We start from the raw sequence: 49,525 nt of genomic DNA, 5'->3' as shown, positions 1-49,525 counted from the left end.
GGGACGCGCTTGCTAGTAACATAGGGCTTTGCCCGCATATGAAATACCCCCGGCTTCGCCGGGGGATATTTATTTATTCCTGCGCAGCAGATAACGGAGTGGGCCGCTCCTCCACCAAAATAATATCCTCACCGAAGCGGCGGACACAGCGCCAAGGGATATACCGGTCCTCCTCCCGTCCCAGCAGCCCGAAGAAGCGCCGCCGGCCCGGGATAACCAGCGCCCGCACCTGACCAGTCTCCAGATCCACCTCCAAATCACCTACATAGCCGTAGCGGCTGCCGTCCTCTACGCTGATTACCTCCTTATACCGCAGCTGGGCAATTCGCGTCTCCATAGCCATTCCCCCCAAATGATTTTGGTAGAGAATATGCGGTGCAGGGCCCGTCCCATGTCTTTAAGGAAAACTTTAAAAAATCTTAATCTCCCTGCCACACTGTCCTTAAAGAAGCTCTGTTATCCTTGTGGACAGAACAAACGAGAGGAGGAGCAGGACATGGATTGGATGTATCCTGCCGCGCTGGCCCTGACGGGCACGATGGGAGTATTGATGGGACTTTGGGGGCTGTGGTATCTGCTTTCCGGCTTGGCCAGTGTAAAAAAGCCGATGGACTATGGCTTTCACCCGGCTCAAACCAGGTTCGCCGTGCTGATCGCCGCCCGGAACGAGGAACTGGTGATTGGCTCGCTGATTAACAGCCTGCTCACCCAGGATTACCCGGCGGACCTGTACGACATCTGGGTCATCCCCAACAACTGCGCCGACAACACCGCCCTGGCGGCAAAGAATTTCGGTGCCAAAGTTCTGGAGTGTACCGTCCCTGTGAAGAGCAAGGGGGAGGTTCTCCGCTTCGCCTACAACCGTCTGCGGGGCCGGCAGTATGACGCCTGGCTGGTCTTCGACGCGGACAACGTGGTGGACTGCCGCTTTTTGGCGGAGATGAACAACGCCCGGCTTACCGGGGTTCAGGCGGCCCAGGGCTACCGGGACAGCAAGAATCCCTATGACACCGCCGTCTCTGGCTGCTCCTCTATCTATTACTGGATGATGGACCGTTTTCACAATGGGGGCAAAGCGGGCCTGGGTGTGTCCGCCATGATTGGGGGCACCGGCTTTATGGTGACTCAAAAGCTGCTGGACAAACTGGGCGGCTGGCACACCGACACCATCAGCGAGGACCTGGAGATCACCGCCCAGACTGTGCTGGCGGGGGAGCGGGTTGCCTATGTCCCCAAGGCTGTTACTTACGACGAACAGCCCCTCACCTGGGAGCAGTCTTTCACCCAGCGCCGCCGCTGGACCAGCGGGACCCTGCAAGTGGCCCAGACCTATCTGCCGGCTCTGGGGGAGTCTCAAACGAAGCGGCCCCGGCTGAGCCTCTTTGATTTTGAGACCACGCTGCTCCTGCCTGCTTACCAGGTGGCCGCGCTGGCGGGGCTGCTGTGTACCGCCCTCACCGCGGCGCTGGGGGGACGTACTTTGGCCCAGGCTCTGCTCCTGGGGATTGGAGGGGCGCTGGGGAATGTCGCCTGGGCAGCACTCACCGCCACGGTGGCCGCCGGGGTTGTCATAACCCTGGAGGGCAAGTGGGACCGCCGCCTGTGGAAGGGGCTGGCCGTCTACTGGCTGTTTCTGTTCACCTGGCTGCCCATTACCGCCGTCAGCTTCTGGAAAAAGACCACCGTGTGGGAGGAGATCCGTCACACCCGCGCTATGGCCCCCCAGATGCCCGGCAGATAAGGAGAACCGCCGTCCCGAAAGTGGGGCGGCGGTTTGCTGTATTACTGCACCGGCTCGAAGTCAGAGGCGGGGCGGCGGCAGATGGGACACACGTAGTCGTCGGGGAGGGTATCGCTCTCATAGATGAAGCCGCAGATTTTGCACACAAAGCCCCGGGGCTTGGCGGAGGTCTCCGCCTCAAGGGCGGGTTTCTCTCCCTTGAGATCGGCGGCCAAGGTCTGTGCCAGGGCCTCCAGCTCGGCCTCCTGCCCCGGGGCCAGGGCGGACTTGAGGGTCACAGAGACCTGAAGGAGCTCGATATTCTTCATGCCGCCCAAAATTTCCGTCATCAGCTTGCCGCTGGCGGGGGCCCAGGAGCCATTCTGAATGAGGGCCGCCTTGCGGTTTTGCAGGTTGTGGTGGGCCAGGTCCCGGAGCAGGTGCTCCATGGGATCAAATACGCCGTTGTTATATGTGGGACAGGCGAAGACGATGTGGCTGTACTTGAAGCAGTCGGACAGCACATAGGAGTAGTGGGTCACCGATACGTCGTGCATCTGGACAGGGATGCCCAGCTCGGCCAGGCGGCAGGCCAGGATGTTGGCGGCGGTCTCGGTGTGGCCGTAGATGGAGGCGAAGGGGATGACCACACCCTGGACCTCCGGTTCATAGCTGGCCCACTTCACGTACCGGTCAATGATTTGGGAGAAGTTCTTCCGCCACACGGGGCCATGGAGGGGGCAGATCATCTGGATATCTAGCTTGGAGGCCTTGCCCAGCAGGGCCATGACCTGGGGGCCGTACTTGCCCACGATGTTGGTGTAGTAGCGGCGGGCCTCATCCAGCCAGTCCCGCTCCCAGTCCACCTCGTCGGCGAAGAGGACGCCGTTCAGTGCGCCGAAGGAGCCGAAGCCGTCGGCAGAGAAGAGGATCTTGTCGGTGGAGTCGTAGCTCACCACCACCTCGGGCCAGTGGACCATGGGGGCGGCCACGAAGGTGAAGTTGTGCCGGCCGGTACACAGGGTGTCCCCCTCGTTGACCAGAATGGCGCCGGAGGGGTCTGTGGCGTGGAACTGGCGGATCATGTTGATAGCCTTGCCGTTGCAGACAATGCGGGCCTCAGGGTGGCGGAGCATCAGGTCTCCCAGGGTTGCGGCGTGGTCGGGCTCCATGTGGTGGACAAAGATATAGTCCAGGGGGCGGCCATCCAGGGCATGCTCCAGGTTTTCCAGAAACTGGGTCTGAACGGACCGGTCCACCGTGTCAAAGAGGACAGTCTTCTCATCCAGCAGCAGGTAGGAGTTGTAGGACATCCCCCGGGGGACGGGGTGAGCAGCCTCAAAGATGGGATGCTGCCGGTCGTTGGCGCCAATCCAAATCAGGTCGTCTGTGACCTTGCGGGTACAATACATTGGAAAAACCTCGCTTTCGTGCAAGAATCATGTCGCCCCATATCATAGCACATTTTTTCCGAAATTGCGAGAGCATTTTGAAGGAAGAGAAAAATTTTTCAGGCCGGCAGGAATCCGTTGAAAAAGGGGGGAAAATCCCGTATAATACTGCTGTGAATTGGAAGAAAGGCGGGGCGACCATGTACCGTATTGATATTATGACATTATTCCCCGACGTGGTGGGGGATATGCTCTGTGAGTCTGTGCTGGGCCGGGGGCAGGAGCGGGGCTACATCCGGGTTGAGTGCCACCAGATTCGGGACTACACAATGAACAAGCAGAAGCAGGTGGACAACTACCCCTACGGGGGAGGGCGGGGGGCGGTGATGCAGGCGGACCCCCTGTACCGGTGCTGGGAGCACATATGCCAGGAGGCGGGGGAGCGTGTCCACACCATCTACATGTCCCCGGCGGGGAAGACCTTCTGCCAGGCGGACGCCCGGCGGCTGAAGGAGGACTACCAGCGGCTGATTTTGGTCTGCGGCCACTACGAGGGCATCGACGAGCGGTTTATTGAGGAGTGTGTGGACGAGGAGATCTCCATCGGCGACTTTGTGATGACCGGCGGAGAGATCCCGGCTATGGCGGTGGCCGACGCGGTGTGCCGGCTGGTGCCCGGGGTACTGTCCGACCCCTCCTGCTACGAGAATGAGAGTCACTGGAACGGGATGCTGGAGGCCCCCCAGTACTCCCGGCCCGAGGTGTGGCACGACCGGGCGGTGCCTCCCATCCTCCTGTCGGGCAACCACGCCAAGGTGGAGCAGTGGCGGCGGAAGCAGTCCATTCTCCGGACCCGCCAGCGCCGCCCGGACCTGTATGAAAAGCTGGACCTGTCCTCCAAAGAGGACCAGAAGCTGCTGAAGGAGCTGGAGGAGGAGGGGACGATTCTGTGAGGCGGGAGAAATGGCAGGGATTTTTTGTCCTGCTTCTTGCGCTTGGAATGATTGGGGGAGGCGCCGCCCTGGTGTACTGTGTGTGGCGGAACCCGAACCTTGCCTCTGCTCTTGGGATGCTGTGTGCCGTTGGAGGGACAGCGTTCTGGGCCTCCGACGCCCTGACGCTCCGGTTTGCGCCGGGGCGGATTGTGGCGCGGCGCATAGACAAAGCCATCCAGGGGAAATGGAACGCCTGTCTCAGCCGCTACGGCGGCAGCGGCCAGCTGCTGGAGGAGTATCGTAAGAAGCAGCAGGAGGACGGCGAAGAAGGAGACGGCACGTTTCCTTGCACGGTTTGTGTAAGGGCCCGAGAGGGGCGCCGGGCGGTGCGCCTCTCGGGCAAGGGGCCGGCCCTCCGGGAGCTGGAGCTGAGAGAGGGGGATCAGGTGCTGCTGATTCTGACCGGTCTGATGCAGGGTGTATTTCTGCTGGGGACCTTGGAGCGTTTGGAGACAGGGCAGGAGGACTGTGAGATAGCGGTCGTCCTTCAGAAGGGGCTGATTTGCGACTGGGAGCAGGAAGTATCCCTGTGACCACTAATCCCCCTGTTCCCCCAAGGGGGTTGGGCAGACGCGGCAGGGAATGCCGTTTTTGGCCAGCTTGGCTTGGAGGGTGACCGCCTCCCGCTTCTCCAGCCCCGACAGCACAGAGAGGGTCCACTCCTTGGACAGCACCTGCTCTGCGCTTCGGACCGCCTCCTCCGCCTGCTCCGGCGTCAAATCCAGAAAGCAGACCAGCAGCCGGGATAATGTTTCCCCACAGCGGTCCAGCTCCTTGACCCGGATGTGGCACCGGCTGCGCACCACAACCCGCTCCAGGGCCCCGGCGGCGTCAAAGCGGCAGTTGGCCCAGTAGTCACTGAACGTCAGCTCTGTGGAGCCGTCCTCCAGCCTGCGGACCTGCTCTGGAAATCTCTGACAGAACTCCTCATAGGGCATCCGGCTGAAATAGACGTGAGGGCCGAACCTGGTCAAATCCACCTCATAGAGCTCCCGCTCCTTGTCCAGCCAGCAGGCCCCCTGCTCCGGGGGAAATCCGACCCAGTCGATGACCCGCAGAAGCCGGTTGTTTCCATTGAGGATTATCGAGCCCCCCAGCAGCTCGCAGGCGTTTACCGCCCGCCGCTCCAGCTGCTCCAGCAGAGCCTCCGCCCGTCCCGGCTCCTTCAAGTAGTGCTTCAGCGCCGCCTTGGGATTGACGCGGGGGGTTGGCGGGAAGCACCACTCGTGGGAGTGGTCAGGGCAGTGAAAGAGCGGGACCTCCTGGGTGATATACAAGGGCAGCTCCGCTCCAGGCAGGGGAGACTCCAGATAGTTGAAGGCCATGATGCAATCGAACCGGCGGGTCTCCTGCCTGCAAATGGGGCAGATCCCGGACTCTCCATAGATTCGGGCGGTCAGCTTGTACACGCTGGGGGTCTCGTGGATTCCCGGCAGCGTGCGGACATGGTACAGGTAGGACCCCGCCCCCAGGTAGTCGGTAAAACTCTCCAGGCTGACCTCCTCAGGCACCGGCCTGGGCGGATTCTGCCTGTCCTGAAAGGCCTTGATATATTTGGGCGGAAATTTGAAGCCCTCGAACTCCAGCAGTCTGGCGGCCTCCTCCAGATACCAGGCCCAGAACTTCATCTCCCGCACCGCCCTCTTGCCCGGGTCGCCGTCGGAGTTGGCGTCCCGCCAGGCCAGGGCGGCGTTTTTGGCCGCGTCCCAGTCGTAGGGGTCCAGGTCATCATCGGCGGCGTCCGCATAGCGGGGCTCCAGCAGGGATTCGTCGTGGAGTGCAGTTACCAAGGCGTCCCAGGCCGCTAGGGCGGCGGCGGGGGCGGAGTCGTTGGGCTCATCGTCCACAATGGACATAAAGCCGTCAATCACGCCGCTCTCCCTGTCCAGCGCCTCGGCGGTGATTTTGCCGTCCAGATAGGCCCGGACCTGCCGGATCAGCCTCTGGGGCCGCTTGTCCTCCCCGGCGTAGGCGGCCCAGATCCGGCTCACCTTTTTGGCGCAGGCCAGGGCCAGCTCCGCCCGCTTTTTCAGCGCCGGCGTGAGGGAGCAGGGGACCGGGTCGTCCTCCGGACGCTCCTCATAGGGGCCCATGGCCTCCCACAGCCTCCGGCGGGCGGGGAAGCTGAGCGTTCCGGTTTCGGCAAGCTCTTTGACCGCTTGTTCCAGCACTTCCATCATAGTTCCTCCTCTCACCGCAGCTCCGTGTCCCCCCGTTCCCCCACAGGGACGGACATGATGCGGCACTTGATGCCCCTGCTCCGCAGCTTTGCGCACAGCTCCAGGGCTTCCGCCCGGGTCAGCCCCGAGAACGGCCCCGGCTCCCCCTGCCGGAGGCCGTTCTCGCGGTAACGCGCAAGAGCCTCCTTCGCCTGGACCTGGGATAGGTGAAACTCCTCCATCAAAAAGCGGGCCACAGTGACGGAGTACGTCATATCTACCTCTAGGTGAAATCGGGACTGGACCACCACCCGCTCCAGCTTCCCGGTCCCATCCAGCCAGCAGCGGGCCCAGTGGCGTTCCATGGTGAGCTGGATACTCCCGTCCTCCAACACCTCTGTCTGGCTTGGATAGGCCTCCCGGAACTCAGCCAGGGTCAGGCCGGAGAAATAGACATGGGGGCCGAACCGGCTCAGGTCGATTTCAAGCCGCTCCTCGGTCAGCCCGGTGAGGTAGGAGGTGCGGCCCAGCCGGCCCATATCCAGGGGCACCTGCTTCGCCTCCGGGTCCAGCCAGCGTAGCCCCTGGACCCCGTCGGGGATCAGTATGTTGTGGTGGTGTTCTGTGGCCCCGTTCAGGGACAAATATCCCCCTCCGATGTCCAGCACATTGGCGGCCCGCCGTTCCAGTTCCTCCTGAAAGGCCTGGAGACGGCCCGGTCCCGCCAGATACCGCTTGAGGGCCGCCTTGGCGTTGACCTGGGCTGTTCTGGGGGTAAAGGAGCTGTCCGGACAGTTGGGGCACTGGTACATAGGGAGGGTATGGAGCAGACGGATGGAGATCCCGGTCCCCGGCAGATCCGCCTCCAGGATGTTGACGCCGTAGAAAAATTTCAGCAGGGTGGAGGTGGTCCTGCACCTGGGGCAGACGGCCTCTCTGTCCGGACAGAGGGTATGGATATCATAGGTGGGCAGCTTTTCGGCAAACTGGTTGATTCCGCCCCGGGAGACGGTGTTATGGCATTGGTAGAGTCCGCAGTCCAGAAAGGCGGTGAAGCTCTCCATGGTGACTTCCTCGGGCACCGGATGGGCCAGCTCCTGCCTGTTCTTAAAGTCCCTGACCGCCTTTTTGGGAAACTTCCAGTCCTCCATCCCAAGCAGCCGGGCGGTCTGCTCCAGATACCAGGCCCAGAACTTCAACTCAGCCACCTTCTGCTCCCCGGGGCTGGCATCCTCGTCCTGGTGGGCCCAGGCCAGAGAGGCGCACCAGGCGGCGTCCCAGTCGTAGGCGTCCAAATCAGTGTCGCCGGCATCGGCATAGTCGGGGGCCAGGAGAAATTCATCGTAAAGGACCACTGCGGTCGCCCGTTCAGCGGCGATGGCGGCCAGAGGGGCAAAGCTGTACCGCTCACCCTCCAGCTCGTTCATGTAGTCCGACTGATGCCACAGCTGTTCCAGCTGGTCCGCAGGCAGCTTGCCGCTGAGGTAGGCGTTTGCCTGCTTCACCAGCGTCTGGGGTTTTTTGTCCTCCGGATCGTAGGCCGCCCAGATCCTGCCCACCTTTTTGGCGCAGGCCAGCGCCAGCTGCGCCCGCTTTTGCAGAGGCTGGGTGAGAGGACAGGGGCTGTCCTCCTCTTGCTCCTCCCAGGGCCCCAGCGCCAGCCACAGCTTCCGCCGGGTGGGGAAGGAGAGCTCACCGGATTCCGCGGCCTCCTGGACCGCTCTCTCAAACACTTCCATTCACAGCACCTCCTATGCAGAACGGGGGCCGAAAGGCCCCCGCTTGTCTTAATCCTGATCCCAGTTGTGGTAGACGTTCTGCACGTCGTCGTTCTCCTCCAGCAGGTCGATGAGCTTTTCCATGTTCTTGATATCGCCCTCATCGGTGAGCTTGACATAGTTCTGGGGCACCATCTGCACTCCGGCCTCCAGGAAGGTGTAGCCCTTGGCCTCCAGCGCTTCGGTGACGGCGGCGAAGGCGTCGGGGTTGGTGTAGACCTCAAAGACCTCGCCGTCCGCCTGCATATCGTCCGCCCCGGCGTCCAGGGCGTCCATCATCACGGTGTCCTCGTCCAGGTCCTCAGACTCAATGACGATAACGCCCTTGCGGTCGAAGGACCAGGACACGCAGCCGGTGGCCCCCAGGCCCTTGCCGTACTTGTCCAGCAGGTGGCGCACCTCGGGCGCGGTGCGGTTGCGGTTGTCGGTGAGGGCCTCCACGATGACGGCCACGCCGTTGGGGCCGTAGCCCTCGTAGACCACGTTCTCGAAGCTGTCGGTGTTGCCCGAGCCCAGGGCCTTGTCAATGGTGCGCTTGATGTTGTCGTTGGGCATATTGGCCGCCTTGGCCTTGGCGATGACGGTGGCCAGGCGGGAGTTGTTGGCCGGGTCGCCGCTGCCGCCGGTCTTCACCGCCACGATCATCTCGCGGGCGATCTTGGTAAAGATCTGGGAGCGTTTGGCGTCCGCCGCCCCCTTGGTCTTTTGTATATTGTGCCACTTGGAATGTCCGGACATGAATATCTTCCCCTCTTTGTGTAATAAGCGGTGGTATTATACCACTGTTTGGGCCGGTTTGCAAGACCTGAGCGGTGTTTTTTCAGCCCAGTGCCGCCACTGCCGCCTCGATGGCCGCCTCCTCCGCCTGCATGGCGCGGAGGGTCATATCCAGTAGCTTGTCCAGCTCCCAGCCCAGCAGCTGGGCCCCGTTGGCGATCACATCCCGGGAACAGCCGGCGGCAAATTTTTTGTCCTTGAACTTCTTTTTCAGCGATTTCAGCTCCATATCCGCCACGCTCTTGGAGGGGCGCATGAGGGCGGCCGCGCCGATGAGGCCGGTGAGCTCGTCGCTGGCGTAGAGGACCTTCTCCATCTCGTGCTCCGGCTTGATATCAACCCGCAGGCCCCAGCCGTGGCTGGCGGTGGCGCGGATGATCGACTCCTCCACACCGGCGGCGCGCATCAGCTCCTGGGACTTCTCGCAGTGTTCCTCGGGCCACATCTCGAAGTCCAGGTCGTGGAGCAGGCCCACGATGGACCAAAAATCCGTCTCACCGGCAAAGCCCAGCTCCCGGGCATACCAGCCCATCACGTGCTCCACCGTGATAGCGTGGCGCAGGTGGAAGGGCTCCTTGTTATATTGGGTCAGCAGGTCCCAGGCCTGCTCGCGGTTCATGGACATAGAACATTCCTCCTGATGATAAAAGTTAAGAGGACGGCGGCGGCCGTCCTCTCTATTATGTGGGAAAAGGGAAACGTTTGTCAATAGGCCACCACAATCCCGCCGTCGTAGGCGTACACGGTGGTGACGCCGCCGGCCTCGGTGATAATAATGTGGGCGAATTTACACTTGGCCTCCACCATGGCCTTCACCTGAAAGGCCCGTTCCAGGCAGTTGCAGTGGCAGATGGCCAGGGTGCGGCCCACGTGGGCGGGGTCGGAGGCCATTTTATCCACCATCTTGGTCAGGGCCTGTTTGATGGTCAGGGCCTGGCCCAGCTTGCAGATCTCTCCCTCCGGAGTTGCCCCCATGAAGAGTTTGATCTTCAGCGCACCGGTCACCACGGCCTGGAGCTTGGTCAGCCGGCCGTTTTTCCGCAGGTTCTCCAGAGATTCCAGCACAAACAGGGTCTGCATATGATAGATGAACTGCTCCACCTCGGTGACAACCCGCTTGAAGGGCATCCCGGTGGAGGCCAGACGCTGGATGACCATGGCCACCAGCAGCTCGCCGGAGGCGGCGGAACAGGAGTTGAACACATGAACATTGATCTCTGGATTCTCCTCCTCCAGCAGCAGGCGGGCCTGCTCGGCGCTGTTGTGGGAGCCGCTGAGCAGGGCGGTGAGGGTGACCACATACACGTCGTCTGCCCCCTGATAGGCGTCCAGATAGGCCTGGGGAGCGGGACAGGCGGTGGAGGGAGCGTCCTCGCTCTGGCGCATGGACCACAGCAGATCGGCCTGGTCGAAGGTCTCGTCATCCACAAAGGTACTGCCGTTGGAGCGGATGGTGAGAGGGACCTTGACAAAGGTGGGGTCCTTCAGCATGGCGGGGGTCAGGTCGCAGCAGCTGTCCACTACAATTTTAAAACTCATGTATTTCATCTCCAGATGTGGTTTTTTAAATTAGATTCTGCCAATAAGTTTACCACACATTTGCACGCGTGTAAAGAAAAATAAGAGAAAATATCTTACTGCCTGGGCCGAGGGGGCAATTCCCCATAATTTTCCTGAAACACTTATCCTTTTCCAGTGTTCGGTCGATATCTAAAATATATGTTTTAAGTGGGCTACCTCAAGCGAGGAGAGGGACAGGAGGGGCGTGTTGTGAGCGTATCCGGCGTAAGCGCAGGGGGATATTGGCAGAATCCGGCGGCCTCCGGACGGGGGACGGCGGAGGTGGACGGCGAGGCGCTGGCTGCTGCTCTGCGGGAGCGGCGGGAGAGCCAGCCCAGCCTGCCCGAGATGATGAAGGAGGTTCAGCAGCGGGCTGACGAGCGGGAGCGGATGCTCAAGAAGACGAAAAATCCCTCCCGGTACGGCGACGCTCCCATGATGGCCTACTCCAAGCTGGCCCGGGCCAGGACTGCGGGGGAGGTGGACGCCGCCTCCGGCTATGCCCGACGGCAGATTGCGCGGCTGCGGGCGGCCAAGGGCAGCGACAGCGAGAACGCCGACCGGATCCAGGCGGCCATCAATCAGCTGCAAAAGGCGGTGAACCGGGCGGGGCGAAAGAAGCGGGAGCTGAGCCAAGAAAAGACCGCCGCCGCCCGCCAGGCCAGGCTGGAGAAGGAGGAGCGCATCCGAGAGGCCAAGCGCCAGCGCCAAGAGCTGCGCCGCCGCCAGGCCCAGCGGGTCATTCGGGAGGCGGGTTATCTGCGGGAGGCGGAGATTGACAACCGCCAGCAGAGCCAGCTGGCCGCCAGCAAGCTGGAGCTGCGCAATCAGATGCAGCAGCTGTCCGCCGCAGTCCAGCCTACTCTGGAGGCTGCCATCCAGGGCTACGCCGCCACGGAGGCTGCGGTGTCGGAGGCGGCGTCCACGCCGGAGGTCAGCGTGGAGGCTTGAGATGATGAAAAGGAGACAAATCGGGGGATTTGTCTCCTTTTTTGTTTGGATTGGCAGTTTTGCGGGGAAAGGGAACGGGTTTTATTTTTCCACACCCTTAGACACGTTGACAATGAAGTCCTGCACATTGGTAACGATGGTGCGCACCGACAGACTGCCCCGGTCCCGCAGCTTGTTGACGGCGAACTCGGAGATATCCACTGAGTAGAAGTATACCGGTCGGACCACTCCGTCCACGACCCGGTAGGAGGGGGTCATGTTGCCGGTGGCCACGGTGTGGAGGGTGGAGGCCATACAGATGACGGTGGTGGCCTGGCTGACCTGTGCCCGCATGGCGTCCTGCCCCTCGTACACGCTGGCGTACACCTCGGGCAGAGGACCGTCGTCCCGGACAGAGCCCACCAGCACATAGGGGACCTGGTGCTTCACACACTCGTAGATGATGCCGTCCTTCACCGCGCCGCTGTCGATGAAGGCGCTGGTGGAGCCCTGAGCGCGGACGGCATTGATGGTGTCGATGTGGTTGTAGTGGCCGTTGGGCTGGCTGCGCTGGGTGTAGATATCTTGGCCCAAGGCGGTACGCAGATAGCCCGCCTCCAGGTCGTGGGTGGCCAGGGCGTTGCCGGCCAGCAGGGCGTGGACGTAGCCCCGCCGTACCAGGGAGGCGAAGGCGTCCCGGGCATCGGCGTCGAAAGCGCAGGCGGGACCCAGTACCCAGACGATGTGGCCATGCTCCCGCTCGTAGCGCAGCAGCTCGTAGATGGAGTCGTAGTCCATGGAGTAGGCGGTCTCTCGGGAGCGGCCCTGGCGGAAGGCGAAGGTCTCCCGATCGCCGCCGTCCCCCTCCTGGAACCCGGAGGCGTGGACATAGATGCCCTGGGAGCCGTCCTCCGTGCGGCCCAGCACCACCTGGTCTCCCGCCTTCAGGTTGCGGAACTCCACCACGGCGATTTTCCCGCCGCGAAGAACGGCCACGCAGTCCATGCGGCTCTCCTCCGCCAGCAGCCACTGGCCGTCGATTTTAAAGTACTCGGGAAAGATGCTGGTGGCGTGGTAGCCCTGGGGGGCCACGCCGTCCTGGGGGGCGGGGGCCAGGCTGGCGTTGGGGGCGGACTGGAGCGGAGGGGCGTCAAACTGGGGCGGGTAATATGCGGGGAGAACGAAGGGCATAAGAGGACCTCCCATCCATCAAAAGTTTGTTGTCTTAATTATAGCATATCCGGGGGACAAAGGCAACGATAGAAAGATGTGAGATTATTTTTGGGAAGACTGTAACAAAAGGGTGGCCCGAAGAACTAATATACAGAACAGGGAGGTGAGCGCCGTGGCCCGCAGAGGAGAGGACCTCTATGAAACCCACGCCCGGCAGATATACCGCTATTTTATGAGAAGGGATTAAAAAAGAGCGCTGATGGCGCTCTTTTTATGGTTTCTCCGGCATAGAGGAGGGGTCATCCACGACCCGGCTTCCAGTCAGGTCCACCCGGCTGTAGTAGATCAGGGTGAGGACGCTGCACACCAGCCAGCCCAGGGGGTAGCCGGCGGCCACGGGCAGGGGGGTGTTGGTGATGAAGTTGGTGAGGATATAGAGATAAATCTGCCGGAACAGGACGAAGGAGAACAGCATGATATAGGTGGGAGGCTGGCTGATCCCCGCGCCCCGGAGGGAGCCGGCGTAGATCTGGTTGATGCACACCAGCACATAGCAGGGGCACAGCAGCCGCAGGAACATGACGCCGAACTCCACCACCTCCGGCTTGTCGTTGAAGAAGGCCACCAGCCAGGGGGCGGAGGGGACCACAATGGCGGCCAGGCCCAGGGCGATGCCCCAGGACAGGAACAGGGCGTATCGGGTCCCCTTCTTGGCCCGCTCCACCTGGCCGGTGCCCAGGTTCTGGCCCACAAAGGTGGTGGCGGACAGGGCCAGGGACTGGACAGGCAGCAGAAGGAACTGGTCGATTTTGGTGCAGGAGGTCCAGCCCGACATACAGTCCAGGCCAAAGACGTTGATGTAGGACTGGACGAACACGTTGGAGAAGGAGGTAATGGCCATCTGGAGGGCGGAGGGGATGCCGATGCGGACGATCTGCCCCAGGATGTGCAGGGAGAGGCGCAGGTCCCGCAGCCGCAGGCGGATACAGGCCTCACTGCGGGAGAGGACAAGGAGGATAAGCACCGCCGAAATGGCCTGGGCCAGAATGGTGGCGTAGGCGACCCCCTCCACGCCCATGCCCAGGCCGATGACGAAGGACAGGTCCAGGACGATGTTCAGCAGGGTTGAGATAACCAGGAAGTAGAAGGGCCGGTTGGAGTCCCCCACCGCCCGGAGAATGCCGGAGCCCATGTTGTACAGCATCAGCCCCAGCACACCGGCGAAGTAGATGGTCAGGTAGGTGGTGGCCTCGGGCACGGCCTGGAGGTCGGTTTTCATCAGCCGGAGCATGGTGGGAATAACTAGGATGCCCGCCCCGGTGGTGACGACGCCCAGGATCAGGGTCATCACCAGAGAGGTGTGGACGGTCTCGTGTACCTTGTCAAACTTTTTACCCCCATAGTACTGGGAAATGACCACTCCGGCGCCGCTGGAGAGCCCCAGGAAGAAGCCGATCAGCATGTTGATAATGGGGGTTACGGTGCCCACGGCGGAGTAGGCCGCGTTGCTGACGTACTTGCCCACAACCCACAGGTCCACGGTGTTGTACAGCTGCTGAAACAGGTTGCCCAGCAGCAGGGGGACGGCGAAACGGACCAGATGGCCGATCACGTTGCCTTGGGTCATATCTACAGAATGTCCTGCCCTCTTTGTCAGTGCGGACAAGATGATCTACCTCCTAACATGGTGATTCCCTTGATGTACAGAAGTTCCCGCTCAGGCCCCGTAGTCCAGCCCGGACAGATACCGGCGGGCCAGGTCGAAGGCGTGGCTGGCGGTCTGGGTGCGCAGCCGCTCCCGCATGGGGCGGTTGCCCAGGTGGAGGGGGCGCACGTGGGTCCCCTGGGGGGTTGCGATGGCCACGAACATGGTGCCTACCTCGTTGCACCGGTCGTCCCGGTCGGGACCCGCCACACCGGTGGAGGACAGGGCGACGTCGCAGCTCAGAACCCTTCTGGCCCCCTCGGCCATAGCGGCGGCCACCTCTTTGGAGACCGCGCCGAACCGGTCCAGTGTTTCCTGGGGGACCCCCAGAAGGCCGGCCTTGATCTCGTTGGTGTAGGACACAATCCCTCCCTTGAAGACCTGGGAGGCGCCGGGGACGTCGGTGAGCCGCTTGGCGATGAGTCCGCCAGTGCAGCTCTCGGCGCAGCCCAGGGTGAGGCCCTTCGCCTTCAGGCCCTCCAGCACCACGTACTCCAGGCAGGGCACATCGACTCCGTAGACCTTGTCGCCGAAAAGCTGCTTTATCTGCTCCACTGTGGGCTTGAGCAGGGCCTGAGCCTCCTCGTCAGTGGGGGCCTTGGCGGTGACCCGCAGCTCACACTCCCCCTCCTTGGCGTAGGGGGCCAGGGTGGGATTGGTCATGGCGTTCATCTGATCCCGCAGCTGGGCCTCCATGGAAGACTCGCCAATGCCAAACAATTTAATAGTATGGGAGGCGATGACCCCCTCGGACAGAGAGAGGAGGTAGGGCGTGGCCCGGTAGTGGAACATGGGGCGGCACTCGCTGGGGGGACCAGGAAGCATAATCACGTGGACCCCCTCTGCCTCAAAGGCGCAGCCCGGGGCGGTGCCCCAGTCGTTCTCCAGGATGGTACACCCTTCGGGGAGCATAGCCTGCTGGAGATTGTTGTCCGTCATAGGGCGGCCAATGCGCTGGAAATAGGAGCGGATGCGCTGGGCCGACCCCTCGTCAAAGACCAGCTCCTTGCCGAAGGCCTCGGCCAGCACATTTTTTGTCAGGTCGTCGCAGGTGGGCCCCAGGCCGCCGGTGGTGATGATAATGTCCGCCCGCTGCTTGGCCAGGGCCACCGCCTCCCGGGCGCGCTGGGGATTGTCCCCCACCACGGTGTGCCAGAAGACATTCAGACCCAGCTCGCTCAGCCCCTGGGAGAGCATCTGGGCGTCGGTGTTGGCGATGTTGCCCAGCAGCAGCTCGGTACCCACAGACAGGATTTCAACTGTATGAGACATAATAAAAACCCCCTGTTCAATCAAAAAGACGTTTATAAAACATATTATAGCACGCCTGCCAAGGAAGTGGTAGCGGTTTCCTGAAAAAGGCAGGAATTTTTGTATAAAATTTCTGCGCAGAGGAAAAAACAGGGGAAGCGGGGAGGGAACGGACGAATTTTTACTGCAAAATGAGCTGAAATTGCTTCGGCACTTTGCCGAAAAAGGACGGAGAAAATGCTGATAAATCTAAAAAAGACACAAGGAATAAGAAATAGCACTGAGATTTCAAGACTTTTGTGAAGTTTTTGCATGATTTCGACCATTTTACAGTTGAAATTTTTTCCGGATTGGACTACAATGGGAACCGCAAGAGCAAGGAGGGGCCCATGTGCTGAACATTGTACTGGTCGAACCGGAGATCCCCCAGAATACCGGAAATATTGCCCGCACCTGTGCCGCGACCCGCAGCCGGCTCCATCTGGTCAAGCCTCTGGGCTTTGATATCAGCGAGCGTGCGGTGCGCCGGGCAGGGCTGGACTACTGGCATATGGTAGACCTGCACGTCTATGACAGCCTGGACCACTTCTTTGCGGTCAATCCTGAACCGGACCTGTGGCTGGCGACCACGAAAGCCCCCCAGGACTACACCGGGGCCCACTTCAGGGACGGATGCTGGCTGATGTTCGGCAAGGAGACCGCCGGACTGCCTGAGGAACTGCGGCGGCGCTGGTACGACCGGTGTGTGCGCATCCCCATGCGGCCCGACGCCCGAAGTCTGAACCTGGCCAACTCGGTGGCGATCCTCGCTTACGAGGCCCTGCGGCAGCAGGGTTTCCCGGAGCTGTCCGGGGCGGGGGAGATGGCCCAAGAGCGGTAAAGCCTGTTTTGTCACCTTTACGAAAAGAAAGGAGTCAATAGTATGAACTACAACAAGAAGACAGTCAAGGATGTGGATGTCAAGGGCAAGAAGGTGCTGCTGCGCTGCGACTTTAACGTGCCCATGGCGAAGGACGGCAGCGGCGTCATCACCGATGACAAGCGCATCCGGGCTGCCCTGCCCACCATCCAGTATCTGCTGGACCAGGGTGCAGCGGTGATTGCCTGCTCCCACATGGGCAAGCCGGTGGCCACCTTTGAGTCCTACAAGAAGAAGCAGCTGGAGAAGGGTAAGGATGAGGCCTCCATCACCGAGGAGAAGTGGAAGAAGTCTCTGGCCGAGCTTCGCATGGAGCCTGTAGCCGCCCGCCTGAGCGAGCTGCTGGGCAAGAATGTGATTCTGGCCGGCGACGTGGTGGGCCCCGACGCCCAGGCCAAGGCTGCCGCGCTGAAGGCCGGCGAGATCATGCTCCTCCAGAATACCCGCTTTGAGAAGGGGGAGACCAAAAACGACCCCGAGCTGGTCAAGAAGATGGCCGCGCTGGCTGGAGCCGACGGCGTCTATGTATCCGATGCCTTCGGCGCCGTCCACCGCGCCCATGCTTCCACCGCCGGAGTGGCGGCCCACCTGCCCGCCGTCAGCGGCTTCCTGATTCAGAAGGAGCTGGACTTTATCGGCGGCGCGCTGGCCAACCCCAAGCGGCCTCTGGTAGCCATTCTGGGCGGCTCCAAGGTGAGCTCCAAGATTGGCGTTATCAACAATCTGCTGGAGATTGCCGACACCATTATTATTGGCGGCGGCATGGCCTACACCTTCTCCGCCGCCCAAGGGGGCAAGGTGGGCGACAGCCTGCTGGAGGAGGACTGGAAGTCCTACTCTCTGGAGATGATTCAGAAAGCCAAGGACAAGGGCGTCAAGCTGTTGCTGCCTGTGGACACCGTGATTGCCGACAAGTTTGCACCCGACGCCGACAGCAAGGTGGTCAAGGCCGGTGAGATCCCCGATGGCTGGCAGGGCCTGGATATCGGCCCCGAGACGGTGAAGCTGTACTGCGACGCCGTGGCCGACGCAGGCACCGTCATCTGGAACGGCCCCATGGGCGTGTTTGAGTTTGAGAAATTTGCCGCAGGCACCAAGGCTGTGGCCGAGGCCCTCAGCAAGACGGACGCCATTACCATCATCGGCGGCGGAGACAGCGCAGCGGCGGTGCAGCAGCTGGGCTACGCCGACAAGATGACCCACATCTCCACTGGCGGCGGTGCATCCCTTGAATTTATGGAGGGCAAGGAACTGCCCGGCGTGGCTTGTCTGCTGGACAAATAAAAACTTGGGGTTCACCCCCATTTGCAAATAAATTGGAAAAAACAAATTAGGAGTGATTAACCATGAATCGCCGCTACCGCAAGACCATCATCGCCGGCAACTGGAAGATGAACAACACCCTTTCCCAGACCAAGGCCTTTGCTGAGGAGATCAAGCCCATCATGCCCAAGGGCAAGTGGTGCAATGTGGTGCTGTGTGTCCCCGCCACCAATATCCAGGCCGCTGTCCGCCTGTTCAAGGACTGCCACATCGCCATTGGTGCGGAGACCTGCCACGAGCTGGACCACGGCGCCTACACCGGTGAGATCACCGCCGCCATGATTAAGGAGGCGGGGGCCAAGTACGTTATCATCGGCCACTCCGAGCGCCGTCAGTACTACAACGAGACCGACTTCACCGTGAACAAGAAGGTCCACGCCGCTATCGAGGCCGGCCTGGTTCCCATTATCTGCGTGGGTGAGAGCCTGGAGCAGCGGGAGCTGGGCGTGACCATGGAACTCATTGCCTATCAGGTGAAGTGCGCCCTGGCTAATGTGGCCCCCGAGAAGGTGCGCCATATCGTCATTGCCTATGAGCCCCTGTGGGCCATCGGTACCGGCAAGACCGCCACAGCCGAGCAGGCCGGCGAGGTCTGCCAGGCCATCCGCACCGTCATCCGCAAGCAGTACGGCGCCCATGTGGCCCGCTCCGTCACCATCCAGTACGGCGGCTCTATGAACGCCAAGAACGCTCAGGAGCTGTTGGCCCAGCCCGACGTGGATGGCGGCCTGATTGGCGGCGCAGCTCTGAAGCCCGCTGATTTCGTCAAGATCATTGAGGCGGCCAACCAGGAGTAATACTTCCGGAGTAAATTCGGGGCGTGCTGTGGGCGCGCCCCGAAGAAAAACGTCCGGTATAAGAAGGAAAGGTTTTAATGAAAACACCTACTACTTTGATTATTATGGATGGATTTGGCGTGGAGGGGCCCTCTGCGGGTAACGCTGTGGTCAACGCACCCACCCCCAATCTGGACAAGATTTTTTCCCAGTGCCCCGGCAGTAAGCTGTCCGCCTCCGGGCTGGACGTGGGCCTGCCCGACGGACAGATGGGCAACAGCGAGGTGGGCCACACCAATATCGGCGCGGGCCGGGTCGTCTTCCAGGACCTGCCCCACATCAGCCGGGATATCGAGTCCGGGGCCTTTTTTGAGAATCCCGTCTATCTGGAGGCCATGGACAACTGCCGGGAGTGGGGCTCCGCCCTTCACCTGATGGGCCTGCTGTCCGACGGCGGCGTCCACAGCCACATCACTCACCTCTTTGCCCTGCTGAAAATGGCCCAGGACCAGGGCCTGAAGAAGGTCTATGTCCACTGCTTCCTGGATGGTCGCGATGTGCCTCCCTCCTCCGGCAAGGGATATGTGGAACAGCTCCAGGCCAAGATGCAGCAGCTGGGCATTGGCCAGATTGCCACCGTGATGGGCCGGTACTATGCCATGGACCGGGACAAACGCTGGGATCGGGTTCAGAAGGCCTATGACGCCATTGTCTGCGGTCAGGCTCCCTTTGTGGCCGACGGCGCGGACGCGGTGCAGGCCTCCTATGACGCCGGGGTCACCGACGAGTTCATGGTCCCCGTGGTGTGTACCAAAGACGCCCAGATTCGGGATAACGACTCGGTGATTTTCTTCAACTTCCGCCCCGACCGGGCCCGGGAGATTACCCGCTGCCTAGTGGACGAGGATTTCAACGACGTAGAGCGGAAGACCGGCTTTATTCCTGTGGATTTCGTGTGTACCACCGAGTACGACGCCACCATGCCCAACGTCTCGGTGGCCTATCCCCGGCAGAAGCTGGACAACATCTTTGGTGAATACATCTCCAACCTGGGCCTGACTCAGCTGCGTATTGCCGAAACAGAGAAGTACGCCCATGTGACCTTCTTTTTCAACGGCGGCGTGGAGCAGGTGTTCCCTGGGGAGGACCGGTGTTTGATTAAGTCACCCTCGGTGGCCACTTACGACCTCCAGCCCGAGATGTCCGCCTACGAGGTCACCGAGGAGGCGGTGAAGCGCATTCTCAGCGGGACCTATGACGTTATTGTCCTCAACTTTGCCAACTGCGACATGGTGGGTCACACCGGCGTGTACCAGGCCGCCTGTAAGGCGGTGTCCACCGTGGACGAGTGCGTGGGCAAGGTGGTGGAGGCCACCTCCAAAATGGGGGGCGTGTCTCTGATCACCGCCGACCACGGCAACGCGGAGCGGATGATTGATACTGATGGCTCCCCCTTTACCGCCCACACCACCAACCTGGTGCCTTTCTACATTGTGGGCGCCAACGTGAAGCTGCGGGACGGCCGCCTGTGTGATATTGCGCCCACCATGCTGGACCTGATGGGCTTGGCGAAGCCCACAGAGATGGACGGGGAGACCCTGATTGCCCAGTAAAATTATTGACCCGGCGGGGGATCCCGCTTTCCAACGATAATCCCATCACAATTTGAAAGGAGATCAAATTCCATGAAGCAGATGATCGAAATTGTTGACGTAGTCGGACGTGAGATCCTGGACTCCCGCGGCAACCCCACCGTTGAGGTGGAGGTCTATCTGGAAGACGGCACCATGGGCCGCGCTGCTGTTCCCTCCGGCGCTTCCACCGGCATTTATGAGGCCTGCGAGCTCCGGGACGGCGACAAGAGCCGCTACCTGGGCAAGGGCGTGCTGAAGGCCGTGGAGAGCGTCAACACCGAGATCGCCGAGGCCCTGGTGGGCACCAATGTGCTGGACCAGACCGCCATTGACAAGATGCTTATCGATCTGGACGGCACTGCCAACAAGGACCGCCTGGGGGCCAACGCCATCCTCGGCGCCTCCCTGGCCTGCGCCAAGGCTGCCGCCAACGCTCTGGGCACCTCTCTGTACAACTATATTGGCGGCGTCAACGCCAAGCAGCTGCCCGTTCCCATGATGAACATCCTCAACGGCGGCGCTCATGCCACCAACAACGTGGAGATTCAGGAGTTTATGATTATGCCTGTCTCCGCCCCCTCCTTCCGCGAGGCTCTGCGCCGCTGCGCCGAGGTCTTCCATCAGCTGAAGAAGACCCTGAAGGAGAACGGCACTCCCGCCGCCGGCGTGGGCGACGAGGGCGGCTATGCTCCCAACCTGAAGAAGGATGAGGACGCTCTGAAGGTGATCGTTCAGGCCATTGAGGAGGCCGGCTACAAGCCCGGCGAGGACTTTATGATTGCCATCGACGCCGCCTCCTCCGAGTGGTGGAATGAGGAGGAGAAGTGCTATATCCAGCCCAAGAGCAACAAGAAGCTGACCCAGCAGCAGCTGGTGAATATGTGGAAGAAGTTCGCCGACACCTACCCCATCATTTCCCTGGAGGACGGCATGGCCGAGACCGACTGGGAGGGCTGGGCTATGCTGACCAAGGCCATTGGCGACAAGGTCCAGCTGGTTGGCGACGACCTGTTTGTCACCAATGTGTCCCGTCTGGCTACCGGCATTGAGAAGAAGGTGGGCAACGCCATCCTCATCAAGGTCAACCAGATTGGAACCCTGACCGAGACCCTGGACGCAATCCAGATGGCCAACCGGGCCGGCTACACCGCCATCGTGTCCCACCGCTCCGGCGAGACCGAGGACGCTACCATTGCCGATATCGCTGTGGCGCTCAACGCTGGTCAGATCAAGACCGGCGCTCCCAGCCGCACCGACCGGGTGGCCAAGTACAACCAGCTGCTGCGCATTGAGGAGGAGCTGGGCGAGGTGGCTCAGTATCCCGGCATGAAGGCTTTCTTCAACCTGCGCTAAATCGTTCCGTTACCGTACCAGCGCCGCCCAATCAGGGCGGCGCTGTTTTGTACCTATATCAGGGCGGAGATGGGGGTTTTCCTTCAGGGAAACCCGGCGGCGCAGTGGGGAAAGCGGGCATAGGGACGTGCTGGAGAGGAATAAGGTAGGGCGGAGGTGTTAAAATTATGCTGTCACCCGTAGTTTACCTGATGATGAACGGACTGTTTTTCACCCTTCGCCTGTCCGGGGGAGGGGGGTCTTTCCCGCGGCCGCTGAAGGCTGCGGAGGAGAAGGAGTATCTGGAGCGCTGTGCCCAGGGCGATCTGGAGGCCCGGAATATTCTGGTGGAACATAACCTGCGTCTGGTGGCGCACATTGTAAAAAAGGATGAAAGCAGAAGGAGGAATTTTCCCGGTGAAAAACGACCCCATAAGGGCCGCCGAATTTTAGAAAAATGTCCAAGTGCAGTACCTCTCTGGTGCTGCCTTTTTTGACCACAATTTTGTCTAAAATTGTGGTGACTAGAGGGGAACTGACGCCGTTTTGAAAAGTCAGCTCCGCATTCAGAGCGGCCCGTATCTCCTCCGTCTGCGCCTGGGTCCGCTGTTTTTTCTCAGCCTCCCTCTGGAGCGCCGTCCGCTTCTCCTCCAGGGCTCTGATCTGTCCGTTGAATCCGTCGTTGCGTTGCTTGAACTCCGCCGTAGAGATGATGCCCTCAATGCTCATCTCCAGCAGGCGGTCTTTTTTTGCCTGGATGGCGGACAGGTCCTTCTCTATATGGTGCAGGTCCTGAGTGTAGTCGTGTTCGTCGGGGACGGCCTGGAGGAGGGTCATCACTGCGTCGATGATAGCCTGTTTGTCCTGGGCCAGCCGGTCAAAAATCCGGGCCATCACCTGATCCAGCTCTGTGGTGTAGAGCTGGGGGGCGGAACAGGCCGCTCGGCCCCGGTCTCGATACACCCGGCACTGCCAAACCTCCTTGTTCCCACTGGCGCTTTTCAGCAGCTGCCGGTGGAAGCTGGCGCCGTGTTCCCCGCAGATGATTTTGCCGCTGTAGGGGTAACGGTTGTGGAACTCCGCCCCGCTCTGGTGCTGTTTCATCTGCCGGCTGCGCCGCTTGTAGAGGGCGTTGGCACGGTCCCACAGCTCCTCGGAGACAATGGCCGGGACGGACGGGTCGGGGTACATGACCCACTCCCGCTCGTCCAGGAAAATTTTCCGCTTGCTGCGGTAGTCCACCGTCTGAGACTTGTTGGCGCAGTACCAGCCCTTGTACTTGGGATTGCAGAGGATGTGCCGGATGGTGAGGACGTTGAAGGCGTTGCCCTTCCGGCTGGTGAAGCCCTCGTCCAGCAGGGTCTGGGAGATGCGGCGGATGCCCATCTGCCGGTTGGCGTAGAGGTCGAAGATCCGCCGCACCACCTGGGCCTCTCCCTCATTGATGGTCAGCACGCAGTCCTTCTTGTCATAGCCCCACAGCTTGTCGTTGCCCAGCACGTGGCCGTTTTTGATGGCCTGGCGGAAGCCGAACTTTAGCCGCTCGGACAGCTTGCGCACCTCGTCCTGGGCAACCCCGGCCATGACCACCAGGCGAAACTCGCTGTCGCTGTCCAGGGTGTTGATGTTGTCGTTCTGGAACAGGACCCCCACGTCATGCTCCAGCAGCTCCTGGGTGTACTGGATGCTGTCCAGGGTGGAACGGGAAAAGCGGGAGATCTCCTTGGTGATGATGAAATCAAACCGCCCCGCTTTGGCGTCCCTTATCATCTGTAGGAAGCTCTCCCGCCGTTTGGTGCTGGTGCCGCTGATGCCTTCGTCAATGTAGCCCGGCACAAGGGTCCAGCTGGGCTGACTCTGAATTAGCTCAGTGTAGTACTGTATTTGATTGTCCAGGCTGTTGAGCTGTTCATCTTTGTCAGTGGAAACTCTGGCGTAGAAGGTCACCCGCAGAGGCAGGTCGAAGATTGTTTTGCCGCTGCGCAGTTCGCTGCGGAGTTTCAGGATATTCACCCTTCTGCCTCCTCTGTCAGGCACACGGGATACCGGAATAGCTCAGGAAGGTCTGCGGAATGTACCAGATCAACGGCCCTGGAACAGGTAGAGTTTGATATGAGACCGAGGGTACGGATATGGTTCAGCAGGACGCTGACCAGTTCTCGCTGTGCGCGTTCCAATTTACATCACCTCGGTTTATAAATATGTGTCCTACTGCAAAAAATACCAGACGGATGAAATCCGTCTGGCATTTCCGCGCCGGGGTGTGGCAGCCGCGGGTTAAGGGATTATAACCTCTTTCAGCTGCCGGTTCTCCTTCTCCACGTCCATCCGCATCAGCAGAAGGACAATCAGAAGGTTGATGACCATGGGAATCCACAGGTACATGACATGGAGCATATTCAGGCAGCTGGTGCTCTGGACTGCGGCGAGGCCGTCGTAGCCGCTCCACTCCAGCAGCCAGCCGCATATTGCGGTGCCCAGTCCGCCGCCGATTTTCACGCCCAGGGAGGTGCAGGAGTACATGGTGCCGTCAACCCGTTTCCCCTTTGTTAAGAAGGTGTATTCGGAGCAGGCGGCGATTAGAGCATTCAGGTCGCCCTGGAGAGGGCTCATACCGAAGGCCGCCACGCCGGAGAACACCAGCATCAGGGGGACGCTGTGGAGATAGGCCGCCAGGATGACCAGCGCCCGGCCCACCGTGCCAATGATGTAGCCTCCCAGATTCAGCCTGTACATTCCGTGGAACTTTTCCACCAAAACGGGGGTGAGCATCAGGCCAATAATCAGCGGGATATTGATGGCCCAGGAGAAGACGCCCAGCAGGTTCTCGTTCCCCAGCACAAAGGTCATATAGAAAATGCCCATATTCAAGGTGGCGGTGTAGATTTGCATCAGGACATAGGTGACGCAGATGATGATGTAGTAGCGGTTGGCGGCCAGCAGCCGGGCGGCGTCGGCCAAGGAGTACTTCTCCGCCGGGGCCGCCAGGGCGCTGTCCTCTGCCAGCTCCTCCTCGGGCAGCTCCTTCACCGACAGCACGGAGAGGGTGTTGGTCACCAGGCCAATGACGGCGTAGATCACGGCCATCCAACGCCAGCCGGCGGCCCCGCCTCCCAGAGCGGCCACCGCCCCCACGGTGACAGACTGGATCAGCAGACTGGTGCCGAAGGCGAAGACAAAGCGGATGGAGCCCATCTGGACCCGCTCGGAGCTGTTTTTAGTAATCAGAGCGGTGAGGGCGGAGTAGGCGATGTTGTTGGCGGTGTAGAATACTGCGTTGAGCAGGGTGTAGGCGATAAAGAACCAGGCGTATTTGGCAAAATCGCTCATGTCCGCCGGGATGAAGAAGATGGCGGCCAGGGTCACGGCACAGCCCACATAGCCCCAGAGCATCCAGGGCCGGGCCTTGCCCATTTTAGTGCGGGTTTTGTCGATCATAGCGCCGAAGAAGATATCGGTGACCCCGTCGAAGAGCTTGGAAACGGCGATGAGGGTTCCGATGATTCCCGAGCTCAGCCCCACCGTATTGGTGAGGAAAATCATCACAAAGGAGCTGAGCAGGGCGTACACCACATTGCCCGCAATATCCCCGGAGCCATAGCCCACCTTGTTATACCAGCGCAGATATTTTTTCTCAGTCATGCCGTTCCTCTCCTCTCAATTTGGGCTCCTCAACGCCGGGGATCAGCCGGATATGGAAGGAGTACCGCTCCCCGTCCAGGCGGTACTGGGGCAGGAGCCGGGGGCCGCAGCTCTCCGAGCCGATGCCGTTCTGGGCGTAGTCCAGGCAGAGCACCGTATCCCCGCAGGGGATCAGCTCAAAGTTGTGGGCCTTTTGGGTCAGCTCCTCCTGGGTGTAGGGGGAAGCACTGAAGCTGAAGGGGACGCCGCCGGCAGCGGTGAACCGGATTCCGTCCCCCCACACCGACACATAGTCGCAGCCCCAGTGGCTGCCGTTATCCTGGGGGCGGATGTAGTCCTCGTGGAGCTGGGACACCGGGGCGGTGTAGTGTCCGTAGGAGGCCGCCCGGTGCTTGTCCAGGTAGCTCTCCTGGGGGCCGAAGCCGCAGTACTCCGCCTGGTCCATTGTCCCCGGCAGGAAGAGGCGCAGGCCCAGCCGGGGCAGCTGGGGGAACTCGGTATTCCGCTCCACCTCCAGGCGCAGGCCGACCGCCCCGTCGGGGAAGACGGTCCACTCCGTCTGGAGCTCCAGAAAGGGCTGAACGGCGATGGCGGACACCGACATGGTGCTGGAGATGTGGACCGCCCCGTCCTCCAGCCGCCAACGGGTCTGGTAGCAGCGGGTCACGCTCCGGTCGTAGTGGGCGGCCAGCCAATCTAGCTTGATTTTCCGGTCGTTGTCGGTGGGGGCCCGCCAAACGTTGAGCTCCATGGGCCGGGTGAGGCAGCGCTGTCCGCCGAAGTCCAGGCGAGTGAACAGGCCCGTCCGCCTGCTGTAGACGTAGCACAGCCGCTCACTGCGGATGGTGAGGAAGTCCTCCCCCTGAGTTACCTCCAGGGCGGGGGCGGCCCCGTCTCCGGTCTGGAGCAGGGCGGCGGCACGCTGGTTCCGCCCGTCCCGGTTTTCCAGCGGCCACAAATCAAACCCCAGCAGGTGGCCCGCCGGCACCAGCGTCGTCCCGTGTTTGGAGCAGCAGGACAGCTTGAGGAAGCACTTCCCCCTGGGAGGCACAGAGACCGGCAGCAGGATAGTCCCCTCTCCCTGGGGTGGGATATGGCCCAGAAGGCTCTCTGGAATCCGCCCGGAGACCGCCGTTCTGCCGTCGCAGGTCACCTCATAGGTCAGATAGACGGCGTTTTCCAGGGCGGTGAAGTCCAAATAGTTCCGCAGTCTCAACTCCCCCGTGTCCTGCCGGTAGGAGAGAATCCGGACGGGGCGGTACACATTCCAGTACTCCAGCAGTCCGGTATGGGGGACCCGGTCGGGGTAGACCAACCCGTCCAGACAGAAATTGCCGTCGTGAGGGTACTCCCCGTGGTCGCCGCCATAGAAGTACATGGCCCTGCCGTTCTCTGCCTGTCCCTTGTAAATGGCGTGGTCGCACCACTCCCAGACAAAGCCGCCGCACAGGACGGGACTGCGCTCAATGAGCTGAAAATAGTCCTCCAAATCGCCGGGGCCGTTGCCCATGGCGTGGGCGTACTCGCACATGAGGAAGGGCTTGTCCGGATTCCCGGCCAGATAGGCCCGGATCTGGTCCAGGGAGGGGTACATCACGCTGTACAGGTCGATGTTGGAGTAGTCATACTTCTTTTTGGAGCTGCGGTACTGGGCGCTCTCGTAGTGGGTGAGCCGCCGGGGGTCAAACTGCTTAGTCCAGGCCAGAGCGGCCTCGAAGCAGCAGCCATAGGCGCTCTCGTTGCCCATGGACCAGATCAGCACGCAGGGCCGGTTTTTGTCCCGGTGAACACACCGCTCCGTCCGGTCCAGGGTCGCCTCCAGAAAGTCCGGATTGTCGGCGAAGGGGCGGTTCCACCGCTCCACGTGCTCCTCCCACACGTCGTTCTGGCTGCAATACAGCTCAGAGGCCCCGTGGCTCTCGTGGTCCGCCTCATCGATTACATAGAAGCCATATTGGTCGCACAGCTGGTAGAACCCGGGGGAGTTGGGGTAGTGGCTGGTGCGGATGGCGTTGAAGTTGTGCCGCTTCATCAGCTCCAGATCCCGCCTGGCCTGGTCCATGGTGATGGTATAGCCAGTGACCGGGTCGGAGTCGTGGCGGTTGACTCCCCGGAACTTGATGGGAACGCCGTTGAGCAGAACCTGGTTGTCCTGAGTACGGATTTCCCGGAAGCCAACCCGGTCGGTGATGACCTCGTGGGCCGTCTCCAGTACCAGGGTGTAGAGATAGGGGTCCTCCGCGTTCCAGAGGCGGCAGCCCTTGATCTCCAGCTCCAGGCACTGGTGGTACGGCCCCTCCTCCGGGCGCACGGTCCACATCCCTTCTCCCACCGGCCTGCCGTCGCCGTCATAGAGGGCGGTGGTGAGGGGGACCTCCTTCTGAAAAAATCTGACCCGAACCCTTAACCGTCCGCCCTGCGCTTGGAGGTCGGTGGTGACGAAGTAGTCGAAGATTCCCTCCCTGGGGCGCTTGAGCAGGTAGACGTCCCGGAAGATCCCGCTCATGCGGAATTTGTCCTGGTCCTCCAGGTAGCTGCCGTCGCACCACTTCAGCACCAGCACGGCCAGGGTGTTCTGCCCGTTGTGGAGCAGATCAGTCACGTCGAACTCGCTGGTGGAGTGGGAAACCTGGCTGTAGCCCACGTACTGTCCGTTGACCCACAGGTAGAAGCAGGAGTCAACCCCTTCAAAGTTCAGGCAGGCTCTGGGGGCGTCCTCGTCCTTTTGATAGGGGAAGCAGCGAACATAGGCCCCGCAGGGATTGTCCTGAGGGACGTAGGGCGGGTCGGCGGGGAAGGGGTAGCGGATGTTGGTGTACTGGTGCTGGTCGTACCCCTCCATCTGCCAGCAGCTAGGGACGGGAATGGGGGAAAAGCCCTCCAGGGGGTTGTCCGGCTGGTAAAAGGGGGTTTGCAGCTGCTGGACGCTGGGGTACCAGCGAAAGCTCCAGTCCCCGTTCAGCAGCTGGAAGCGGTCGGAGCGCTCCCGGTGTTCCGCCAGGCCGTCCAGACGCCAGGAGGCGGGGATGTAGTAGGCGCGGTTGGGCATTGTGTTTTGGTGGAGGATGTGCAGGTCCTCGTAATATCCGGGTATCATCATAATGTCTCCCTCCTGTTTTGAAAAAGTCAGGACCTCCTCTGATAAATCAAGAATAAACGTCCTTTTTTGAGAATCCTATGGAAGGAATCACCTGATATAGAGAGAAAATCACCCTGCTTGAAATAATGTATTGATTTTCAGGGTCAAAACAGGCATGATAGGCAAAACCGAAGGAAAAACGTCAAATCGTGGGAGGGACCGCCATGTATATCAATTCCGGATATCTGAGAAATTCCAGAGTGGACTTTAAGGACCACACCAGGCCGCTGGTGGTGGGCAGCTGCGGGACCTACCGGCTGTCCGGTCAGCCTGCAATCCTTCCCACTCACCGCCCCCGGGGGCGGGTAGACTATCAGCTGCTGTACGTGGCGGCGGGCAAGGCCCATTTCTTTTTCAACGGGCGGGAGGAGACGGTGGGCGCGGGCAATATTGTGCTGTACTGCCCCATTGAGGAGCAGCGGTATAACTACTATGGGGCCGACTACCCGGAGGTGTTCTGGGTCCATTTCACCGGCTACGATGCCAAAAACATCCTGCGTTACTACCATCTGGTCCCGGAACGGCACATCTACCACACAGGGACCCGGGCGGAATTTCGGTGGATCTTCCAGCGGATGATTTTAGAGCTTCAGCTGTGCAAGCCCCTCTATGAGGAGATGCTGGCCTCCCTCCTCAACGACCTGCTGCTGCTCATCTGCCGCCAGCAGGAGTTGGACCGTCAGCCGGACACCATTCAGGATGAGATGATGGAGGCCATTGCCTATTTCAGTGAGAACTACAACCGGGAGCTCAGCGTCAGCGAGTATGCAAAGAGCCGCCATATCAGCACCAACCACTTTATCCGCAGCATGAAGCAGTATACCGGTATGACACCCAAGCAGTATATCGCCTCTCTGCGGATGGCAAACGCCCAAATGCTGTTGGAGAGCAGCGGCTATACCATCCAGGAGATTGCCGACTTTGTGGGCTATGGAGACGCCCTCTATTTTGGCCGGCTGTTCAAACGGCAGACTGGAATGACTCCCTCCCAGTACCGCAGGCAGTATCTAAGTCAGAATTTGGAGTAAAAAAACTGCCGGCCAGATGTCTCTGACCGGCAGTGCGCCTATTTCAAATGCTTCACGGACGGGGTCTATGGGATAACGTAATATCATCGGTGGCCGGATTGTCAATCAGCGCTCCATCCTCTCTGAAACGGGAACCGTGGCAGGGGCAATCCCAGCTGTGCTCGGCGGCATTGTACCTTAAGGCGCAGCCCATGTGGGGACAGCGGGGAACGGTGGGGGTCAGCAGCCCCAGAGCGGACTCCAGCCCGTTTACCGCCAGCTGGGGGCGGAGCATCGTCCGGGAGGGGGAAAACAGTTCCTCATAGGGATTTTCCCGCTCCAGAATCAGGTCGGTCAAAACCGCCGCCGCCGCCATAGATGAGGTCATTCCCCATTTGTTGAAGCCTGTTGCAACATAGAGTCCAGCCGTCCCTCTGGCGTATGGCCCGATATAGGGGACGCCATCCAGCGTCATGCAGTCCTGGGCAGCCCAGCGGCTCACCATTTGGGCGTTAGGGTAGTGCTTCCGGGCGAACTGCTCCAGCTCCTGCCAGCCGCCGCCCCCCTTGCCCGTCCGGTGACTGCCGCCGCCCAGGAGGAGCAAGCCGTTGTAATTCCGGAAGGACAGCCCCTTTTCGTCCTCGTCCAAATACATACCCTGTACGTCCGGGGCGCTGTTTAGAGCCAGCACATAGGAGCGGTGCTGGTACAGCTTGAGAAAGTAGCCGCCATGCTTGTTGAGAAGAGGGAAGTGGGTTGTGATGATAATTTTGTCCGCCGAGATGGTCCCGCCATGGGTCACCGCCCGGCCCGGGGCCAGCTCCAGGACCTTGGTGTGCTCAAAGATCCGCAGGTCCCGGGAGAGGGCGGCCATCAGCTTCAGGGGGTTGAACTGAGCCTGATGCCTGAATTTTACCGCTCCTTCCACCGGGAAGGGGAGAGGGAGCTGCTCCGCCAGCTCTGCAGAGAAGCCCAGCCGGTTCAGGGCGTCCAGCTCCTGGTGGATCTTCTTCCGGCTCTGGAGGGAGTAGACAAAGGTGTCCTTCTCCTCAAAGTCACATGGGATGTTCCGGCACAGGGCACGGTATTCCTCCAGCGCTCTCTGGTTGGCCTCCAGGTAGAGCCGGGCCCGCTCTATGCCGAATTTCCGAATCAGCTTGTGGTAGATGAGACCGTGCTGAGAGGTGATTTTCGCGGTGGTGTTTTGGGTGACGCCGCCGCCAATGCGGTCCGCCTCTACCAGTGCACAGTCAACACCCGTCTGAGCCAGCCGAAAAGCGCACAAGAGTCCGGCCATACCGCCGCCGATGATGAGCACATCGCTCTTCAGGTCTGACTGGAGGGGGTCAAATTGGGGCAGCTGTGCCGTTTGGCGCCATATGGAGTTCATCCTATCACCTCACTGGGGTTAGGATGGCTGGACTCCCGCAGGATTATACCCGGTCAGCCCCGGTGCTTGGGGGAGAAGAGGAGGCAGTTCCGGGGACAGGCGTCCACGCACTTTCCGCAGCGGATGCACTCCGGGGAGCGGGAGATCTCCTGGGGGGAGAGGGCCACCGGGCAGGCCGACTCACAGGCCATACAGGAGATGCACAGCTCCTTCTCCCAGTGGATCTGCACCAGGCTGAACCGGTTAAACAGGCCGTAGATGGCCCCCAGGGGACACAGGTATTGGCAGAAGGGCCGGTAGACTCGGATGGAGAGCAGCACAATGGCGAGCAAAACCCCCAGCTTCCAGAGGAACAGCCCGCCGGCCTGGCTGCGCAGGGCCTCGTTTGCGCTCAGCAGGGGGATGGCGCCCAGCAGAGTTCCAGAGGGGCAAAGATATTTACAGAAGGCCGGGACCTTTGCAAAGCCTCCCCACAAAAATATGGAGCCGGCCACGACCAGGAGGATCAGCACGGCGTATTTTCCGTATTTCAGGATGTGGTGACAGGGCAGGCGCTTTTTCTTTTTGCAGATAGGCAGCTTGTGCAGCAGGTCCTGCACCAGCCCGAAGGGGCACAGCCAGCCGCAGACAAAGCGCCCCAGCACACTGCCAAACAGGAAGAGAAAGCCCAACGCGGCGAAGGGAATTTGAAACCCCTGCTGATTCAGCAGCGCCTGGAGTGCGCCGATGGGACATGCGGCAATGGCCCCAGGGCAGGAGTAGCAGTTCAGCCCCGGGACGCAGAGGTATTTCAGCCCGCCGCGGTATATTTTCCCATTCAGGAAGCCGTACAGATAGCCGTTTGTCACAATGGTGAACAGCAGCTGTACCGTCAGTCGCAGTTTCTTCATCTCTCACCCAATCCCGATGCACTCCAGGCAGATCATCACCGCCTTTTTCCAAATCACGTCAAACTGACCCTGAAGGGCTCCAAGGGCGAGAAGGAGACCGCCCGTCAGTGCGCCCAGCGCCCAGGCCCACCTGTTACAGCCCTTCCAAAAGTCCATTGATGGTCTCCTCCCATGCCGATTTTTCCAACGCGCCCACCACAGTATCCAGGACCGCTCCGTTTTCGTCTAGGAAGAAGGTGGTGGGCACGGCGCTCACATCCGTCAGCAGGGCATAGTAGATGGACTCGTTCAGCAGCAGGTGTGTGTAATTGGCCCCTGTCTGCTGGACCAGACTCTCCACAAGGTCCTGGTCCGACCCCTCCATCACGTCGCTGACAATGCCGATGATTTGAAACTCCTCCCCGTTGTACTCCGCCGCCAGCTCGCCCAGTCCCGGCATCTCGCTCAGACAGGGATTGCAGTACGTTGCCCACACGTTGATCATGGTGAGCTTTGACTGAGAGAGGATGTCGGAGGACACAGCATTTCCCTCCAGGTCCACGCCCTGGAAGGAGAGGGACTCCGCAGACGCCGCTGAGGAGGAGCCGCCTGCCACTTCCGGGCCGGTTGCTTCCTGTGAGCTCTTAGGGGTGCAGCCGCTTAGCAGTAGGGCTGTCAGGACCAATGGGGCTAGCAGTATGCTATACAACTTGTTCATAAGGATTTCCTCGATTTTCCAAAATTTTTGCCTGCAGTAAAGGGGTAAATGACAGACACTGCGCCTACTATACCACAGATCATCGAGGAAAGGAAGCGCTTTTTATTGCGATGTTCCATTCGGTAAGCAGACAAAAATTGCAGAGCGGGCCGGGGCCGTCATCCCCTGTACAGAAAAACTCCGTCTGCCGCGGTTTCCTGCGGCAGACGGAGCTTGGAGGGTCAGAAGCGGGTTAATATTTCCTGTACCCGGGGGATTGCCCCGATGGGGAGCAGCGGCGCAGGGGAGGGGTCATAGAGCGCAATGGCCTTTTCAAACCAGAGCAGGTCGATCCACTGTCCGTTTTTGTAGCCCGCCTTATGCTGGACCCCCATCAGGTGAAAGCCCAGCGCCTTGTGCAGGCCCTCGCTGGCGGGGTTGGGGCTGGCTACCAGGCCGTAGACCGTCTGCACGCCCTGAAGCCGAAGCAGGTCGATGAGCGCCTGGTACAGCCGCCTGCCCAGCCCCTGTCCGGCGGCGTCGGGGCGGAGGTAGATGGACAACTCCGCTCCCCACCCGTAGGCGGCCCGCTCCGCAATGCGGTGGGCGTAGGCGTAGCCGGCCAGCTGGCCCGCCTCCTCCGCGACCAGGTAGGGGTAGCATTCCAAGACGGAGGCGACCCGCCGGGAGAATTCCTCCTGGCTGGGCAGGACATATTCAAAGGTGACTGTGGTGGGGATGTACTGCCGGTAGATATCCAGCAGGGCGGGGACGTCCTCCCGGGCGGCAAGGCGCAGTTTCATCATACGTTCTCCTCCTTCCGGGCGGCGGGCAGGACGACGGTGATCCGAGTTCCCACGTCCAGACGGGACACCACCTCAAACCAGCCGCCATGGCGCTCCACGATCCATCGGGCGATGGACAGCCCCAATCCAGTGCCGCCGGTCTTCCGGTCCCTGGACAAGTCGGTGCGGTAGAAGCGGTCAAAGATGTGGGGGATGCTCTCGGCGGGAATGCCCATTCCCTCGTCCTGGACGGTGAGGCGGACCCAGTCCTGCCGCTGGCTCACCCGGAGATAAATGCGGCCGCCCTCTGGGCTGTATTTCAGGCTGTTGTCCATTAAAATGCGCAGCAGCTGCTTTGTCAGCCCCGCATCAGCATGGATGCTGATGGCTTCCTCCCCCCAGCGGGGGAGGAATGTGCGCTCAGGGTGGATCATCTCCTCCTCCCGAAGCACCTCTCCCGCAAGCTCGGTCAGGTCCAGCAGCTCCGGCTTGACGGGCTGGGAGTCGTTGTCCCCCCGGGCCAGGAAGAGCAGCTGCTCCACCAGCCGCTCCATGGAGGCGGCCTCCCCCTGGATGGCGTCAATGGACTCCTGAAGGGCCTCCGGGTCGCTTTTGCCCCACCGGTTCAGCAGAGCGGCGTAGCCCTGGATGACGGCAATGGGGGTCCGCAGCTCGTGGCTGGCGTCGGAGACAAAGCGCATTTGGGCGCTGTAGGCCTGATTGACCCGATCCATCATCTCGTTAATGGACTGGGCCAGGGACCGCAGCTCCTTCTGGGTGGGGGGCAGGTCGATTCGGCTGTCCAGGTGGGCGGCGTCGATTTTGTCCAGCTCTCCGGCCAGACTCTCAATCTCCCGCTTGGACATATGGGTCATGGCGTTGAGCCGGGCGGCGGCTGTGGCCAGGTCCTGAATGGGCCGCAGGACCTTTCGAATGGAGCGCCCGCTTCGAAACAGATTGGTCACCAGGGAGAGCCCCTGGCAGATCAGGATTACCATCCCCGCCCAGTACAGGCCGCGGAAGATGCCGGACAGGTCCACCGTAATGGCGTAGGGCTGGCCATCGTTGGGCATCTCCACGGTGTAATATTCGGTGATGTTCCATGAACGCCGCCCCTCCGCTGTCTCCCACCGGTTGGGGAATAACAGGGCGGAGCCAACGGCGGTATTCTCCCCATAGGGCGCCCGGTCCAGCCTGGTAATGGTGTAGTCGCTGGCCTCCATCCAAGAAACGGCCTCCTCGGTGGGTACCCCCCGCTCGTTGACCAGCGCGGCCACGTCGGCGCACCGGTTCTCCGCATAGGCGAACAGCCCCACCACCGCCATGGTCAGCAGAAGCAGGTCCATGACCAGAAAAATGCCCAGCTGGCGCAGGAAAAAGGAGACATTCAGCCGCATTGCCAGAGAGGAGTCCCGGGCGGCGGCGATGGGGTCCTCGGGAGGCGGGGTCTGGAAGCGGTGCCGGTTTTGTGCCAAGGGATCACCTCCTTGCGGGGTTGTGGTGAAACATAGAAGGCGGCGTTTACACTCTCTGGCGTTTCATCCAGCTTCGAATGGTATCCAAGCGCTCAAAGGAGACCCAGCTGCCGCCGTGGAGCAAAATGTCCAGCTGCTTCGACTCCTCCGGGGTGCGGCGGCTGCCCTTGGCTTGGAGGGCCTCCCGGTTTGACTTTGTGACCATGTTGACCATGCGCCGCTTGAGCCAGCTCACCTTCCTGGGAGCCCAGCCGCCCTGAAGGTAGAAGATGGGGGCGTTGGGGACGTAGTTGGCCTTGGCCAGGGCATCCAGCAGCTGCTGAGAGGCGAGGGACATCCCAACTCCGCATACCCCCTTGACAGTAAACTTCTTCACCGCCTGGTCAACGCCGGAGATGTGTCCCGCCATCAGGGGGCCCATGTAGAACACGTTCTCTCCGGGCGGAACCCCGTCCTCGGCCTCCGCGACGCTGAATACCTTCATTTTTTCCGCCTTGCCCAGCATTTCGGCGTACTCCTGGGTAAAGCCGGTGTTGGAGCGGTATACGATGACCATGGTCAGTCCTCCTTAATGACGTAGCCCACACCCCGGACGGTGTGGATGAGCTTCAGGCCGAAGGCATCGTCCAGCTTGGAACGGAGGAAGCGGATGTAGACATCCACCGAGTTGGTCTCTCCCACAAAGTCAAAGCCCCAAACCGCGTCCAGCAGGGCCTCCCGGGAGAGGACCCTGCCCTTATTCTCCAGCAGGTGGCGCAGCAAATCGAACTCCTTCTTGGTCAGCTCCACGTTAATGCCCCGCACCGTGACCTGGTGGCGCTCCACGTCCATGACCAGGGGACCCACAGACAGAGGAACGTCCTGCCCGCCCTGACCGCTTTTATTCCGCAGGGTGGCGCGGATGCGGGCCAGCAGCTCCTCAATGGCAAAGGGCTTTGTGATGTAGTCGTCCGCCCCGGAGTCCAGCCCGGCAACCTTGTCTACCACGCTGTCCCGGGCGGTTAACATAATGACAGGGATCTGACTCTCCCGGCGCAGGCGGCGCAGCACCTCCATCCCGGACAGCTGGGGCAGCATGATATCCAGCAGTACCAGGCTGAAGCCGCCGCTCAGGGCCAGCTCCAGCCCCCGGCGGCCGTCAAAGGCCTTCTCCACCTCATAGCCCTCATATTTCAGCTCCATCTCCACCATACGGGCCAGCTTTTCCTCATCTTCCACCAATAAGATGCGGTCTGACATTTCCCTCACCTCAAATATGTTTCGTTCTGCGCCCGGCGGCATTACATACCGTCTTTATCCTTGTTGTGCTTGTCGTGCTGAGTCCGCAGCTCGTCCATCACCTGGCGGCCCAGGTCGGCGGCGGTGTCGGCCACAGAGCCGATCACGTTGTTCAAATCCTCCCGGTCCAGGTCGGGGCCGGAGAAGCGGTAGCGGAAGCCCAGAAACAGCCCCAGCAGCAGCACCGGGATAGTGACCCAGGGGGCGCAGCACAGCAGCAGTACCAGGATCAGCACCGGCAGGGCGGTAATGGGCTGGCCCTTCCGCCAGATCTCCAGCTCGTTGTCCACCAGCCAGCGGCGCAGGGCGGAAAAGAAGCACTTGACGCTCCGCCGGGTTTTGCCCCGGGGGGGACGGTCGTCCTTGCTTTTCAGCTTAATGGGCGTCTCCAGGGAAGGGGGCTCCGGAGCAGGCGGGGGCGTCTCACTCCGGGTTGAGAAGTAGGCCCCCTCCGTTCTGGGAAGGATCCCCTTTTCCTCCAGATAAATCAGTGCGTCCAGTAGATTGCCGCCGCTGTACTCCAGTGCCTCCTTGGCCTGGGCGTAGCTGACATTGGCCTTTTCCTTCAGGCGTTCCGCCATTTCCAAAGTAATTTCCATGAATATGGCTCCTTTCTGCGGACCATGCTGCTGTTTACACCCATATCATAACACGGTCTGCTTGAAGGACCGTTTAGCTTTCATTAAAAATTCTTAAAATTTTGGACGCTTGCCCATCCGATTATACTATGGTATAATGAAAAAAGCAATGAGGAGGAAAGGCCCATGAGAAAACGCCGCGTTTTGTCCTGTCTGCTGACCCTAGCACTGGTGTGGGGCCTGTTTATCCCCATGCCGGCCCGGGCCATCAGTCTGTATGTTACCGCCATCAACGACAGTATCCCGCCGCTGAGCTCCGACACCATGCCCTTCTGGTCGGGAGGGATCCTCTACGTGCCCTACACCGTCTTTGACGCCAACACCAACGGGGTCGGTGTGAGCCTGGGTCTGTACGCCAGCTTTAACAAGGACGACCGGCTGGCCGGCAGCATCACCCTCTACTCCCTGAGGCAGCGAATGGTATTCGACGTAGAGAACGGCACCTGCCAGGATGAGACGGGTGCGGTCTCCCAGGTCCGGTCCTTCCTCCGGGGGGGGAAGGTCTATCTGCCGCTGGGCACCGTCTGTTCTCACTTCGGACTGGAATACAGCTATAACCAGCTTCCCAACATAACCCAGGGCTACCTGGTGCGCATCAAGAGCGCCGACGCAGTGCTGGATGATGGCCTGTTCATCGAGCGGGCCCGGGACCTGATTAACAACCGCCTGCGGGAGTACACCCAGAGTCTCAGCCCCGCAGAGAGCACCGAACCGGCGGTGACGCCCGCGCCGCCTGTTGTGACAACGCCGCCGCCCGCCCCCCAGCTCCCGGAGGAGAATGGAAGCGATACTCCAACCTATCTGGCTTTCCGCTGTAAGAGCGGGGAGAGCTTGGGGGAGCTGTTGAACGTGCTGGACAGCAGTCGCTGCTACGGCGTGTTTTTCCTGCCCCCCCAGGTGCTGGAGGAGGAGGGGGATCTGGTGCGCCGCGCCCTGGGCAGCGGCCACAGTGTGGGCATTTGGGCGGACAGCAAGGAGGGGACCCTCTCTCAGCTGGCCCAGGGCAGCTGGGCGCTGGAGGAGGCCGCTCACACCCGCACCACCCTGGCCTATGTGCCGGGAGGGCAGCGAGGGGAACTGGAGCAGGCGGGCTGGGTGTGCTGGCGGGAGACTCTGCTGCAGTCCCCCGGCAGCAATGTGGGGGCCACCGCCTTTGCCAGCAGTGTTATCAATCAGTTGGGGAAGCGCAACAGCACCGTCTACCTCACGCTGGAGGGGGATGCAAACACCGCCCGCGTGCTGTCCGTGCTGCTGCGCCAGCTGAACAGCAGCCATTTCAGCGTATCCATCCCCATTGAGACCCGGCTTTAAACCGCCTTCTCTCCCACTGCGGCGGGGAGGGCTGAAAATCCCCCTCCGCCCGCTGGGCGAAGGGGGTTGTTTTTTAGTGCTGAAACAGGGCGGCGGCCTGCTTCATGTTCTTGATGATGGAGACCGAGAAGGGGCACCGCTTCTCGCAGGTGCCGCAGGCCACACACTCCCCGGCGTGGTGGGGGAGGAGGCTGTAGTGTTCCCGCACCGTCTCGGGCACCTCCCCCTGGGCCTTGGCCAGGTTGAGGAACTTGGTCACCGACGCCACGTCAATGCCCCGGGGGCAGGGGGCGCAGTGGCCGCAGTACATGCAGTGGCCCTCCCAGCTGATCTTGGGCATGGCGGCAAAGGCGGCGGCGTAGTCCTTTTCGCGGTCGGGGGCGTCCTCGTAGGCGGCGCACTGCTCCAGCTCCGCCGCCGTCCGGGCCCCTGCCATCACGCAGGCGACCCCGGGGCGGGTCAGGGCGTAGTGCAGGCACTGGAAGGGGGTCAGGGCCAGACCGGCGGGGGAGTACTGGCTGAGCAGGTCGCCGCCGCCGAAGGCCTTCATCACCGTGATGCCAACCCCCTGGCGCTGACAGCTCTCGTAGAGGGCCTGGCGCTGGGGGTCCATGTTCACCAGCTGGTGGGCATAGGCGGCCTCCGCCCACAGCTGCTCCACGTCCTCGTTGGCGGGCTGGAGGTCGTAGCAGGGGTTGACGCTGAACATGAGCACGTCCACCAGGCCGCTGTCCACCGCCGCCTGGCCCACCTCCGGATTGTGGCTGGACAGACCGATACAGCCGATTTTCCCGGCGGCCTTCAGCTCCTGGGCGTAGGCCATCACCGGGCCGTCCACAATCTCCCGCCAGTCGGACAGGGCGTCGGAGTAGTGGATCATGCCGATTTCGATAAAGCCGGTGTTCAGCAGGCGGAGCATCTCCTCAAAGCCGGCCCTCACCTTGTTAATGTCCCGGGTGCGCAGGTACTGTCCATTCTCCCAGACGGAGCACAGGTGGGACTGGAGGATGAATTTGTCCCGCCGCCCCTCCAGGGCCCGGCCCAGGTTGGCGCGGACCTCCGGATTGGAGGTGTACAGGTCCACGCAGTTGATTCCCAGCTCCTCCATCTTGTCCACAAATTCCAGGACCTGCTCATAGCTCTTGTCCACAAAGCCCTCGCAGCCCATGGCAATCTCGCTGACCTTGAGGCCGGTGCGGCCCAATGCACGGTAGTTCATACGCTTCCTCCTCAATATGTTTTCTGCGGTACAGCTTACCACTTAAAGCCGGGTTTAAGTCAAGAGGGAGTTTCCCTGTTCGTTGACGATCAGGGTTGGTGGTGATATAATCGGGGTGATAAGTTGAGGCTTGCAGAAAAGAGATGTGGGTTATAGTCTGCGAAAAAACAGAGGAATTTTAAGTAAAATGGGTCCGATAAGGCAGCAAAGCAATAGCGGGGGAATTAAACAGGATGTTGAACAAAATCAGCTATGAAAGATATGTGAATGAAAACAAAGGAAATCGTGTAGAATTTCGGCTGACAAATTTTGACTACTATGATGGGATTGATTATTTAGCGAAGCTATTTTGCGAAAAGTATGGAATGCGGGCAGACGAAAAGGTGGAAGGAATCTTTTTTGACTTTATCATACTCCATTTTGATGATGACAAATATGTTTTGATGTGGCATGAAGACATAGGAACATTAATTTATGTCCTCAATCAAAGTATCTGCGGTACGGCACAATTAGAAGCGCAATTAAGCGCTGTTGTTCAAGAAATAAATTCCAGTTTATAAGGAGGACTCCCCATGGATGACAAAATCAAAACCTTACAGCAGTGGATTGACGAAAGCAGTGCCATCGTCTTTTTTGGCGGGGCGGGGGTGAGTACCGAAAGCGGCATCCCGGATTTCCGCAGTGTGGACGGGCTGTACAACCAGAAATACGCCTGGCCGCCGGAGGAGATCTTGAGCCGCACCTTCTTCGATGCCCGGCCCGAGGAATTTTACCGCTTCTACCGGGACAAGATGCTCTGCCTGGATGCCCAGCCCAACGCCGCCCACAGGAAGCTGGCGGAGCTGGAGGCGGCGGGCAGGCTGCGCTCGGTCATAACCCAGAACATCGACGGCCTGCACCAGAAGGCGGGTTCCCGGCGGGTGTGGGAGCTCCACGGCAGCGTCCACCGCAACTACTGCATGAAGTGCCGCAAGCCCTGTTCGGTGGAGGACATCAAGGCGGGGCAGGGGGTACCCAGGTGCGCCTGCGGCGGGACCATCAAGCCCGACGTGGTCCTCTACGAGGAGAGCCTGGACAGCGCCACCATCGAGGGGGCGGTGGCCGACCTGCGCTCGGCGGACCTGCTGATCATCGGAGGGACCTCCCTGGCGGTGTACCCGGCGGCGGGACTGATTAACTACTACCAGGGGTCTCGGCTGGTGCTCATCAACAAGAGTCCCACTCCCTATGACAGCCGGGCGGATTTGGCTATCAACCTGCCCATCGGCCAGGTGCTGGGACAGATTGAAGTGAGATGAAGAACGGTCGTCTCTTTGAGATCCTCTACCTTTTAATGGAGAAGCGCGCCCTCACCGCTGGGGAGCTGGCCCGGCAGCTGGAGGTGTCGGAGCGCACCATCTATCGGGATGTTGACGCCCTGTCCGCCGCCGGAATCCCGGTGTTTGCCCAGAAGGGGCAGGGGGGCGGCATCCGGCTGATGGACCAGTTTGTGCTGGATAAAGCGTTGCTGTCCCGGGCGCAGCAGGATGAAATTCTTTTGGCGCTTCAGGCGGTGCTGGCCACCGGCGGGGCGGGGGAGGGGGAGACTCTGGCCCGGCTGACCGCTCTGTTCCGGCGGAAGGGCGGGGACTGGCTGGAGGTGGATTTTACCGACTGGGGCAGCGGGGCGGCGGAGCGGGAGAATTTTTCCCTAGTCAAGCGGGCCATTTTGGAGCGCTGGCCCCTGTCCTTCACCTACTACAGCTCGGCGGGGGAGAGGAGCCGCCGCACGGTGGAGCCCGCCCGGCTGGTGTTCAAGGGCGGGTGCTGGTATCTGTCGGCCTTCTGCCGGAGGCGGCAGGACTGGCGGGTGTTCCGGCTGGTTCGGATGGAGGACTTAACCCTGGGGGAGGGGAGCTGTCCGGTTCGCTGCCCTCCGGAGCGGCTGGAGGCCCCCATGCCGGAGGACTACTCGGGGACGGAGCTGCGGCTTCGCTTTGCCCCCTCTGCCGCCTGGCGGGTCCGGGACTTTTTCAACCCCCGGCAGATTCTGCGGGAACCGGACGGCCATCTGCTGGTGGAGTGTACCTTTCCGGAGAACACTTGGCTGGTGTCCTTCCTGCTCTCCTTCGGCAGCGGGGTTGAGGTGCTGTCGCCGGTCTGCTGGCGGAATATCCTCATTCGGGAGCTGAAAAAATCCTTGGAAATTTATGAAACTGGACATACCCTGTCAGGTTTGAGGGAGTATCCTTATGTCAGCGGTTGGGGAGAACACCCGGCCCAACATAAGGAGGTTTTTACAATGGAAGAACGGAAATTTTGTCAGTGCTGCGCCATGCCCCTGGACAAGCCCGAGGACGCGGGCACCGAGGCTGACGGTACCTCCAGCGGCGACTACTGCCGCTACTGCTATCAGAACGGAGCCTTTACCGCCCCCGACGCCACGATGGAGGACATTATCGCTTTTAACCTGAAGTTCAACGCCGAGAACGGCAGCCCCTTCGGCCCCCAGGAGGAGGCGGAGAAGATGATGCGGAGTTGGTTTCCCACGCTGAAGCGGTGGAGAAAGGGATAATTGGAAATTCCCGCGTAACTGCCTTGACAAAATGCGGGCGGATGGGTATAATAAAAAACAGAAGGGCGCTGTTATTGACGGTCAGCCCGATTTAAAGGACTAACTCACGTTAGCCGCTCGGGGGCCAGCCGGGCGGCTAACACGCATTTATGGTAGACAGGTACATGAGGATCGCCGTACCTGCCAAGAAACAGATGGCTTTGAACATCCATTTCTTCCACATCTGCACCACCTCCCCCTGCTTGGATTTTGTTGAGGGGTTATAACGGTGGGCCAACCGCCTTTTATGTAACAGCGCACTTCCGTCCCACCTGGCTGATGGGCTTTTTTATTATACTATAGTGTACCGCATTTTGTCAAATTCTGCCTCCCAGTTGCTTCAATTCGTAAAGTAGAGGAAATTTGTAGGACGGGCCGGGGCTGTCGTGCCCTGCAAAATATTTTACGAATTAAAGGAAACGCCTGCATTGCCGTCTTGACAAAATGCGGGTGGATGGTTATAATAGAAAACAGAAGGGCGCTGTTACTGACGGTTGACCCACATAATTCAACTAACTAAAAAGTTAGCCGCTTGGGTTGCAGCCGGGCGGCTAACACGCATTTATGGTAGACAGGTACATGAGGATTGCCGTACCCGTCAAGAAACAGACAGCTTTGAATATCCGTTCCTTCCACATCTGCACCACCTCCCCTCGTCGGTGCAAAGTCCGCTCCATTCGGAACGCCCTGATGGGCATTCCTCATTTCGCTCCCTTGCGCCTCCTCTCCAAAACACAACCGCTTCGCTGGGTTGTGTTTTGGATTTTGGGTCATAACGGTGGGCCAACCGCCTTTTATGTAACAACGCCTTCCGGCCCACCTGGCTGGTGGGCATTTTTATTTTACTATTGTGTACCGTATTTTGTCAAATTATGCCGCCCTTGATGGGGCGGATTTTTTGTAAACCCCCTTGACTTTTATGTCGCAATAATATATTATTAATGTAGCAACCAAAAGGAGGTAAAGGAGTGGCTGCACGCAGAGGCCGGCCTGTGTCAGATAATCCCAAGGACTATATGCTCCGTGTCCGGATGGACCAGGAGACGCTTCGTCAGCTGGACGAGTGCTGTAAAGCGGAACAGCTTTCCCGGTCAGAAATTGTCCGGAAGGGGATTGCGGAACAGTATGGCCGCATCAAAAAATAACGGAAACGCCCCCAGTCGAAAACGAGCGAATCCGTTATTTTCACCACACCCGGAGGTCTGGTAAATCTAATCATACCATACCTCCTGGTAAAAAACAAGGAGGTTTTTGAAATGGAGCCCATTATCAAAGAAATCAAGCGACACGTAAAGGCGACCGATATGGACGAGGCGGCGGAGAAGGGCTATCAAATTGGGATCAACGATATCCTGGCCCTGTGTGAGGCAGCGGACCGGGACATCTGTGGAGCGATCTGCTATACGTTTTTGTTCGGCAAAGCTATGGGCTACCGGGCGGCGCGGGAGGGGCAGCGCTCAACGCCGTAGGTACTCTGGCGGTCTGTATTGCAGCGCCTCAGCCAGGTGGGCGGGGGAGATGGACTCACTGCCGTCCAGGTCGGCAATGGTGCGGGCGACCCGCAGGATACGGTCATAGCTGCGGGCGGTGAGGCCCATGCGGTTAAATGCACCCTTCATAATCCGCTGGCAACTGCCGTCCAGGGCGCAGAAGCGGTCCAGACCTTCCCGGGTCAGCTGAGCGTTGCAGGGGACCCCGGTATCCTGCCGCCGCCTGGTCTGGATTTCCCGGGCCGTGTCCACCCGCTTTTTCACCTGGGCGGAGGACTCAGACCGCTCCCGCCGGGCCAGCTCGTCAAACTCCAGGGGGGACACCGCCACAAACAGGTCCAGCCGGTCCAGCAGGGGACCGGACAGGCGGGAGAGGTACTTTTTCACCTCCGCTTCGGTACACCGGCAGCGTCCGGAGGGATGGCCGTACCAGCCGCACTTGCAGGGGTTCATGGCGCATACCAGCATGAACCGGGCGGGGTAGACCACCGTGCCTGCCGCCCGGGAAATTTGGACCCTTCCGTCCTCCAGGGGCTGGCGCAGCACCTCCAGTACCTCCTTGGGGAACTCGGGCAGCTCGTCCAGGAAGAGGACCCCGTTGTGGGCCAGGGAAATTTCTCCGGGCCGGGGGTTGGAGCCGCCCCCCGCCATTCCGGTGGCAGAGATGGTATGGTGGGGGGCACGGAAGGGCCGCAGGGCCACAAGGGGCTGGCGGGCGCTGGTCTGTCCCATGACGGAGTGGATCTCAGTGGACTCCAGGGCCTCCTGACGGGTCATATCGGGCAGAATGCCGGGCAGACGCTGGGCCAGCATGGACTTACCCGTCCCCGGCGGCCCGGACATGAGGACACTGTGTCCACCGGCGGCGGCGATTTCCAGCGCCCGCTTTACCTGCTCCTGCCCCTTCACGTCCCCAAAATCGGGGCAGTGCGGGGCGGCCTCCCCCGGGACCCAGGGCGGGGCGGGGGAGATGGCCTCCTCCCCGGTGAAGTGGCGGACCAGCTGGTCCACATCCCGGACGGGGTAGACTGCGGGCCCCTCCGCCAGAGTTGCCTCGGGGGCGTTTTCCTCTGGCACATACAGGGCCTCAATTCCGGTGCGCTTGGCGGCAAGTGCCATAGACAGCATTCCTGCACAGGGGCGCAGCTTTCCGGAGAGGGACAGCTCCCCCAGAAAGGCGCAGTGCTCCGCTGGCAGCTTCAATTGGCCGCCTGCCGCCAGAATGCCCACCAGCATGGGCAGGTCATACAGCGTCCCCACCTTTTTCAGATGGGCGGGGGCCAGGTTGACGGTGATCCGGCTGACCGGGAAGGCGAAACCGCAGTTCTTGATGGCGGCGCGCACCCGCTCCCGGGCCTCGTTGACGGCGGCATCGGGCAGACCTACCACCGTGAAGGCGGGCAGGCCGCTGGACAGGTCGCACTCAGCGGACACCAGATAGCCAGAGATCCCGTGGATGCCCAGGGACAGGATGGACTGCACCATGATCTCACCTCCATAAAACGGTCCTCTTGAATGAAACCCATTGTATCGTTTTTGCGGAAAAAAAGCAATAGGGCAAAATGGGTGCCAAGAAAGATGGCGGACAGGGGGAGGAAATCTTGTGAAAAACGCTGGGCTTTTTTCCTTGAAAGGAGTCCTGCAATGTGGTAATATATCCTACCGAAAGGGTTCCCTTCTTTATGGCTGGTCTGGACAGAAGGGGACCTAAATCAAGAAGTGGGAGGAAATAGTTATTATGAAGAAGAAGGTACTTTCCCTTGCGCTGGCTGTGCTGATGCTGACCTCTCTGGCCCTTACTGGCTGTCAGCAGAAGGAGGCCCCGGTTGCTGCCGACCAGGTGGCGGTGGCGCTCTTTGAGATGATCCTGAAGAATAATGCGGCTCCTGCCGTAGAGTTGTTTGGCTATACAGATGAGGCCGGGGCCCGCGCCGATATGGGGCTGGACGGCAGCCTGTATGAGGAGATGGCCGATGAGGTGGTTTCCCAGTTTGCCAGTCAGGGCTTCACCGCCTCCACCGAGGATGTGCAGGCCTTTATTGATGCGTTTATGTCCATGTTCTCCCGGGTTGAGATGACCGCCAAGGTCAAGGAGTCCGACGAGAAGGCCGGTACCGCTGTGGTCACCTGTACCATCAGCACCTTTGACTCTGACGCCCTGACCACCGCTATGACGGACGCGATGACCGAGGCCATGTCTGACCCCAACGCCCTGCTGGAGGCCGACCAGGACGCCATTTTCAGCCTGATCCTGAACGTTATGTCCAGTGCCATTGCCGACTTGGAGCCCACCAGTAACACCACTGATTTTGACGTGGATTTCGAGCTGGGTACGCTGGATATCAACGGCAAGGACCGCCAGGCCTGGCTGCCTGTGGACGCCGAGGCATTTGGGGAAGCGATTTCCACCAACGCGCTGGGCGCCTGAGCCGGGATATAAGCTTTCGACCATTTCCGCCCCTCTGGAGAATCTCTCCAGAGGGGCTGTTTTGCATTTTATATGAACCCGACCGTTTCAGCGCCCTGAATTTTGACGGGAAAAAATTCATCTGAAAAGTTTACAAAGTCCTGGAAAAGTGGTACACTGTATCTGTATGGAGTCCCAAATCCGCGCCCTGTCTGCCGGGGGCGGTGCGGGGCTGTCCCAATATAACCATTCAGCTATGGGAAACATAACTGTTTTCATCATTGGTTCCAGGGGGACAGACCTGTAAAATAGAGCAGAGAGCACCATTTTACCACCGCAAAATTAGGAAGAAAGTAGGGAACCTCTATGGCAAGAAAATTCAAAACCATGGACGGCAACAACGCTGCAGCATATGTCAGCTACGCTTTTACCGAGGTAGCCGGCATCTACCCCATTACGCCGTCCAGCCCCATGGCCGATTACGTTGACCAGTGGGCCGCCCAAGGCCAGAAGAATATCTTCGGCAACACCGTGAAGGTGATTGAGATGCAGTCTGAGGCCGGCGCCGCCGGTACCGTCCACGGCTCTCTCAATGCGGGCGCTCTGACCACCACCTATACCGCCTCTCAGGGCCTGCTGCTGATGATCCCCAATATGTATAAGATCGCCGGCGAACTGCTGCCCGGCGTGTTCCACGTCTCCGCCCGTACCGTGGCCGCTCAGTCCCTGAACATCTTCGGCGACCACTCCGACGTGATGTCCTGCCGCCAGACCGGTTTTGCTATGCTGGCCGAGGGCAACGTACAGGAGGTCATGGACCTGGCTCCTGTGGCTCACCTGGCCGCCATCAAGGGCCGCGTTCCCTTTATTAATTTCTTCGACGGCTTCCGCACCTCCCACGAGATTCAGAAGGTTGCCATTTGGGACTACAAGGACCTGGCCGAGATGGTGGATATGGACGCCGTGGCTGCTTTCCGCGCCCGCGCCCTGAACCCCGAGCATCCCACCATGCGCGGCTCCCATGAGAACGGCGACATCTTCTTCCAGCACCGCGAGGCCTGCAACAAGTACTACGACGCTCTGCCCGAGATCGTCGAGGAGTATATGGGCAAGATCAACGCCAAGCTGGGCACTGACTATCAGCTGTTCAACTACTACGGCGCTCCCGATGCCGACCGGGTGATCGTTGCCATGGGCTCCATCTGCGACGTGGCCGAAGAGGTCATCGACTATATGAACGCCCACGGCGAGAAGGTGGGTCTGGTGAAGGTCCGCCTGTACCGTCCCTTCCGCGCCGACAAGCTCATTGCCGCTATCCCCGCCACCGCTAAAAAGATCGCCGTTCTGGACCGCACCAAGGAGCCCGGCTCCCTGGGCGAGCCCCTGTACCAGGACGTGATTACCGCCCTGGCTGAGGCCGGCATCACCGACAAGACCGTCATCGCCGGCCGCTACGGTCTGGGCTCCAAGGACACCCCGCCCCGCTCCGTCTTCGCCGTGTATGAGGAGCTGGCCAAGAGCGCACCCAAGAAGAAGTTCACCATTGGCATCGTGGACGACGTCACCGACCTGTCCCTGCCCGAGCACAGCGCCCCCAACACCGCCGCGGAGGGCACCATTGAGGTCAAGTTCTGGGGTCTGGGCGGCGACGGCACCGTGGGCGCCAACAAGAACTCCATTAAGATCATCGGCGACCACACCGACAAATATGTGCAGGCCTACTTCCAGTACGACTCCAAGAAGACCGGCGGCGTGACGGTGAGCCACCTGCGCTTTGGTGACCAGCCCATCCGCGCTCCCTACTATATCAACAAGGCCGACTTCGTGGCCTGCCACGTGCCCGCCTACATCGTCAAGGGCTTCCCCATGGTCCGCGACGTGAAGCCCGGCGGCACCTTCCTCATCAACTGCCAGTGGAGCGACGAGGAGCTGGATAAGCATATGCCCGCCGTGGCCAAGCGGTATATTGCCGAGAACAATATCCAGGTTTATACTATTAATGCTATCGACCTGGCCCAGGAAATCGGCATGGGCAAGCGCACCAATACCATCCTCCAGTCTGCCTTCTTTGCTCTGGCCAAGGTGATGCCCGAGGCCGAGGCCATCCAGTATATGAAGGATGCCGCCACCCACTCCTATCTGAAGAAGGGCCAGGACATTGTGGATATGAACCACAAGGCCATCGACGCCGGCGCTTCCGCTTTCAAAAAGTTCGACGTGCCTGCCTCCTGGAAGGACGCCCAGGACAAGCCCGCCGAGAACAAGCACACCGGTCCCGCCAAGCTGGTGGACTTGGTGAATAACGTTCTGGACCCCGTGGGCCGGATGGACGGCGACAGCCTGCCCGTCTCCGCCTTCGAGGCTTACGCCGACGGCACCTTCGAGCTGGGCGCCGCCGCCTATGAGAAGCGTGGCGTGGCCGTGGCCGTGCCCACTTGGGACTCCTCCAAGTGTATCCAGTGCAACCAGTGCTCCTATGTCTGTCCCCACGCCACCATCCGTCCCTTCGCTCTGACCGAGGAGGAGGCCGCCAACGCCCCCGCTTCCGCCAAGATCGTGGACGTGAAGGCCGGCAAGGGCAAGGGCCAGTACAAGTTCTCCATCGCGGTCAGCCCCCTGGACTGCATGGGCTGCTCCGTGTGCGTGAAGACCTGTCCGGTGGACGCCCTGGCCATGGTGCCCCAGGAGCAGGAGGCCGCCCAGCAGGACGCTTTCAACTATATGGTGGCCAATGTCTCCGTCAAGGAGGATATGTCCGACCTCACCGTCAAGGGCTCTCAGTTCAAGAAGCCTCTGCTGGAGTTCTCCGGCTCCTGCGCCGGCTGCGCCGAGACCGCCTATGCCCGCCTGATAACCCAGCTGTTCGGCGATCGGATGTATATCTCCAATGCCACTGGCTGTTCCTCTATCTGGGGCGGCCCCGCCGCCACCTCTCCCTACGCCACCACGGCGGAGGGCAAGGGTCCCGCCTGGGCCAACTCCCTGTTTGAGGACAACGCTGAGCACGGCTTGGGCATGTATCTGGGCCAGAAGGCCATCCGTGCCCGCCTGGCTGAGAAGACCAAGGCCCTCATTGAGGTGCCCCACACCTATCAGCCCCTGAAGGAGGCTGCCCAGAAGTGGCTGGATACCATGGAGGACGGCCAGGTCAACCAGGAGGCCACCAAGGAGTATGTCAAGCTGCTGGAGGAGTCCCTGATGAAGGTGGACGACATTGTGGCCTTCACCTCCAGCCCCAAGGCCGCTGAGGTCTTTGGCGACCAGCTGCCCCAGTTCCAGGCCCACGCCAAGGAGCTGAAGGAGTCCGGCGCCCAGTTCTGTGACTGCGACGCCTGCAAGCTGGTCAAGGAGATCCTGGATGAGAAGGACTACCTGGCCAAGAAGTCCGTGTGGATCTTCGGCGGCGACGGCTGGGCCTACGACATCGGCTACGGCGGTGTGGACCACGTGCTGGCTTCCGGCGAGGACGTGAACATCTTTGTCTTCGACACTGAGGTGTACTCCAACACCGGTGGTCAGGCCTCCAAGGCCTCCAACATCGGCCAGGTGGCTCAGTTTGCTGCCGCCGGTAAGGTGATGCCCAAGAAGTCCCTCACCGAGATCGCTATGACCTACGGCTATGTGTACGTGGCCCAGGTGTCCATGGGTGCCAACCCCAACCAGACCCTGAAGGCTATCGCCGAGGCCGAGGCCTATCATGGCCCTTCTCTGATTATCGGCTACGCCCCCTGTGAGATGCACTCCATCAAGGGCGGTATGGCCAACTGCCAGGTAGAAATGAAGAAGGCCGTGGAGTGCGGCTACTGGAACCTGTTCCGGTTCAACCCCGACCTGAAGAAGGAGGGCAAGAACCCCTTCACTCTGGACAGCAAGGCTCCCGCCGGCGGCTACCAGGAGTTCCTTATGAACGAGGCCCGCTACTCCGCCCTGACCCGGTCCTTCCCCGACCGCGCAAAGGAGCTGTTTGCCCTCAACGAGGAGACCGCCAAGAAGCGCTACGAAAAGCTGACCCGTCTCCAGAAGATGTTTGGTGAGGAGTAATCCTCGTCCCCTTGAACGCCCCGCTGCTTCACAGCAGCGGGGCGTTTTTGTATAAAGAAAACCACTCGCTAGGCGAGTGGTTCAAAAAAAGCCTTATGGCGATGATGTAGACAAGAAAACT

Annotated in this window: 41 protein-coding genes and 2 pseudogenes; 19 read left to right on the top strand and 24 right to left on the bottom strand. The window is 60.6% G+C overall.

All coding sequences use genetic code 11. The features are described 5' to 3' along the window. Positions 1–73: 73 nt before the first annotated feature. Positions 74–337 carry a YlmC/YmxH family sporulation protein gene (locus D1646_RS12085; protein ID WP_160636699.1) on the bottom strand — a complete coding sequence of 88 codons (264 nt, stop codon included), beginning with the start codon at positions 335–337 and terminating at the stop codon, positions 74–76. A gap of 159 nt (positions 338–496) precedes the next feature. Between D1646_RS12085 and D1646_RS12080 the strand changes: the two genes are divergently transcribed. Beyond that, positions 497–1,741 carry a glycosyltransferase family 2 protein gene (locus D1646_RS12080; protein WP_160636698.1) on the top strand — a complete coding sequence of 415 codons (1,245 nt, stop codon included), beginning with the start codon at positions 497–499 and terminating at the stop codon, positions 1,739–1,741. Positions 1,742–1,782: 41 nt separating this feature from the next. Here the strand turns inward: D1646_RS12080 and D1646_RS12075 are convergent, their stop codons facing one another. Next, on the bottom strand, positions 1,783–3,132 hold the full coding sequence (locus D1646_RS12075) for an MBL fold metallo-hydrolase (RefSeq protein ID WP_160636697.1): 1,350 nt from the start codon (positions 3,130–3,132) through the stop codon (positions 1,783–1,785). Positions 3,133–3,311: 179 nt separating this feature from the next. Between D1646_RS12075 and trmD the strand changes: the two genes are divergently transcribed. Both trmD and D1646_RS12065 read left to right on the top strand, forming a co-directional pair. Then, positions 3,312–4,064: a tRNA (guanosine(37)-N1)-methyltransferase TrmD gene (gene trmD, locus D1646_RS12070; RefSeq protein WP_160636696.1), complete on the top strand. Its 753-nt coding sequence runs from the start codon at positions 3,312–3,314 to the stop codon at positions 4,062–4,064. Next, positions 4,061–4,639 carry a hypothetical protein gene (locus D1646_RS12065; RefSeq protein WP_160636695.1) on the top strand — a complete coding sequence of 193 codons (579 nt, stop codon included), beginning with the start codon at positions 4,061–4,063 and terminating at the stop codon, positions 4,637–4,639. The genes trmD and D1646_RS12065 overlap by 4 nt, the downstream gene beginning before the upstream one ends. Before the next feature lie 3 nt (positions 4,640–4,642). Here D1646_RS12065 and D1646_RS12060 read toward each other — a convergent pair whose 3' ends face one another. From D1646_RS12060 to D1646_RS12040, 5 genes are all read right to left on the bottom strand, one after another. Next, positions 4,643–6,286, bottom strand: a complete 1,644-nt coding sequence (locus tag D1646_RS12060) for an Imm5 family immunity protein (protein WP_160636694.1) — start codon at positions 6,284–6,286, stop codon at positions 4,643–4,645. Between the two features lie 11 nt (positions 6,287–6,297). Next, positions 6,298–8,004 (bottom strand): Imm5 family immunity protein, encoded by a 1,707-nt coding sequence (locus D1646_RS12055; RefSeq protein WP_160636693.1) that lies wholly within the window; start codon positions 8,002–8,004, stop codon positions 6,298–6,300. Positions 8,005–8,052: 48 nt separating this feature from the next. Continuing rightward, positions 8,053–8,781, bottom strand: a complete 729-nt coding sequence (locus tag D1646_RS12050) for a YebC/PmpR family DNA-binding transcriptional regulator (protein ID WP_160636692.1) — start codon at positions 8,779–8,781, stop codon at positions 8,053–8,055. A gap of 82 nt (positions 8,782–8,863) precedes the next feature. Next, positions 8,864–9,445, bottom strand: a complete 582-nt coding sequence (locus D1646_RS12045) for a hydrolase (RefSeq protein WP_160636691.1) — start codon at positions 9,443–9,445, stop codon at positions 8,864–8,866. 80 nt (positions 9,446–9,525) lie between these two features. Continuing rightward, complete coding sequence (locus D1646_RS12040) at positions 9,526–10,359, bottom strand: DegV family protein (protein ID WP_160636690.1); 834 nt, start codon at positions 10,357–10,359, stop codon at positions 9,526–9,528. 231 nt (positions 10,360–10,590) lie between these two features. Here D1646_RS12040 and D1646_RS12035 point away from each other — a divergent pair, with 231 nt between their 5' ends. Further along, entirely contained in the window at positions 10,591–11,331 is a 741-nt protein-coding gene (locus D1646_RS12035) for a hypothetical protein (protein ID WP_160636689.1), read from the top strand. A gap of 81 nt (positions 11,332–11,412) precedes the next feature. Here the strand turns inward: D1646_RS12035 and D1646_RS12030 are convergent, their stop codons facing one another. The 3 genes from D1646_RS12030 to D1646_RS12020 all read right to left on the bottom strand — a co-directional run bounded on the left by D1646_RS12030 (position 11,413) and on the right by D1646_RS12020 (position 15,460). Then, a complete protein-coding gene (locus D1646_RS12030) occupies positions 11,413–12,501 on the bottom strand; it encodes a hypothetical protein (protein WP_160636688.1) in 1,089 nt (362 codons plus the stop codon). A 253-nt stretch (positions 12,502–12,754) separates the two neighbouring features. Beyond that, a complete protein-coding gene (locus D1646_RS12025) occupies positions 12,755–14,149 on the bottom strand; it encodes an MATE family efflux transporter (RefSeq protein WP_243154146.1) in 1,395 nt (464 codons plus the stop codon). 51 nt (positions 14,150–14,200) lie between these two features. Then, positions 14,201–15,460 carry a competence/damage-inducible protein A gene (locus D1646_RS12020; protein WP_160636687.1) on the bottom strand — a complete coding sequence of 420 codons (1,260 nt, stop codon included), beginning with the start codon at positions 15,458–15,460 and terminating at the stop codon, positions 14,201–14,203. A 370-nt stretch (positions 15,461–15,830) separates the two neighbouring features. Between D1646_RS12020 and D1646_RS12015 the strand changes: the two genes are divergently transcribed. From D1646_RS12015 to D1646_RS23275, 6 genes and pseudogenes are all read left to right on the top strand, one after another. After that, positions 15,831–16,319: a tRNA (cytidine(34)-2'-O)-methyltransferase gene (locus D1646_RS12015; RefSeq protein ID WP_160636686.1), complete on the top strand. Its 489-nt coding sequence runs from the start codon at positions 15,831–15,833 to the stop codon at positions 16,317–16,319. Between the two features lie 42 nt (positions 16,320–16,361). Next, complete coding sequence (locus D1646_RS12010; RefSeq protein WP_160636685.1) at positions 16,362–17,642, top strand: phosphoglycerate kinase; 1,281 nt, start codon at positions 16,362–16,364, stop codon at positions 17,640–17,642. A 62-nt stretch (positions 17,643–17,704) separates the two neighbouring features. Continuing rightward, on the top strand, positions 17,705–18,478 hold the full coding sequence (gene tpiA / locus D1646_RS12005; RefSeq protein WP_160636684.1) for a triose-phosphate isomerase: 774 nt from the start codon (positions 17,705–17,707) through the stop codon (positions 18,476–18,478). A 77-nt stretch (positions 18,479–18,555) separates the two neighbouring features. Further along, positions 18,556–20,070: a 2,3-bisphosphoglycerate-independent phosphoglycerate mutase gene (gene gpmI, locus D1646_RS12000; protein ID WP_160636683.1), complete on the top strand. Its 1,515-nt coding sequence runs from the start codon at positions 18,556–18,558 to the stop codon at positions 20,068–20,070. Between the two features lie 72 nt (positions 20,071–20,142). Next, positions 20,143–21,444 carry a phosphopyruvate hydratase gene (eno, locus tag D1646_RS11995; RefSeq protein ID WP_160636682.1) on the top strand — a complete coding sequence of 434 codons (1,302 nt, stop codon included), beginning with the start codon at positions 20,143–20,145 and terminating at the stop codon, positions 21,442–21,444. Between the two features lie 194 nt (positions 21,445–21,638). Continuing rightward, a pseudogene (locus tag D1646_RS23275) lies at positions 21,639–21,812 on the top strand (RNA polymerase subunit sigma-70); the annotation flags it as partial. Between the two features lie 514 nt (positions 21,813–22,326). Here the strand turns inward: D1646_RS23275 and D1646_RS23270 are convergent. The 3 genes and pseudogenes from D1646_RS23270 to D1646_RS11980 all read right to left on the bottom strand — a co-directional run. Further along, positions 22,327–23,370: pseudogene (locus D1646_RS23270) on the bottom strand (recombinase family protein); the annotation flags it as partial. Positions 23,371–23,700: 330 nt separating this feature from the next. Next, positions 23,701–25,065 (bottom strand): glycoside-pentoside-hexuronide (GPH):cation symporter, encoded by a 1,365-nt coding sequence (locus tag D1646_RS11985; RefSeq protein ID WP_160636681.1) that lies wholly within the window; start codon positions 25,063–25,065, stop codon positions 23,701–23,703. Then, entirely contained in the window at positions 25,058–28,165 is a 3,108-nt protein-coding gene (locus D1646_RS11980; protein WP_160636680.1) for a glycoside hydrolase family 2 TIM barrel-domain containing protein, read from the bottom strand. The genes D1646_RS11985 and D1646_RS11980 overlap by 8 nt, the downstream gene beginning before the upstream one ends. 203 nt (positions 28,166–28,368) lie before the next feature. Between D1646_RS11980 and D1646_RS11975 the strand changes: the two genes are divergently transcribed. Then, positions 28,369–29,232 (top strand): AraC family transcriptional regulator, encoded by an 864-nt coding sequence (locus D1646_RS11975; RefSeq protein WP_160636679.1) that lies wholly within the window; start codon positions 28,369–28,371, stop codon positions 29,230–29,232. 52 nt (positions 29,233–29,284) lie between these two features. Here D1646_RS11975 and D1646_RS11970 read toward each other — a convergent pair whose 3' ends face one another. The 9 genes from D1646_RS11970 to D1646_RS11935 all read right to left on the bottom strand — a co-directional run bounded on the left by D1646_RS11970 (position 29,285) and on the right by D1646_RS11935 (position 36,304). Then, positions 29,285–30,601 carry an FAD-dependent oxidoreductase gene (locus tag D1646_RS11970; RefSeq protein ID WP_160636678.1) on the bottom strand — a complete coding sequence of 439 codons (1,317 nt, stop codon included), beginning with the start codon at positions 30,599–30,601 and terminating at the stop codon, positions 29,285–29,287. Between the two features lie 53 nt (positions 30,602–30,654). Then, on the bottom strand, positions 30,655–31,491 hold the full coding sequence (locus D1646_RS11965) for a 4Fe-4S binding protein (RefSeq protein WP_160636677.1): 837 nt from the start codon (positions 31,489–31,491) through the stop codon (positions 30,655–30,657). A 3-nt stretch (positions 31,492–31,494) separates the two neighbouring features. After that, positions 31,495–31,647, bottom strand: coding sequence for a CD1871A family CXXC motif-containing protein (locus tag D1646_RS22715; protein ID WP_201754652.1), 153 nt, complete (start codon positions 31,645–31,647; stop codon positions 31,495–31,497). Further along, positions 31,625–32,188, bottom strand: a complete 564-nt coding sequence (locus D1646_RS11960; protein WP_160636676.1) for a TlpA disulfide reductase family protein — start codon at positions 32,186–32,188, stop codon at positions 31,625–31,627. The genes D1646_RS22715 and D1646_RS11960 overlap by 23 nt, the downstream gene beginning before the upstream one ends. 221 nt (positions 32,189–32,409) lie before the next feature. Further along, positions 32,410–32,973, bottom strand: a complete 564-nt coding sequence (locus tag D1646_RS11955) for a GNAT family N-acetyltransferase (RefSeq protein ID WP_243154145.1) — start codon at positions 32,971–32,973, stop codon at positions 32,410–32,412. Next, positions 32,970–34,427, bottom strand: a complete 1,458-nt coding sequence (locus D1646_RS11950; RefSeq protein WP_243154144.1) for a HAMP domain-containing sensor histidine kinase — start codon at positions 34,425–34,427, stop codon at positions 32,970–32,972. The genes D1646_RS11955 and D1646_RS11950 overlap by 4 nt, the downstream gene beginning before the upstream one ends. 46 nt (positions 34,428–34,473) lie before the next feature. Next, complete coding sequence (locus D1646_RS11945; protein ID WP_160636675.1) at positions 34,474–34,983, bottom strand: hypothetical protein; 510 nt, start codon at positions 34,981–34,983, stop codon at positions 34,474–34,476. 2 nt (positions 34,984–34,985) lie between these two features. After that, positions 34,986–35,666, bottom strand: coding sequence for a response regulator transcription factor (locus D1646_RS11940; protein WP_160636674.1), 681 nt, complete (start codon positions 35,664–35,666; stop codon positions 34,986–34,988). Positions 35,667–35,707: 41 nt separating this feature from the next. After that, a complete protein-coding gene (locus tag D1646_RS11935) occupies positions 35,708–36,304 on the bottom strand; it encodes a hypothetical protein (RefSeq protein WP_160636673.1) in 597 nt (198 codons plus the stop codon). A gap of 165 nt (positions 36,305–36,469) precedes the next feature. On the opposite strand from D1646_RS11935, the gene D1646_RS11930 reads away from it, so the two are divergent. Next, entirely contained in the window at positions 36,470–37,654 is a 1,185-nt protein-coding gene (locus D1646_RS11930; RefSeq protein ID WP_160636672.1) for a hypothetical protein, read from the top strand. A gap of 73 nt (positions 37,655–37,727) precedes the next feature. Here D1646_RS11930 and D1646_RS11925 read toward each other — a convergent pair whose 3' ends face one another. Further along, complete coding sequence (locus D1646_RS11925) at positions 37,728–38,873, bottom strand: aldo/keto reductase (RefSeq protein WP_160636671.1); 1,146 nt, start codon at positions 38,871–38,873, stop codon at positions 37,728–37,730. A gap of 233 nt (positions 38,874–39,106) precedes the next feature. On the opposite strand from D1646_RS11925, the gene D1646_RS11920 reads away from it, so the two are divergent. The 5 genes from D1646_RS11920 to D1646_RS11900 all read left to right on the top strand — a co-directional run bounded on the left by D1646_RS11920 (position 39,107) and on the right by D1646_RS11900 (position 42,935). After that, on the top strand, positions 39,107–39,433 hold the full coding sequence (locus tag D1646_RS11920; RefSeq protein WP_160636670.1) for an AraC family transcriptional regulator: 327 nt from the start codon (positions 39,107–39,109) through the stop codon (positions 39,431–39,433). Positions 39,434–39,445: 12 nt separating this feature from the next. Then, positions 39,446–40,171 (top strand): NAD-dependent protein deacylase, encoded by a 726-nt coding sequence (locus tag D1646_RS11915; protein ID WP_160636669.1) that lies wholly within the window; start codon positions 39,446–39,448, stop codon positions 40,169–40,171. Then, positions 40,168–41,427 carry a WYL domain-containing protein gene (locus D1646_RS11910; RefSeq protein ID WP_160636668.1) on the top strand — a complete coding sequence of 420 codons (1,260 nt, stop codon included), beginning with the start codon at positions 40,168–40,170 and terminating at the stop codon, positions 41,425–41,427. Before D1646_RS11915 ends, D1646_RS11910 begins: the two co-directional genes overlap by 4 nt. Before the next feature lie 1,007 nt (positions 41,428–42,434). Beyond that, complete coding sequence (locus D1646_RS11905; protein WP_347565200.1) at positions 42,435–42,611, top strand: ribbon-helix-helix domain-containing protein; 177 nt, start codon at positions 42,435–42,437, stop codon at positions 42,609–42,611. A 111-nt stretch (positions 42,612–42,722) separates the two neighbouring features. Then, a complete protein-coding gene (locus D1646_RS11900; RefSeq protein ID WP_160636667.1) occupies positions 42,723–42,935 on the top strand; it encodes a hypothetical protein in 213 nt (70 codons plus the stop codon). Here the strand turns inward: D1646_RS11900 and D1646_RS11895 are convergent. After that, positions 42,924–44,441, bottom strand: coding sequence for a YifB family Mg chelatase-like AAA ATPase (locus D1646_RS11895; protein WP_160636666.1), 1,518 nt, complete (start codon positions 44,439–44,441; stop codon positions 42,924–42,926). The genes D1646_RS11900 and D1646_RS11895 overlap by 12 nt on opposite strands. A 253-nt stretch (positions 44,442–44,694) precedes the next feature. Between D1646_RS11895 and D1646_RS11890 the strand changes: the two genes are divergently transcribed. Both D1646_RS11890 and nifJ read left to right on the top strand, forming a co-directional pair. Further along, a complete protein-coding gene (locus tag D1646_RS11890; RefSeq protein ID WP_160636665.1) occupies positions 44,695–45,384 on the top strand; it encodes a hypothetical protein in 690 nt (229 codons plus the stop codon). Positions 45,385–45,729: 345 nt separating this feature from the next. Beyond that, positions 45,730–49,404: a pyruvate:ferredoxin (flavodoxin) oxidoreductase gene (gene nifJ / locus D1646_RS11885; protein ID WP_160636664.1), complete on the top strand. Its 3,675-nt coding sequence runs from the start codon at positions 45,730–45,732 to the stop codon at positions 49,402–49,404. The last annotated feature ends 121 nt before the right edge of the window (positions 49,405–49,525 follow it).

The sequence above is a fragment of the Pseudoflavonifractor sp. 60 genome (genome assembly GCF_009911645.1).
Lineage (GTDB): Bacteria > Bacillota > Clostridia > Oscillospirales > Oscillospiraceae > Lawsonibacter.
This window is presented reverse-complemented; position numbering and strand designations above follow the sequence as displayed.

What these genes read in the sequence shown, in the direction of transcription:
- D1646_RS11980 (WP_160636680.1), bottom strand. Translation starts at nt 28,165, where the DNA reads ATGATGATACCCGGATATTACGAGGACCTGCACATCCTCCACCAAAAC.
- nifJ (WP_160636664.1), top strand. Translation starts at nt 45,730, where the DNA reads ATGGCAAGAAAATTCAAAACCATGGACGGCAACAACGCTGCAGCATAT.
- D1646_RS12040 (WP_160636690.1), bottom strand. Translation starts at nt 10,359, where the DNA reads ATGAGTTTTAAAATTGTAGTGGACAGCTGCTGCGACCTGACCCCCGCC.
- D1646_RS12085 (WP_160636699.1), bottom strand. Translation starts at nt 337, where the DNA reads ATGGAGACGCGAATTGCCCAGCTGCGGTATAAGGAGGTAATCAGCGTA.
- tpiA (WP_160636684.1), top strand. Translation starts at nt 17,705, where the DNA reads ATGAATCGCCGCTACCGCAAGACCATCATCGCCGGCAACTGGAAGATG.
- D1646_RS11965 (WP_160636677.1), bottom strand. Translation starts at nt 31,491, where the DNA reads ATGAAGAAACTGCGACTGACGGTACAGCTGCTGTTCACCATTGTGACA.
- D1646_RS11945 (WP_160636675.1), bottom strand. Translation starts at nt 34,983, where the DNA reads ATGGTCATCGTATACCGCTCCAACACCGGCTTTACCCAGGAGTACGCC.
- D1646_RS12045 (WP_160636691.1), bottom strand. Translation starts at nt 9,445, where the DNA reads ATGTCCATGAACCGCGAGCAGGCCTGGGACCTGCTGACCCAATATAAC.
- gpmI (WP_160636683.1), top strand. Translation starts at nt 18,556, where the DNA reads ATGAAAACACCTACTACTTTGATTATTATGGATGGATTTGGCGTGGAG.
- D1646_RS12050 (WP_160636692.1), bottom strand. Translation starts at nt 8,781, where the DNA reads ATGTCCGGACATTCCAAGTGGCACAATATACAAAAGACCAAGGGGGCG.
- D1646_RS11940 (WP_160636674.1), bottom strand. Translation starts at nt 35,666, where the DNA reads ATGTCAGACCGCATCTTATTGGTGGAAGATGAGGAAAAGCTGGCCCGT.
- D1646_RS12010 (WP_160636685.1), top strand. Translation starts at nt 16,362, where the DNA reads ATGAACTACAACAAGAAGACAGTCAAGGATGTGGATGTCAAGGGCAAG.
- D1646_RS22715 (WP_201754652.1), bottom strand. Translation starts at nt 31,647, where the DNA reads ATGGACTTTTGGAAGGGCTGTAACAGGTGGGCCTGGGCGCTGGGCGCA.
- D1646_RS12080 (WP_160636698.1), top strand. Translation starts at nt 497, where the DNA reads ATGGATTGGATGTATCCTGCCGCGCTGGCCCTGACGGGCACGATGGGA.
- D1646_RS11915 (WP_160636669.1), top strand. Translation starts at nt 39,446, where the DNA reads ATGGATGACAAAATCAAAACCTTACAGCAGTGGATTGACGAAAGCAGT.
- D1646_RS11935 (WP_160636673.1), bottom strand. Translation starts at nt 36,304, where the DNA reads ATGGAAATTACTTTGGAAATGGCGGAACGCCTGAAGGAAAAGGCCAAT.
- D1646_RS11890 (WP_160636665.1), top strand. Translation starts at nt 44,695, where the DNA reads ATGAAGAAGAAGGTACTTTCCCTTGCGCTGGCTGTGCTGATGCTGACC.
- D1646_RS11970 (WP_160636678.1), bottom strand. Translation starts at nt 30,601, where the DNA reads ATGAACTCCATATGGCGCCAAACGGCACAGCTGCCCCAATTTGACCCC.
- D1646_RS12055 (WP_160636693.1), bottom strand. Translation starts at nt 8,004, where the DNA reads ATGGAAGTGTTTGAGAGAGCGGTCCAGGAGGCCGCGGAATCCGGTGAG.
- D1646_RS11895 (WP_160636666.1), bottom strand. Translation starts at nt 44,441, where the DNA reads ATGGTGCAGTCCATCCTGTCCCTGGGCATCCACGGGATCTCTGGCTAT.
- D1646_RS11955 (WP_243154145.1), bottom strand. Translation starts at nt 32,973, where the DNA reads ATGATGAAACTGCGCCTTGCCGCCCGGGAGGACGTCCCCGCCCTGCTG.
- D1646_RS11900 (WP_160636667.1), top strand. Translation starts at nt 42,723, where the DNA reads ATGGAGCCCATTATCAAAGAAATCAAGCGACACGTAAAGGCGACCGAT.
- D1646_RS12020 (WP_160636687.1), bottom strand. Translation starts at nt 15,460, where the DNA reads ATGTCTCATACAGTTGAAATCCTGTCTGTGGGTACCGAGCTGCTGCTG.
- D1646_RS11925 (WP_160636671.1), bottom strand. Translation starts at nt 38,873, where the DNA reads ATGAACTACCGTGCATTGGGCCGCACCGGCCTCAAGGTCAGCGAGATT.
- D1646_RS11930 (WP_160636672.1), top strand. Translation starts at nt 36,470, where the DNA reads ATGAGAAAACGCCGCGTTTTGTCCTGTCTGCTGACCCTAGCACTGGTG.
- D1646_RS11910 (WP_160636668.1), top strand. Translation starts at nt 40,168, where the DNA reads ATGAAGAACGGTCGTCTCTTTGAGATCCTCTACCTTTTAATGGAGAAG.
- D1646_RS12030 (WP_160636688.1), bottom strand. Translation starts at nt 12,501, where the DNA reads ATGCCCTTCGTTCTCCCCGCATATTACCCGCCCCAGTTTGACGCCCCT.
- D1646_RS12075 (WP_160636697.1), bottom strand. Translation starts at nt 3,132, where the DNA reads ATGTATTGTACCCGCAAGGTCACAGACGACCTGATTTGGATTGGCGCC.
- trmD (WP_160636696.1), top strand. Translation starts at nt 3,312, where the DNA reads ATGTACCGTATTGATATTATGACATTATTCCCCGACGTGGTGGGGGAT.
- D1646_RS12060 (WP_160636694.1), bottom strand. Translation starts at nt 6,286, where the DNA reads ATGATGGAAGTGCTGGAACAAGCGGTCAAAGAGCTTGCCGAAACCGGA.
- D1646_RS11960 (WP_160636676.1), bottom strand. Translation starts at nt 32,188, where the DNA reads ATGAACAAGTTGTATAGCATACTGCTAGCCCCATTGGTCCTGACAGCC.
- D1646_RS11920 (WP_160636670.1), top strand. Translation starts at nt 39,107, where the DNA reads ATGTTGAACAAAATCAGCTATGAAAGATATGTGAATGAAAACAAAGGA.
- D1646_RS11975 (WP_160636679.1), top strand. Translation starts at nt 28,369, where the DNA reads ATGTATATCAATTCCGGATATCTGAGAAATTCCAGAGTGGACTTTAAG.
- eno (WP_160636682.1), top strand. Translation starts at nt 20,143, where the DNA reads ATGAAGCAGATGATCGAAATTGTTGACGTAGTCGGACGTGAGATCCTG.
- D1646_RS11985 (WP_160636681.1), bottom strand. Translation starts at nt 25,065, where the DNA reads ATGACTGAGAAAAAATATCTGCGCTGGTATAACAAGGTGGGCTATGGC.